General features: G+C 43.6%; 53 protein-coding genes and 4 pseudogenes (2 of these 57 cut by a window edge). 36 read left to right on the top strand and 21 right to left on the bottom strand.

Going from position 1 to position 57,671, the window contains the following annotated elements:
* The 4 genes in view from mobA to R8O70_RS15155 are tightly spaced (at most 50 nt apart) and all read right to left on the bottom strand, a layout consistent with a single transcriptional unit that may run on beyond the window.
* On the bottom strand, positions 1-332 hold the 5' portion of the coding sequence (mobA, locus tag R8O70_RS15140; protein WP_005377572.1) for a molybdenum cofactor guanylyltransferase MobA. It extends 256 nt beyond the left edge of the window; the window shows 332 of its 588 coding nt (coding positions 1-332); the start codon lies at positions 330-332; its stop codon lies beyond the left edge, outside the window.
* Entirely contained in the window at positions 310-1,029 is a 720-nt protein-coding gene (locus R8O70_RS15145; RefSeq protein WP_025766658.1) for an energy-coupling factor ABC transporter ATP-binding protein, read from the bottom strand. The genes mobA and R8O70_RS15145 overlap by 23 nt, the downstream gene beginning before the upstream one ends.
* Before the next feature lie 50 nt (positions 1,030-1,079).
* On the bottom strand, positions 1,080-1,778 hold the full coding sequence (locus R8O70_RS15150) for an ABC transporter permease (protein ID WP_005389524.1): 699 nt from the start codon (positions 1,776-1,778) through the stop codon (positions 1,080-1,082).
* A 6-nt stretch (positions 1,779-1,784) separates the two neighbouring features.
* A complete protein-coding gene (locus tag R8O70_RS15155; RefSeq protein ID WP_005389522.1) occupies positions 1,785-2,603 on the bottom strand; it encodes a substrate-binding domain-containing protein in 819 nt (272 codons plus the stop codon).
* Between the two features lie 334 nt (positions 2,604-2,937).
* Between R8O70_RS15155 and R8O70_RS15160 the strand changes: the two genes are divergently transcribed.
* The 3 genes from R8O70_RS15160 (at position 2,938) to R8O70_RS15170 (ending at position 8,227) form a co-directional block, all read left to right on the top strand.
* Positions 2,938-4,389: a sigma-54-dependent transcriptional regulator gene (locus R8O70_RS15160; RefSeq protein ID WP_064353911.1), complete on the top strand. Its 1,452-nt coding sequence runs from the start codon at positions 2,938-2,940 to the stop codon at positions 4,387-4,389.
* Positions 4,379-6,418, top strand: coding sequence for a cache domain-containing protein (locus R8O70_RS15165; protein WP_318184240.1), 2,040 nt, complete (start codon positions 4,379-4,381; stop codon positions 6,416-6,418). The genes R8O70_RS15160 and R8O70_RS15165 overlap by 11 nt, the downstream gene beginning before the upstream one ends.
* Positions 6,419-6,634: 216 nt before the next feature.
* Positions 6,635-8,227, top strand: a complete 1,593-nt coding sequence (locus R8O70_RS15170; RefSeq protein WP_318184241.1) for an ABC-F family ATPase — start codon at positions 6,635-6,637, stop codon at positions 8,225-8,227.
* Between the two features lie 240 nt (positions 8,228-8,467).
* On the opposite strand, the gene R8O70_RS15175 is transcribed toward R8O70_RS15170, so the two are convergent.
* On the bottom strand, positions 8,468-9,292 hold the full coding sequence (locus R8O70_RS15175) for a formate dehydrogenase accessory sulfurtransferase FdhD (RefSeq protein ID WP_017820681.1): 825 nt from the start codon (positions 9,290-9,292) through the stop codon (positions 8,468-8,470).
* A 327-nt stretch (positions 9,293-9,619) separates the two neighbouring features.
* Between R8O70_RS15175 and R8O70_RS15180 the strand changes: the two genes are divergently transcribed.
* The 28 genes and pseudogenes from R8O70_RS15180 (at position 9,620) to R8O70_RS15315 (ending at position 39,333) form a co-directional block, all read left to right on the top strand.
* A complete protein-coding gene (locus R8O70_RS15180; RefSeq protein ID WP_005389514.1) occupies positions 9,620-10,084 on the top strand; it encodes a DUF3305 domain-containing protein in 465 nt (154 codons plus the stop codon).
* Entirely contained in the window at positions 10,074-10,703 is a 630-nt protein-coding gene (locus R8O70_RS15185; RefSeq protein ID WP_115385977.1) for a DUF3306 domain-containing protein, read from the top strand. Before R8O70_RS15180 ends, R8O70_RS15185 begins: the two co-directional genes overlap by 11 nt.
* A gap of 308 nt (positions 10,704-11,011) precedes the next feature.
* Positions 11,012-12,673: a 4Fe-4S dicluster domain-containing protein gene (locus tag R8O70_RS15190; RefSeq protein WP_053303070.1), complete on the top strand. Its 1,662-nt coding sequence runs from the start codon at positions 11,012-11,014 to the stop codon at positions 12,671-12,673.
* 9 nt (positions 12,674-12,682) lie between these two features.
* A complete protein-coding gene (locus tag R8O70_RS15195) occupies positions 12,683-13,309 on the top strand; it encodes a molecular chaperone (protein ID WP_017820684.1) in 627 nt (208 codons plus the stop codon).
* 73 nt (positions 13,310-13,382) lie between these two features.
* Positions 13,383-13,583, top strand: a complete 201-nt coding sequence (locus tag R8O70_RS15200) for a twin-arginine translocation signal domain-containing protein (RefSeq protein WP_005377542.1) — start codon at positions 13,383-13,385, stop codon at positions 13,581-13,583.
* A 10-nt stretch (positions 13,584-13,593) separates the two neighbouring features.
* Entirely contained in the window at positions 13,594-16,449 is a 2,856-nt protein-coding gene (locus R8O70_RS15205) for a formate dehydrogenase subunit alpha (RefSeq protein ID WP_005377539.1), read from the top strand.
* Between the two features lie 11 nt (positions 16,450-16,460).
* Positions 16,461-17,069, top strand: a complete 609-nt coding sequence (gene fdh3B, locus R8O70_RS15210) for a formate dehydrogenase FDH3 subunit beta (RefSeq protein ID WP_005377536.1) — start codon at positions 16,461-16,463, stop codon at positions 17,067-17,069.
* 14 nt (positions 17,070-17,083) lie between these two features.
* Positions 17,084-18,136, top strand: coding sequence for a formate dehydrogenase subunit gamma (locus R8O70_RS15215; protein ID WP_104979173.1), 1,053 nt, complete (start codon positions 17,084-17,086; stop codon positions 18,134-18,136).
* Positions 18,120-18,536, top strand: coding sequence for a membrane protein (locus tag R8O70_RS15220; RefSeq protein WP_017634907.1), 417 nt, complete (start codon positions 18,120-18,122; stop codon positions 18,534-18,536). The genes R8O70_RS15215 and R8O70_RS15220 overlap by 17 nt, the downstream gene beginning before the upstream one ends.
* A 422-nt stretch (positions 18,537-18,958) precedes the next feature.
* Complete coding sequence (locus R8O70_RS15225; protein WP_203346074.1) at positions 18,959-23,356, top strand: RHS repeat-associated core domain-containing protein; 4,398 nt, start codon at positions 18,959-18,961, stop codon at positions 23,354-23,356.
* Positions 23,349-24,251 (top strand): immunity 49 family protein, encoded by a 903-nt coding sequence (locus tag R8O70_RS15230; RefSeq protein WP_053350543.1) that lies wholly within the window; start codon positions 23,349-23,351, stop codon positions 24,249-24,251. Before R8O70_RS15225 ends, R8O70_RS15230 begins: the two co-directional genes overlap by 8 nt.
* Positions 24,252-24,317: 66 nt before the next feature.
* Positions 24,318-25,352 (top strand): annotated as a pseudogene (locus tag R8O70_RS15235) (type IV secretion protein Rhs); the annotation flags it as partial.
* A 1-nt stretch (position 25,353) separates the two neighbouring features.
* Positions 25,354-26,241: an immunity 49 family protein gene (locus R8O70_RS15240; RefSeq protein WP_104979181.1), complete on the top strand. Its 888-nt coding sequence runs from the start codon at positions 25,354-25,356 to the stop codon at positions 26,239-26,241.
* Between the two features lie 707 nt (positions 26,242-26,948).
* Positions 26,949-27,842: an immunity 49 family protein gene (locus R8O70_RS15245; protein ID WP_318184242.1), complete on the top strand. Its 894-nt coding sequence runs from the start codon at positions 26,949-26,951 to the stop codon at positions 27,840-27,842.
* A 175-nt stretch (positions 27,843-28,017) separates the two neighbouring features.
* Positions 28,018-28,527 (top strand): annotated as a pseudogene (locus tag R8O70_RS15250) (type IV secretion protein Rhs); the annotation flags it as partial.
* 16 nt (positions 28,528-28,543) lie between these two features.
* On the top strand, positions 28,544-29,425 hold the full coding sequence (locus R8O70_RS15255) for an immunity 49 family protein (protein WP_213972499.1): 882 nt from the start codon (positions 28,544-28,546) through the stop codon (positions 29,423-29,425).
* A 168-nt stretch (positions 29,426-29,593) separates the two neighbouring features.
* The gene (locus R8O70_RS15260) at positions 29,594-30,496 is read left to right on the top strand and encodes an immunity 49 family protein (RefSeq protein WP_206954968.1); all 903 of its coding nucleotides are present in this window, start codon (positions 29,594-29,596) and stop codon (positions 30,494-30,496) included.
* Between the two features lie 63 nt (positions 30,497-30,559).
* Positions 30,560-30,773, top strand: a pseudogene (locus tag R8O70_RS15265) (hypothetical protein); the annotation flags it as partial.
* Between the two features lie 196 nt (positions 30,774-30,969).
* Positions 30,970-31,188 (top strand): hypothetical protein, encoded by a 219-nt coding sequence (locus R8O70_RS15270; protein WP_033905291.1) that lies wholly within the window; start codon positions 30,970-30,972, stop codon positions 31,186-31,188.
* 673 nt (positions 31,189-31,861) lie between these two features.
* Positions 31,862-32,761 carry an immunity 49 family protein gene (locus tag R8O70_RS15275; protein WP_064353923.1) on the top strand — a complete coding sequence of 300 codons (900 nt, stop codon included), beginning with the start codon at positions 31,862-31,864 and terminating at the stop codon, positions 32,759-32,761.
* A 305-nt stretch (positions 32,762-33,066) separates the two neighbouring features.
* Positions 33,067-33,510 (top strand): SMI1/KNR4 family protein, encoded by a 444-nt coding sequence (locus R8O70_RS15280; protein ID WP_169644514.1) that lies wholly within the window; start codon positions 33,067-33,069, stop codon positions 33,508-33,510.
* A 159-nt stretch (positions 33,511-33,669) separates the two neighbouring features.
* Positions 33,670-34,569: an immunity 49 family protein gene (locus R8O70_RS15285; RefSeq protein WP_064353925.1), complete on the top strand. Its 900-nt coding sequence runs from the start codon at positions 33,670-33,672 to the stop codon at positions 34,567-34,569.
* Between the two features lie 72 nt (positions 34,570-34,641).
* Positions 34,642-34,899, top strand: a complete 258-nt coding sequence (locus tag R8O70_RS15290) for a hypothetical protein (protein WP_128740512.1) — start codon at positions 34,642-34,644, stop codon at positions 34,897-34,899.
* Between the two features lie 429 nt (positions 34,900-35,328).
* Positions 35,329-35,883 (top strand): imm11 family protein, encoded by a 555-nt coding sequence (locus R8O70_RS15295; protein WP_033905294.1) that lies wholly within the window; start codon positions 35,329-35,331, stop codon positions 35,881-35,883.
* 88 nt (positions 35,884-35,971) lie between these two features.
* Positions 35,972-36,864 (top strand): annotated as a pseudogene (locus R8O70_RS15300) (type IV secretion protein Rhs); the annotation flags it as partial.
* Positions 36,865-37,116 carry a hypothetical protein gene (locus tag R8O70_RS15305; RefSeq protein ID WP_169644516.1) on the top strand — a complete coding sequence of 84 codons (252 nt, stop codon included), beginning with the start codon at positions 36,865-36,867 and terminating at the stop codon, positions 37,114-37,116.
* A complete protein-coding gene (locus tag R8O70_RS15310) occupies positions 37,092-37,670 on the top strand; it encodes an ankyrin repeat domain-containing protein (RefSeq protein ID WP_225452442.1) in 579 nt (192 codons plus the stop codon). Before R8O70_RS15305 ends, R8O70_RS15310 begins: the two co-directional genes overlap by 25 nt.
* 442 nt (positions 37,671-38,112) lie before the next feature.
* Positions 38,113-39,333 carry an ammonium transporter gene (locus tag R8O70_RS15315; RefSeq protein ID WP_054576886.1) on the top strand — a complete coding sequence of 407 codons (1,221 nt, stop codon included), beginning with the start codon at positions 38,113-38,115 and terminating at the stop codon, positions 39,331-39,333.
* 32 nt (positions 39,334-39,365) lie between these two features.
* Here R8O70_RS15315 and R8O70_RS15320 read toward each other — a convergent pair whose 3' ends face one another.
* Positions 39,366-39,539, bottom strand: coding sequence for a hypothetical protein (locus R8O70_RS15320; RefSeq protein ID WP_005377524.1), 174 nt, complete (start codon positions 39,537-39,539; stop codon positions 39,366-39,368).
* A gap of 118 nt (positions 39,540-39,657) precedes the next feature.
* Here R8O70_RS15320 and cobB point away from each other — a divergent pair, with 118 nt between their 5' ends.
* Positions 39,658-40,389 carry a Sir2 family NAD+-dependent deacetylase gene (gene cobB / locus R8O70_RS15325; RefSeq protein WP_005377522.1) on the top strand — a complete coding sequence of 244 codons (732 nt, stop codon included), beginning with the start codon at positions 39,658-39,660 and terminating at the stop codon, positions 40,387-40,389.
* A gap of 88 nt (positions 40,390-40,477) precedes the next feature.
* Here the strand turns inward: cobB and R8O70_RS15330 are convergent, their stop codons facing one another.
* The 5 genes from R8O70_RS15330 to potA all read right to left on the bottom strand — a co-directional run bounded on the left by R8O70_RS15330 (position 40,478) and on the right by potA (position 45,625).
* Positions 40,478-41,515, bottom strand: a complete 1,038-nt coding sequence (locus R8O70_RS15330; protein WP_005377521.1) for an extracellular solute-binding protein — start codon at positions 41,513-41,515, stop codon at positions 40,478-40,480.
* A gap of 249 nt (positions 41,516-41,764) precedes the next feature.
* Complete coding sequence (locus R8O70_RS15335; protein ID WP_213967707.1) at positions 41,765-42,796, bottom strand: extracellular solute-binding protein; 1,032 nt, start codon at positions 42,794-42,796, stop codon at positions 41,765-41,767.
* A gap of 102 nt (positions 42,797-42,898) precedes the next feature.
* Positions 42,899-43,669, bottom strand: a complete 771-nt coding sequence (gene potC / locus R8O70_RS15340) for a spermidine/putrescine ABC transporter permease PotC (protein WP_005389180.1) — start codon at positions 43,667-43,669, stop codon at positions 42,899-42,901.
* Entirely contained in the window at positions 43,669-44,529 is an 861-nt protein-coding gene (gene potB, locus R8O70_RS15345; protein WP_005377512.1) for a spermidine/putrescine ABC transporter permease PotB, read from the bottom strand. The genes potC and potB overlap by 1 nt, the downstream gene beginning before the upstream one ends.
* Positions 44,510-45,625 (bottom strand): spermidine/putrescine ABC transporter ATP-binding protein PotA, encoded by a 1,116-nt coding sequence (gene potA, locus R8O70_RS15350; RefSeq protein WP_017634901.1) that lies wholly within the window; start codon positions 45,623-45,625, stop codon positions 44,510-44,512. The genes potB and potA overlap by 20 nt, the downstream gene beginning before the upstream one ends.
* A gap of 400 nt (positions 45,626-46,025) precedes the next feature.
* On the opposite strand from potA, the gene R8O70_RS15355 reads away from it, so the two are divergent.
* The 4 genes from R8O70_RS15355 to ttcA all read left to right on the top strand — a co-directional run bounded on the left by R8O70_RS15355 (position 46,026) and on the right by ttcA (position 49,420).
* The gene (locus R8O70_RS15355) at positions 46,026-46,823 is read left to right on the top strand and encodes a hypothetical protein (RefSeq protein ID WP_005389175.1); all 798 of its coding nucleotides are present in this window, start codon (positions 46,026-46,028) and stop codon (positions 46,821-46,823) included.
* Positions 46,816-47,652: a glucosaminidase domain-containing protein gene (locus tag R8O70_RS15360; RefSeq protein WP_017634900.1), complete on the top strand. Its 837-nt coding sequence runs from the start codon at positions 46,816-46,818 to the stop codon at positions 47,650-47,652. The genes R8O70_RS15355 and R8O70_RS15360 overlap by 8 nt, the downstream gene beginning before the upstream one ends.
* A gap of 13 nt (positions 47,653-47,665) precedes the next feature.
* The gene (locus tag R8O70_RS15365; protein WP_005389171.1) at positions 47,666-48,328 is read left to right on the top strand and encodes a DUF2987 domain-containing protein; all 663 of its coding nucleotides are present in this window, start codon (positions 47,666-47,668) and stop codon (positions 48,326-48,328) included.
* 198 nt (positions 48,329-48,526) lie between these two features.
* Complete coding sequence (gene ttcA, locus R8O70_RS15370; RefSeq protein WP_005377502.1) at positions 48,527-49,420, top strand: tRNA 2-thiocytidine(32) synthetase TtcA; 894 nt, start codon at positions 48,527-48,529, stop codon at positions 49,418-49,420.
* A gap of 140 nt (positions 49,421-49,560) precedes the next feature.
* On the opposite strand, the gene uspE is transcribed toward ttcA, so the two are convergent.
* The 10 genes from uspE to ccoN all read right to left on the bottom strand — a co-directional run.
* Positions 49,561-50,508, bottom strand: coding sequence for a universal stress protein UspE (gene uspE / locus R8O70_RS15375; RefSeq protein WP_005377500.1), 948 nt, complete (start codon positions 50,506-50,508; stop codon positions 49,561-49,563).
* A 180-nt stretch (positions 50,509-50,688) separates the two neighbouring features.
* A complete protein-coding gene (locus R8O70_RS15380; protein ID WP_005377497.1) occupies positions 50,689-51,435 on the bottom strand; it encodes an FNR family transcription factor in 747 nt (248 codons plus the stop codon).
* A gap of 90 nt (positions 51,436-51,525) precedes the next feature.
* Positions 51,526-52,206, bottom strand: a complete 681-nt coding sequence (locus R8O70_RS15385) for a sulfite exporter TauE/SafE family protein (RefSeq protein ID WP_213967708.1) — start codon at positions 52,204-52,206, stop codon at positions 51,526-51,528.
* 8 nt (positions 52,207-52,214) lie between these two features.
* Complete coding sequence (gene ccoS, locus R8O70_RS15390; protein WP_005377493.1) at positions 52,215-52,379, bottom strand: cbb3-type cytochrome oxidase assembly protein CcoS; 165 nt, start codon at positions 52,377-52,379, stop codon at positions 52,215-52,217.
* Between the two features lie 15 nt (positions 52,380-52,394).
* Complete coding sequence (locus R8O70_RS15395) at positions 52,395-54,758, bottom strand: heavy metal translocating P-type ATPase (protein WP_258624326.1); 2,364 nt, start codon at positions 54,756-54,758, stop codon at positions 52,395-52,397.
* A 4-nt stretch (positions 54,759-54,762) separates the two neighbouring features.
* The gene (locus tag R8O70_RS15400) at positions 54,763-55,239 is read right to left on the bottom strand and encodes a FixH family protein (protein WP_005377489.1); all 477 of its coding nucleotides are present in this window, start codon (positions 55,237-55,239) and stop codon (positions 54,763-54,765) included.
* A gap of 105 nt (positions 55,240-55,344) precedes the next feature.
* Positions 55,345-56,319, bottom strand: coding sequence for a cytochrome-c oxidase, cbb3-type subunit III (gene ccoP / locus R8O70_RS15405; protein ID WP_005377487.1), 975 nt, complete (start codon positions 56,317-56,319; stop codon positions 55,345-55,347).
* Positions 56,319-56,492: a cbb3-type cytochrome oxidase subunit 3 gene (locus R8O70_RS15410; protein ID WP_005377485.1), complete on the bottom strand. Its 174-nt coding sequence runs from the start codon at positions 56,490-56,492 to the stop codon at positions 56,319-56,321. Before R8O70_RS15410 ends, ccoP begins: the two co-directional genes overlap by 1 nt.
* 9 nt (positions 56,493-56,501) lie before the next feature.
* A complete protein-coding gene (gene ccoO, locus R8O70_RS15415; protein WP_005377475.1) occupies positions 56,502-57,122 on the bottom strand; it encodes a cytochrome-c oxidase, cbb3-type subunit II in 621 nt (206 codons plus the stop codon).
* 12 nt (positions 57,123-57,134) lie between these two features.
* Positions 57,135-57,671, bottom strand: the end of a protein-coding gene (gene ccoN / locus R8O70_RS15420) for a cytochrome-c oxidase, cbb3-type subunit I (protein ID WP_005396488.1). It continues 891 nt past the right edge of the window; 537 of the gene's 1,428 nt are visible here — the last part of the coding sequence; its start codon lies beyond the right edge, outside the window; it ends in the stop codon at positions 57,135-57,137.

Raw genomic sequence — 57,671 nt, forward strand, 5'->3', positions numbered from 1 at the left:
CGCTCGACAAGGTCGGTGTTAATTTGTGGACTATCGCAAGGTACAAATCCGACCCAGTCAGTTTCAGCATGCATCAAACCCGCGTGAATACCGCCCATAGGCCCAGGGAAATCTTTGAATTGATCACTAAATACGAAACCAAATTTGCTGTACGCATCTTGGTTTCGGTTGGCATTAATTAAAATGCGTGGAGTTTGTGGAGATAAACGTTCAATAACGTGTTCGATGAGTGGCTTCTGATTTAACTCAATCAGACCTTTATCTTTTCCACCCATACGGCTGGCTTGGCCACCAGCCAAAATGACCCAACTAGTTTGTGTTGGTTGAAGCATATGCATTCTCTTGGGATGTTTCTTTTGGTATGACATACAACAGAGGAGACTCTATCAAAGTCTTGTCTTTAATCCACCACTGTTTTTTACATAAGTCGGTCAGTGCGTTGGCCTGATGGCTTGTCACCACGATACTGGAACCACGATCCAAAAGATCTTTCGCCATCACCACCAATCGTTCAATGGATTCTTGGTCTAAAGACGCACTTGGCTCATCCATCAACAAAATCGACGGTTTTAAGATCCAAGCCCTTGCCATGGCAACGCGCTGTTTTTCACCGCCGGACAACACGGAAATATGTTCGTCCGCTAAGGTTTCTAAACCTACCATGCGCAGCGCGTGAATAACTTGAGCTCGCTTATCTTTTTGCGTGTCTTGTTGATATTTCACTCCATAGACTACGTTTTCATATACAGTGCCGTCAAAAAGGTAAGGGGATTGGTGGAGATAAATCACATCGACACGACCATTGCGACGCGTCAGTCTTTTTAGCCACGTATCTTTTGGCGCAACAACATCACCAGTAGAGGGTTTGAGCAAGCCAGCAAGGATTTTGAGTAGGGTAGTTTTGCCCACACCATTGTCACCCTTGAGATAAATGGCATCATTTGGGCCGATGGCTAACTCAGGGATGTGGAAAAGCACACGCTCTTTAAAGCGCATGGATAACTGTTCGGCGGTGATTTTTATAGTCATAATTCGCCTCGACATGGGGTTAATGGTGAGTCGTTTGTTTGCTTCATGTTCTATGTTCTGAGGTAGCCTTTGCCTCTCATGCTTGATAAGAAGAAGTTTAGAGCCAACGCTAAAGATAGTAATACAATTCCTAATGCAACTCCTTGCGCAAAAGCACCTTTACTGCTTTCCATTGCGATAGCCGTGGGAATATTTCGCGTCACGCCCATAATGTTCCCACCAACCATCATTGAGCAGCCCACCTCGGTCACGATACGTGAAAACCCTGCAATGATAGCCGCAAGTAGAGGAAAGCGGGTTTCCCAAATCATCGTAGCTGCCAAGCGCGGAATGGAGACGCCCAGCGTGATGGCAGTTTCCACTGCACGACGGTCGCTAGATTGTAATGCACCATGCATCATCGATACCAAAACAGGGAAGCAGATCACCATTTGGCCGAAGATCATTGCCTTCTGAGTGAACAGCATTTGCCAGTCTCCCCAAGGGCCAGCACGCGACAGCAACATGTACAGCAACAGGCCAATCACCACGGTAGGGACCGCTTGCAGCGTATTTACGATCGACAACAAAAACCATTTACCGCGAAAGTCGGTATACGCCAGTACAAAGGACATCAAAATAGCCGGCAATACCACTAGGGATATTGCCGTGATAGAAACACTAAAGGAGACCGCAACGATCTCCCATAGGTCTGCATCAAAATTCACCAGTAAGCGAAGCGCTTCCAGTGTTGTATCAGCAAGATTCATATTGCGTTATTTGCTCTCAGCATTCGCAACAAACAGTTGTTTACCGTTTAGGCGGAAACCATTGATAAGTTCCTGTCCGCGAGGGTTTACCAACCAATCACTGAATGCCTTCGCACCTTGGTAGTTAATCGTTGGGTAACGCTCAGGGTTAACAAGAATAACTTGGTACGGGTTAAACAGTTTTTCATCGCCTTGGAACAGAATTTCTAGATCCAATTTGTTTTGGTAAGCCAGCCATGTGCCGCGGTCCGTCATGGTGTAGCCTTGCATTTCAGACGCCATGTTTAGAGTTGGGCCCATACCTTGACCTACGCTACGGTAACCACCAAAGTTCGGTTCGATTTTAGTTTGAGCCCAGAAGCCCATTTCTTTTTTGTGCGTACCAGAATCATCGCCGCGAGAGATGAACGTTGCGTTTTTGTTTGCGATCTCTTTGAATACATCTAACACGCCTTCGTCATTTTTGATTGTTGCTGGGTCAGCTTTCGGGCCTACAATCACAAAGTCGTTGTACATCAGTTTACGAGGCAAGACGCCGTAGCCTTTCTCAACAAATGCGCCTTCAGCTTTTGGTGCATGTGTCATCACCAAATCTACGTCACCGTTTTCGCCCATTTTTAAGGCTTTACCCGTACCTGCAGCAATAACATCGACTTTGTAGCCCGTGTCTTTTTCAAATTGTGGAAGTAGGTAATCAAGTAAACCTGAATGGTAGGTACTGGTTGTGGTTGCAAGGCGAACGTGTTCTCCGTCTTGAGCAGAAAACGCAGAGTAACTTACAAGCGTGATTGACGTTGCAGCCAGAGTTAGCGCAATTTTTTTCATTTTTATGTGTTCCTTTCCAATGATTCTTTGGAATCTCTCCAGGTTTTAGGGAGAAGCCTTTTTGGACGAGAGCGATTAGCGTAATACGCAAGTTGTCTTAGGGTGTTGGAATAAGCAAACATCAACATCCTGAGATCACTTAAATGCGCTCCGTATCCACCTTATAGCAAACAAGATGCCAACCTTTTACAAGCTTAAAGTGCTTGGTTTATGCACTAAATCATGGGGTTATTTGCATAAAAGTTTGCGTTGGTACAAAATGTCGCACTTTTTGTAGGGTATCTCTGTTTAAACTTGGTACACTCTGTCCCATCGAAATCCATCTGGGGTAAATATGTCTACTCAATCCCATCTTAGTACAAACCAACAATATAGCGCCTTTTCCGTACTGGTCGTCGATGATGAATTAGGCATGCAAGCCATCTTGAAAAAGGCATTGGGTAAGCTTTTTTCACATGTCGATACAGCTGGTAGCATCGAAGAAGCAGAACAACTGCGTAATTCTCGACATTATGATCTGATCTTACTGGATATTAATCTGCCAGGGCGTTCTGGAATTGAGTGGGAAGAAGCGTTTGAAGATGATGACAAACGTGCCGATGTGATTTTTATGACGGGTTATGCGGATTTAGAAATTGCCATTCGAGCGCTACAGCTCGGTGCTTCCGACTTTATCCTCAAACCATTCAACCTTGAGCAGATGTTAAAAGCGGTCAGTCGCTGTATGGATCGCCGTTTGAACGAACGCATGCAGTACGCCATGACACGCGATTACCAGCGTCACAATACCTCAGAGATCATCGGCGGCTCAGAAAAAACGCGTCTGCTTAAGCAACTTATTAACCAATTTGCACCATCACGCGCTTCTGTTTTGGTGGAAGGTGAGTCGGGTACAGGTAAAGAGCTAGTTGCACGAGGTATCCACCAGGCGAGTGGGCGAACGGGCCCGTTTGTGCCAATCAACTGCGGCGCGATTGCACCTGAGCTTTTAGAGAGTGAGTTGTTTGGTCATACATCGGGCGCGTTTACCGGTGCAAAAAAATCGCGTGAAGGTTTGTTCCGTGTTGCTAACGGTGGCACCTTATTTCTTGACGAAATCGGGGAGATGCCACTTGCAATGCAGGCATCATTATTACGTGTGTTAGAGCAGCGTACGATTCGCCCTGTCGGTTCAGAAAGAGAGATCAGTATTGATGTCCGTATCGTAGCGGCAACCAACCGAAACCTGCAAGAAGAGGTCAATCAAGGTAATTTCCGCAGTGACCTCTATTACCGTTTAAACGTTCTGAAAATTGAAGTGTGTCCGCTACGAGAGCGCAAAACCGACTTATTTGAGTTGGTGCCATTTTTCAGCAATATGCTGACGCGCGAGCTCGGTATGCCTGCGCCCAAATGGGCTCACGAGGATATGGAAGCCATGAGTGAGTACGATTGGCCGGGAAACATTCGTGAGCTGAAAAACTTGATTGAGCGTTGTATCTTGCTTGGCAAACCACCTGCACACTATTGGCGAGAGCTGAATGGCGGGCATTCACTGCCTAATGTATCGATTACTGTTTCTCACTCTGCTGAGTTACCAACCTTTAGAGAAGGCAAAGAATTTACTGGCGAAGGCTATCCAAACAGCTGGACGTTAAAAGAAGTCGAGAAAGCACATATTAAACAAGTCGTTAACTTGCATGAAGGCAATAAGTCTGCTGCTGCTCGTGACTTGGGCGTAGCTCGCAAGACCTTAGAACGTAAGTACAAAGAATGGGATTCTGAGGGTGAGGAATATGCCGACTAACGGCCCACAGCACAAAGGATTGTCAAAATGGACGCACCGTTTTAAAACCATGGTGCGTTATCGCTTGTTATTCTTAACCTCTGCGCCGATTTTCCTCACATTGTTAGCTCTGATCGGCATTACCATTTATTGGTCTATTCATTACACGTGGCAAAATGCGCTGCTTGATGTCTCGGAACGTCTTGGTGTTGCAAATAACAGTGTAACGTTGTTACAGCAAAAGCAAGCCAATTACGTGCGGGCGTTTGCCGATTCGTACGATTTCCGTATTCGCATTAATCAAGGAACGCCACAAGGTGACCTGCAAAAGTGGGTCACAGAGCAGAAGAAAAGATATGCTTTAGATTTTCTCTCTTTCCAACGCGTTAATTCCATGGAAAACAAATTCCGCTTTATGGATCTCACCAAGCGCGAATCGTTTTTTGATGTACTCAATAAAGAAGAACTCGAACGCCTCGATCCTGAACTCGCCAAACGAGCAGAAGTGCCTATTCTTGCTGATGGTGACAGGGAGGCGCGTGGGTTAGTCAGTCGAACCGTGATTCCGGTATACAGCCAAGTGAACGATTTGATCGGCTTTCTGGATGGTGGTTTGCTCCTTAACAATAGTACAGTGCTGGTGGATCAAATCCGCGATCTCATTTACTTAAGTGATAATGACCGCCTTCGCCCTGTGGGTACGTTGACGGTATTTCTCGATGATTTGCGTGTGAGCACCAACGTTCCTCTAGACAGCGATCATAGACTAGGGCGCGCCATAGGCACTCGCGTGAGCGCAGAAGTGTATAACCAAGTACTTTCGAAGGGTGAACAGTGGGTTGACCGAGCATATGTGTATGACGCTTGGTATATTACGGCGTATCAACCGATCAAAGACCAATACGACAACGTCATTGGTATGCTTTATACCGGTTACCTAATGTGGCCATTCGTTAAAGCCTACATGACCAACATTGCCGAAATCAGCTTGATTACGGTTATGTTATTGCTGGTTTCTGGCGTGATGGTATATCGCGGTTCTTATGATCTGTTTCGACCGATCGAACGCATTCACAAAGTGGTGAAGCAGGTCCAACAAGGTAAAGAAAAACGGATTGGCCCGTTAGGATTAGATGCCGATCATGAACTTGCGCAGTTAGCCAGACAGTTTGATGATATGTTAGACGCGCTAGAAGAGCGCAAAATTGAACTGAAAAACTCCGCAGCTCAACTTGAATGCAAAGTTCAAGAGCGTACGGCAAGCCTGAGAGAAAAAACCCAAGATCTTGAGCTGCATATTCAATTGCTTAACCAAACTCGCGACAAACTCGTTGTTCATGAAAAACTGGCAGCATTGGGAGAACTCACCGCGGGGATTGCTCACGAAATTAATAACCCAACCGCCGTGATTCTTGGCAACGTAGAATTGATCCATTTTGAATTGGGTGACGATGCAAGTCGAGTACAAGAAGAGATTGATGCGATTCACGCACAAATTGATCGTATCCGCAATATCACACGCAGTTTATTGCAATACAGTCGCCAAGGCGGTGTTCAAGATGAAATCACTTGGCAACATGTCAATCCTATCATTGATGAAAGCATCACCTTGGTTAAAACTGGCACCAAGAAACGCGACGTTGAGTTTGTGACTGACCTACAAGCGCATACGTCCGTTGAGATAAACCGTCACCACTTGCTACAAATCTTAGTTAATTTGCAAATGAACGCCATTCACGCAATGAGCGGTAAAGGCATGTTAACAGTAGTCAGTGAAGACTGGATTGACGAGGGCGAAGTGAAAGGAGCCGCGATTCATGTTATCGATGAGGGCTGCGGTATTAAACCAGAAAACTTGAGTCGAATCTTCTCGCCATTTTACACAACGAAACGAGAAGGCACAGGGTTAGGGCTATCGGTCTCCCAAAGTATTCTCAGCCAAACGGGTGGTGAGTTAAAAGCAGAGTCTGAATGGGGAAAAGGCAGTAAATTCAGTATTTATTTACCTAAAAAAGCCGAACTGATCCTAGAGGTGACGAACATCGCTTAGTCACTTTTTTGAAGTATTAATGGAAAAAGAGCCACTGACGATAGTGGCTCTTTTTTGTATTTGATGACGCATTTATGTTTACGCTTTTGCTTCTTAGAAACCTTACAATGATTTCACTTGGAGTGAATTAATAAAAACAACACTTGCAGTATGTAGCATGAACAAGTACCGTTGCCCGGTTTTTCTAAATACACCCCAATTGCTAAGGTAAAGGTTTTGATCTCCACAGCGAATATTACTCAACAATTCGGCGCTAAGCCGCTATTCGAAAACATTTCAGTTAAGTTCGGCGAAGGCAATCGCTACGGCTTAATTGGAGCTAACGGTTGTGGTAAATCAACCTTTATGAAGATCCTCAGCGGCGAGCTTGAGCAAACCAGCGGTAACGTAAGCTACGATCCAAACGAGCGCGTTGCAAAACTGAACCAGGACCAGTTCGCTTACGAAGAATTTACGGTAATCGATACCGTTATCATGGGTCATAAAGAGCTATGGGAAGTGAAGAAAGAGCGTGGCCGCATCTACTCACTTGCTGAGATGAGCGAAGAAGACGGCATGAAAGTGGCTGACTTAGAAGTTCAGTTTGCTGAAATGGACGGCTACATGGCAGAAGCCAAAGCGGGCGAGCTTCTTCTTGCTGTAGGTATCCCAATGGAGCAACACTTCGGTCTAATGAGTGAAGTAGCACCAGGTTGGAAACTTCGTGTGCTTCTAGCGCAGGTTCTATTCGCAGACCCAGATGTGATGCTTCTTGACGAACCTACCAACAACTTGGACATGGACACAATCCGTTGGTTGGAAGACACGCTAAACGCGCGTAACTGCACAATGATCATCATTTCGCACGACCGTCACTTCCTAAACTCAGTATGTACACACATGGCTGACTTGGACTACGGTGAACTACGTGTTTACCCAGGTAACTACGACGAGTACATGACGGCGGCTTCTCAAGCTCGCGAACGTCTACTAAACGACAACGCTAAGAAGAAAGCACAAATCGCTGAGCTACAAACTTTCGTTGCGCGTTTCTCTGCAAACGCATCGAAAGCAAAACAAGCGACATCTCGTGCGAAGCAAATCGACAAGATCAAATTGGACGAAGTGAAAGCGTCTAGTCGTCAAAACCCATTCATTCGTTTTGAACAGTCTAAAGAGCTGTTCCGTAACGCTCTGATTGTAGAAAACCTGAGCCAAGGTTTTGAAGAGGACTTGTTCTCAGACTTCAATGCAATTTTTGAAGTGGGAGAGCGCGTTGCGATCATCGGTGAAAATGGTGTGGGTAAAACAACACTTCTAAACACGCTTGCTGGTGTACTTGAACCGCGTGCTGGTGAGTTCAAATGGTCTGAAAATGCAAACATCGGTTACTACGCGCAAGACCACGCGCATGAGTTTGCAGAAGACATGAACCTAACGGATTGGATGGGTCAATGGCGTCAAGAAGGTGATGACGAGCAAGTCGTTCGTGGTTTCCTTGGTCGTATGCTGTTTGGTCAAGACGACATTAAAAAGTCAGTAAAAGTACTGTCTGGTGGTGAGCAAGGTCGTATGCTGCTTGGTAAGCTAATGATGCACAAGCCAAACATGCTGCTAATGGACGAACCTACCAACCACATGGATATGGAATCGATTGAATCTTTGAACACCGCGCTTGAGCAATACAAAGGCACGTTGTTCTTCGTCTCTCACGACCGTGTATTCGTAGACTCACTAGCAACGCGTATTATCGAAATCCGCGATGGTAAAATCACAGACTTTAAAGGCACTTACTCTGAGTTCCTAAAATCTCGTGGTGTTGACGCGTAATTACTCGCAAAGCGTTTAAAAAGCAAAAGCCTCGCTATTTAGCGAGGCTTTTTTGATATTTGGCCTTAATCCTTAAACTGACCGGTTATATACGCATAGAGCCCGACCACGCCAAAGGTAATAATCATAGAAAGCATGATACCGCTGGGCGTAAGCAGAAAATTCCACAATTGGTCATTATTCATAGTCCACATCCTCTGTGAATCCGCATTATTGGTTTTAGTTTACACTGAAAAGGTGTTATTGGTTGCCTTTTACATCAAATTCAACCTTGTCGGCTCCTGTAAACACTTGGAAGCGCAAACCTTTCGCACGCGCAATGGTTGTAATACCAAATTGCTTCGCTAGATCTAACCCCATTTGAGTAACGCCAGAGCGAGAAAGCAGAACAGGAATGCCCATTTGAGCCACTTTAATCACCATCTCTGATGTAAGGCGTCCAGTTGTGTAGAAAATTTTATCTTCACCTGTTTCTTCTTTGAGCCACATCTCACCTGCAAGTGTATCCACTGCGTTGTGACGGCCGACATCTTCCACAAATGACAACACTTCATTACCTTTGCAAACCGCACAGCCGTGTACTGCGCCCGCTTTTTTGTAGGTGTCGTTGTAATGAGTTAACGCTTCCAGCGCAGAATAAATTTCTGACTGCTTAAGAGGAACTTGAGGCACTTGATAATTTTCAAGCTGCTTCATCACGTTGCCATACATAGTGCCTTGGCCACAACCTGAGGTGACGGTTTTCTTTTTCAGGGCGCCTTCTAAGTGCTCAGTGTTTTCTTTAGTAATCACCGCTGCGGAATGCGTTTCCCAGTCAATAATAACGGATTCGATCGCGGCTGGATCGGACAGGAAGCTTTGGTTTTTTAAATAACCGAGTACTAGTGCTTCTGGACGCGAACCTAGCGTCATGAGCGTGACCACTTCTTTCCAGTTCAGCATGACCGTAAGAGGACGCTCGCAAGCGATTTGCTTCGTGAGCTTTTCGCCGTACTCGTCGTACACATCGACTTCAATGGTTTGCAGGGGATTTTCACTGGTTTTAATAATATTTGGTTTCAGCACAGTCGTGTCCTAGTGATTAAGAGCGTTAGGTTGCTACGCATTTAGCTTGCTAAGTGGTTAGCAAAGCAAATCTCATTCCAAAATAGCGGTTCCCACAGAAATTGCGAGGTTTTATGTCAACAATGCATTAAAACTGCGAGTTCGCAGTAATGACACATCAATACATTTGAGTTTCGTCTAGTTTGGTACTTATAGCCTGAGGGAGTATATAGACTAAGTTATATCAGTTTGGCGCGTTTATTGCTTCGAAGACAATAAAAATGGTCGAAAACGGGGGCAAAATGTCCTGTGTGTTTTCAGACCAAAAATAGAAAGACTGGGTGAGTTATGTCGGATAAGAAAGATTTCGAAAAAAATTACGAAAAGACTGAGGATACATGGCCAATCGGCGTAGAGCTTGTTGAGCATGAGATCAGTACAGGGATTTGGGTGACAACCCAATGGCAGTTGACAGGATTTGCGCTGAATCCGACGGAAGAGACTCCAGATGTTTGTCTGTTGCAATTACATAAAGACGAGCGTACAGACTACCGCTTTAACTTAAGCTCTCAGCAACCTAAACTCTTTTTAGTGATGGATAACGTCGAGTCTGGTGAAAAACCAGCGATACAGTTACTGACGGCTTCACAATCTGTTGCGGCGCAATATATGGATGGTGATAACCTTGTACTATCTAACGATATGCCGTTAGCCGTTCAGGCTTGGATGGAAGCCTTTATCGGTCGCCACGGTGAGTTGTTAGAAGTAAGACGTAAGAAACGCAAAGGAGCGGGCAGAGCAAATGGCAACTAGTTTTTTAAGCCGTTGGTCGAAACGTAAGTTAGAAGAATCTTCCCAACATGATGAAGAGATCACGCCGATAGCAGAGACGGCGCAATCCGAAGATAGTGTCACAGCGCTTTCAAACGCTGACGAAAGCTCAGATGCTTTGAACGTCAATGAGGATAGTCAGGCTCCAGACATTACCGCGAGTGTAGAGACTGAAAAAACCGAAGAAATGTCTGTGGCGCAACTGCTGGTTTCTGAAGCCTCAGAAAGCGTCAAGAAAGCTGCGCTGCGCAAAATGTTCTTGTCCGAAGAATTTAACGTGCGTGACGGCCTAGACGATTACGATGATGATTACAGTAACTTAAAGTCACTTTCTCAAGACGTCGCTGAGACGCTGCGTGATTGGGTTAAAGACAAAGTGGAAGACGAACCAGACGCTGAAACTGCGCAAGGGTCTGAGCTTAACGCTAACGATATCGCATCTGAGGTAGTTGAAGACGCAGAGTCAAACACCGACAAAAGTGGCCAAATTACTCAAGATGAAAATGAACTGTATATAAATACAGTTCCTGGCGAAAGTGATACTTTTGCTGAAGAATCACAGCCTAACGAGGTGAGACAAAATATACCACACAAAGAATAGGTACATTTTGACTAAACACTCAATGAGCCGGCTGAGACAAAATGTCTCAACCGGTTTTTTTATCCCTACTATTTGTCAGTAAAGTTGATAACCTATTGATTTTTAGTTGATATTTTATTGGCATGACACTTGCTATCTGTTGCTCAATACCAATCTGGTTGAAGTTAGTACGGACGCACTGCGTAGTATTCATCGCCTGTAGACGGCGGAATAAGAATGCTCATTGATAAGTTAATCAGCAGAATCTCCGGCGCTAACTACACTAAGAGATGGAAAAGACTATCCATGTTCATAAATGGAATTGAGCAATGCTGAAACAATTATTAGAACAAGCAACTTCCAATAACGGTAAAGCGAGGCTGTACGCTTTCGAAAATACCGTAGAGTTGACCAATCTTATTCCACCAACCGTAAGCTATGAAAGCGGCGGTAACACTTTGATTGTGGGCCCAACGGCAATCATCGAAAGTGCGGCAGTACAATTGTCGCAAATGAACAGCCTAACGCTGCTTTCTACCGATGGCGAAAAGGGCACAAATCCCGAGCTTTATTACGCCAATTCGGTTCAGGTTTCAGGGTTCTTAGGTACGTTTGAAGTTCTGATTGAAAATCATGGTTCGACCAACAATCTTGCCAAGGTCGCGATCAATAGCGATTGTTTCGATATCGTACTCGATCTTTGCCTTAACAGCTGCATGTCGGAAGAAGTCCCAGTACCGGGCTACTACCCAGTAGGTCGTGGCTATCCGAAACTGGCTGAAGCGTTGGAAGAGATTCCAACCTTAATGGGGACGTTCGATAAACCGAAATTCTTCCGTTTAGATACCGATTTATGTGCACACAGCTCTCGTGGCGTAAAAGGTTGCGAACGGTGTGTGGATGCTTGTCCGGCAGGGGCACTATCGAGTGAAGGCAGCGACAAAACGGGCCATCGCATCGAGATCAACCCATACCTATGTCAAGGCGTGGGTACTTGTGCTACAGCGTGTCCGACAGAAGCGATTCATTACGCACTGCCAAACCCTGAAGATACGCAAAAGTTTATTGAACGTACGCTCGCCAACTATGAGCAAGCGGGTGGTTTAGATCCTATCGTATTGATTTGCAGTTCTCGCCACGAGAGCTACAACGTGATGGCACTAAAAGCACTGCCAGATAATGTGATTCCAATTGTGGTGGAAGAACTGCCTTCGGTTGGTATTGATACTTGGTTCGCCGCGCTTGTGAATGGTGCTACTCAGGTGCTGTTTGCGGCTTCACGTTTTATGCCTCAAACCATTATTCGTGTGCTTAATAGCGAAGTAGGTATTGCTCAAGAGCTGCTCGGTCAGCTTGGTATCGCCAAAGAAACCATCGACATTCTGTATCTAGAGTCACTACGTGAAGGTGCTCCGACACTTTGTACCGAGTCTTTTGATTTGGCATTAGGAGACTTGCAAGGCAACAAACGTCAGCGTCTATTTACGGCGTTGGATGCGTTGTCCGCATCACGTATTCCAGTTGAGAACATTGTTGAACTTCCAGCGAACGCACCTTACGGCACAGTCTCTTGTGAAAGTAAAGGTTGTACGTTGTGTATGAGCTGTGTGGCGGTGTGTCCAACACGTGCATTGCATACGGACGGTCGATCTCCGTCGCTTAAATTCGTCGAGCAAGACTGCATTCAATGTGGGCTGTGCGAGAAAGCGTGTCCAGAGAAAGTGCTGACGCTTACTCCTCGTATGAACTGGGTGAAAGAAGAACGCCAGAAAGCGGTTGTGATTCATGAAGAAAAGGCAGCCGAGTGCATTCGTTGTCACAAGCCCTTTGCTCCGCAATCGATGATCGACATGCTACAAAACAAGTTACGCGGTCACTCTCATTTCTCTGATGAAGCGGCGATCAATCGTATCGCGATGTGTGAAGACTGCCGTGTGATCGACATGTTTGAGTCGATGGCAGAAGACCCAATGAAACAATTAAAATACTAGGAGCTCGCAGTGGACACACAACAAGAACAAACACTGAGAACAGACATTTATCTCGTTCTATCTGCACTTTTTCGTAGTGCGCCTAGTGATGAAATGCTGGCGTTCCTGAAATCGCTAGAAATTGAACCGTCTGAGAGCGCGATGCAAAAAGCTTGGCTCGCACTGCAACAAGCCGCGAACGAAGCGCAGCGAGAAGCGTTAGAAGAAGAATATCAAGATCTGTTTATTGGCATTGGACGTGGTGAAGTTGTGCCATTCGGATCTTGGCATCGCACTGGCTCGATGATGGAAAAACCGTTAGCGGAAATTCGTCGCGATTTGGATCTTTTAGGCATCGAACGAGAAGAGAACGTGAAAGAGCCTGAAGACCATATTTCTGCACTGTGCGAAGTGATGGCAATGCTGACAGGTGAAGAGGAAGAACTTCAACAAGCGGTGTTTAACAAACACATTGCTCCTTGGTTCCAATCTTTTACGCGCCAACTAGAGAGCGCCGAAAGCGTGAACTTCTACAAGCCAGCTGCACAGCTTTGCGATGCATTTTTAACGTTAGAGCAAGTCCGCTTTAGCGTGAACACCAAAAGCAGTAAGAACAAATTAAAAATTGATGTGAAAAACGTCACTGATTACGAGTAATCGAGCAGTACTTGGTCATATCGATAGAGAGGCATGAGTCTCCAAAGATCTACCGTAAGGTAAGGAAGCAATGATGAAAGATAATAAAGAAATAAACACAAGCCGTAGGGATCTCCTAAAAGGCTTCACAACCGCTGCCGTTGCCGGTGCTGTTGTTGCGGGAACCACGAAAGTGGCCGTTGCTTCAGAAACGGTTGAGCCTTCTGAAAACGACGTGAAGAAGAAAGGGTATCGTGAAACTCAACACATTCGCGATTACTACGACACACTTTAGGAGATAACGGATGAAACTTGTCAAACGCTCCGACAGTGTGAGCAAAGAAACGAACCAGCTTGGCGTATCTCGTCGTGCATTCATGAAAAACACTTCGCTTGCCGCTGGTGGCGCAGTGGTTGGTGCTAGTCTATTCGCACCGGGAATGATGAAAAAAGCGCAAGCAAAATCAGTCGATCCAGAAGCGAAAACAGAAGTAAAACGTACTATCTGTTCTCACTGTTCAGTGGGTTGTGGTATTTACGCAGAAGTTCAAAATGGTGTTTGGACGGGTCAAGAGCCTGCATTCGACCACCCATTTAACGCCGGTGGTCACTGTGCAAAAGGTGCAGCACTGCGTGAACATGGCCACGGTGAGCGCCGTCTTAAATACCCAATGAAGCTTGAAAACGGTAAGTGGAAAAAGCTTTCTTGGGATCAAGCGATCGAAGAAATCGGTAACAAGGTGATGGACATCCGTAAAGAGTCCGGCCCTGATTCGGTTTACTTCTTGGGAAGCGCAAAGCATAGCAACGAACAAGCGTATTTGTTCCGAAAAATGGCATCACTTTGGGGTACGAACAACGTTGACCACCAAGCGCGTATTTGTCACTCAACAACCGTGGCGGGTGTAGCGAATACTTGGGGTTACGGTGCGATGACCAACTCTTTCAATGACATGCACAACTGTAAGTCGATGCTATTCATTGGTTCAAACCCAGCTGAAGCACACCCAGTAGCGATGCAGCACATTCTGATCGCAAAAGAGAAGAACAACTGTAAGATCGTCGTAGCGGATCCTCGTCGTACACGTACGGCAGCAAAATCGGATCACTATGTCTCACTTCGTCCTGGTTCTGACGTAGCATTCATTTGGGGTGTGTTGTGGCACATCTTCGAAAACCAATGGGAAGATAAAGAGTTCATCCGTCAACGTGTATTCGGTATGGATGAGATCCGTGCTGAAGTGGCGAAATGGACGCCAGCAGAAGTTGAGCGCGTAACAGGCGTAAGCGAAGAAGACGTTTACCAAACAGCAAAACTGCTTTCTGAAAATCGCCCGGGCTGTATTGTTTGGTGTATGGGTGGTACTCAGCATACTACTGGTAACAACAACACACGTGCTTACTGTGTGCTTGAGCTAGCGCTTGGAAACATTGGTAAATCAGGCGGCGGTGCAAACATCTTCCGTGGTCACGATAACGTACAAGGCGCAACCGACCTTGGCGTGCTCTCTGACACGCTACCGGGCTACTACGGCCTTTCTGAAGGCGCTTGGCGTCATTGGTCAAAAGTGTGGGAAATCGATTACGAATGGATCAAAGGTCGTTTCGATGACAACGCTTATAGCGGTCAGAAACCAATGCACAGTGCAGGTATTCCTGTATCTCGTTGGGTTGATGGTGTACTGGAAAACAAAGACAACATTCGTCAACGCGAAAACATCCGTGCAATGTTCTACTGGGGACACGCAGTGAACTCTCAAACACGTGGTGTTGAGATGAAAAAAGCGATGCAGAAGTTGGACATGATGGTGATTGTGGACCCATACCCAACGGTTGCTGCGGTAATGAACGACCGTACCGACGGCGTTTACCTGCTTCCTGCAACAACACAGTTTGAAACACACGGCAGCGTTACCGCATCTAACCGCTCTCTACAATGGCGTGATCAGGTGATTGAACCTTTGTTTGAATCAAAACCAGACCACGAAATCATGTACCTGCTTTCGAAGAAACTGGGCTATTCCGATCTTCTGTTCAAAAACATCCGTGTTGAAAACAACCAGCCGGTGATTGAAGACCTAACGCGTGAATTCAACAAAGGCATGTGGACGATTGGTTACACAGGCCAAAGCCCAGAGCGTTTGAAAGCGCACCAACAAAACTGGCATACGTTCCACAAAACCACATTGGAAGCGGAAGGTGGCCCTGTCAACGGTGAAACCTATGGTCTACCTTGGCCATGCTGGGGCACACCAGAAATGAAACACCCAGGTACACACATTCTGTACGATACGTCTAAGACGGTTGCAGAAGGTGGCGGTAACTTCCGTACGCGCTTTGGTGTGGAATTTGAAGGCAAGAGCCTTCTTGCAGAAGACAGTTATTCGAAAGGCTGTGAAATCAAAGACGGTTACCCAGAGTTCACTGACAAGTTGTTGAAACAACTTGGTTGGTGGGACGACTTAACTGCTGAAGAGAAAGTGGCAGCAGAGGGTAAAAACTGGAAGACTGACCTTTCTGGCGGTATTCAGCGTGTCGCGATCAAGCACGGTTGTATTCCATTTGGTAACGCGAAAGCGCGTGCGATTGTTTGGACGTTCCCAGACCGTGTGCCACTGCATCGTGAACCACTTTACACACCACGTCGTGACCTTGTAACGGATTACCCAACTTGGGAAGACAAAGATGCAATCTTCCGTGTTCCTACGTTGTATAAATCCATTCAAGAGCAAGACAAATCGGGCGAGTACCCAATCGTTCTGACTTCTGGCCGTCTGGTTGAATACGAAGGTGGTGGTGAAGAGACGCGTTCAAACCCTTGGCTTGCCGAGCTTCAACAAGAAATGTTTGTTGAAGTGAACCCGAAAGACGCGAACGATCTTGGCTTTAGAGATGGTGATGATGTTTGGGTTGAAGGTGCAGAGAAAGGACGAATCAAGGTGAAAGCGATGGTAACACGTCGTGTGAAACCTGGTTTGGCGTTCATTCCGTTCCACTTTGGCGGTAAGTTCGAAGGTGAAGACCTACGCCCTAAATACCCAGAAGGTACACAACCTTACGTTGTTGGCGAATCGGCTAACACGGCAACCACTTACGGTTACGACCCGGTTACCTTGATGCAGGAAACCAAAGTAACCCTATGTAACATTCGTAAAGCGTAAGGAGTCTGACAATGGCACGAATGAAATTTCTATGTGACACCAAACGCTGTATCGAGTGTAACGGCTGTGTTACTGCATGTAAGAACGAAAACGACGATGCGCTTGAATGGGGCATTCAACGTCGCCGCGTGGTAACACTAAACGACGGTGAAGCTGGTGAAAACTCTATCTCTGTTGCTTGTATGCACTGTACCGATGCGCCTTGTATGGCAGTTTGTCCAGCTGATTGTTTCGAACATACCGAAGACGGCATCGTTCTTCACAATAAAGATCTGTGTATCGGTTGTGGTTACTGTTTGTTTGCTTGTCCGTTTGGCGCACCTCAATTTCCTAAACAAGAGGCGTTTGGTGAACGTGGCAAAATGGATAAATGTACTTTCTGCGCGGGCGGCCCAGAAACAGAGCCTGGCTCTGAGGAAGAACGTCAAAAATACGGTGCGAACCGTATCGCAGAAGGCAAGTTACCGATGTGTGCATCGCTTTGTTCAACCAAAGCGCTGCTTGCGGGTGACGCAGAGAAAGTCTCTGACATTTTCCGTCAACGTGTGGTAGAACGCGGCGCGAAAAACGCAGGTTGGACAGACGGAAACGATCTTTCTTACGATGCGACGAAAAGCTAAGTAAGGAGAGGCACATGTTAAACACGCTTAAACGTGCATCTCTAGCAATGCTGTCAATGATGACGGCATTGCTGCTGACTTTCGCAATGCCTACTTCAGCAGAGGAACAATCTTCTAAAGTTATTCAACAGGAGATCACGCAACTCGCCGGGGCAGACTATTGGCGCGAAGTCAGAGAGGGGCAAGAAGGCTACACCACGTCTCAATCGCCAGAACATGGCGTATTGATCAGTAAACCTGGTGAGACTTGGTACATTCTAAAAGAGAAATGGATGTCTCCTGCTGGTGCTATCGCGATTTTCGGCAGTATCGCGATGGTTATCATGGCTTACGTATTCGTTGGTCCTTTGATGCTTAGCAAGCCGCGTACTGGTAAAAAAATGAAGCGTTGGTCTCGTTTAGACCGCGCGCTTCACTGGAGTATGGCGTTTACATTCTTAACGTTGGCATTCAGTGGTTTGATGCTGGTTTACGGTAAGCACTTCTTAAAACCGTATGTTCCTACTGAGTTCTGGGGCTTTATCGTCATGTTGGCGAAGCAGTACCACAATTACATGGGACCATTGTTCTTCATTTTGCTGATGCTCGTGCTCTTTAAATGGTGGCGCAAGTCGATTCCAAACATGACTGATGTTCGTTGGTTCATGAAAATGGGCGGTATGGTTGGTAAACACAAAGGCACACATCCGTCAGCTGGTTTCTCAAACGGTGGTGAGAAGGCAATCTATTGGTTGTTAATCTTCTTTGGTGCTATCGCGGCAGTGAGTGGCTTAGTTCTGGACTTTCCTATCTTTGGCCAAACTCGCCGTGACATGGAGCTTTCTAACTTAGTTCATGCGATTTCGGCGCTGATTCTAATCTGTGGCTTTATCTTCCACATCTATATTGGTCTATTCGGTATGGAAGGTGCGCTAGAAGGCATGGTGACAGGTGAAGTTGATGAAACATGGGCGAAAGAGCATCACGATCTTTGGTATGAGGAAGTGAAGTCCAAAGAAGCGATGGGTGAAACAGATACGGCACAAACGGAAGTAAAAGGAGCGAAAGCGAATGAACAAACCTCATAACGGGATTTGGGTTGCGTACATCCTGAGCTGTCTGACCCCGTTTACGTTTCTGATCTCAGGCGTTATCGCAATTATCTATGCGGGTTACCGATTAGATAAGGGAGAAGACAGCGACGTAGTGATTTCTCATTACTACGGTTTAATTCGCACCTTCTTTCTCTACCTGACGTTTTTTGTTGTGTTGATCGTCACCGTCGCGACTTCTAATGGTGTACTCGTTGGCGTGAGTGATTATTGGTTGCATAGTACTTTGCTTGAAACCATCGCTTACTTTATTCCTTGGGTAGGGATGGTGTTTGCTGTATTAGCCATCTTGGTGTGGTTTATGCGAATGTTTCAAGGGATGCAGCAACTGCGCAATAACCAACCACACAGACCATCGACAGGTCCAAACCTTTAATCAATATTCTTTAAGCAAAACCGCCGTAACAGGCGGTTTTTTGTTGCTGTTTTGTCTCAAATATGAAGCGCTTAGTCGCAGGGGTGATACTTGATGCAACTTATTGAGTGAATTTACGTAACTGGGCAGGAAATCATAGTTAAGTAAGAAACATGTAAAAAAATCGCGTCACGATGAGACATTAGTCTCACTCACGCTATTGTTCATTTACTCAGGATTCATCGTCCCGTTAAAGTACGCTGCGCTCAGAAACTCAAAGAGTTGCATACGTGAAAATTGCCATCAATACATTCAGTCTACGCATACAGAGGAATCTCTATCGGAGGATGTTTGATTAAGGCATCTTGCTCTCACAAATAAAAAGAGCGAAACGAGCATTAAATGATGCGGCAAGGTAAGAAAAGGACAAACACGTTACGGCTATGATCCCTCAATTCGTCATTCCTATCACGAATCGCTTTGGCGAAAGCTATCACTTTTCAGGTCAGTTACTTACTAGCGGCGAACCTAAAACATTCGTGACCAAACAAGAGGCAATAGAGTTTCTTGAGAGCTTTGGTGAGCTTGACCTTCGCTCTGTCGAGGACTTGTTCTATGCGATTGGTCAATTCAAACCAAACATACCTGACGGTGAGCTTACTTCCCAACACTATAATTCAACGTTTGCCAATGCTTTGGTGAACGGTTATTTGCATGTCGCTCGAATTGTACCTACCGGCGAAAACTACGCACTCTCGTCAGCGGTTACGCCTCCACCAACTCAAAATACCGTCAATGCAAAACCATCGAAGGGAAAGGGGAAGTCGAATAAAAAGAGTGGCAGAAGTGCCGCATCCGCCAAGCCTCAGCAACAAAGCAGCGAAAAACATGAGAAAGCCGGTGATCCTGTATCACTTGTGACGGGTGAAGAAATTCTCGAACTCTATGATATCGAGCTACAACAAGGTACTACTTGGCAGCGCACTTACCGCTCTTCGCAGTCGGATGTAAATCATGGAATGGGCTTTGGTTGGCGACATGCATTTCAGTTTGAATTACGCGAGAAGACGGACGAGAAAGACAACGTTATCGCTTGGGAGTTTGTTGACGATAAGGCAGATATCACAGAATTTGAGCCAGTAGATATTGGAGCAACAAGTTACCAGATATACGCTGGTGCGAGCTGTTATTTCCTAAATTCAGCAACTCGGATCGTGACGCTCGCTAATGGGCATCAATATCGATTTGAACAAAAAGATGATCGCTGGCTTGTTAAACAAGTTAGAAATGGCACGTTTTCAACGTTTCAATTGCAGTATTCTCGAAACCATCGATTGATCGAGATCGCATATAACAAGCGTCCGGTTCTTGAATGTCAATATGATAAGCAAGGACGCCTTGTAGAACTGCTTAATGCAAAGTCCCAAAAAGTTCTGGCAACTTATACCTATGATGAGCACGATGATTTGGTCAGTGCAACTAATCATTTGGGCCTAAAGGAACAGTATCAATACCTCGGCCATTTAATTGTTAAGCGTGTACGACCAACTGGCTTTACTCATTATTTTGAATGGGATGGCGAAGGTGCAAAAGCGAAGTGCATCAGAAACGTTGGGGACGCAGGAATTTATGACTATCGCTTCCATTATCAAGGAAATCACTCTTCTTATTCTGACTCGTTAGATAATCAATGGTCTTTCTTGCATGACGAGCAGGGTAACCTACTTGAGAAAATAAGCCCCACAGGTAGAACTTGGAGATGGCAATATGATGAATTAGGACGAAAAGCACAAGCTATCTATCCTGATCAGTCAACGGTCAATTATCAATATAATCAGCATGGTCAATTAGTTTCTAAGTTTCATTCCTCTGGCAAAGAAATTCAATATGGCTATGACGGCTTAGGTAAGTTAGTTAAAACGGTTTCACCTGACGGGGATATCGAGAAGGCTTACTACAATAGTCTCGGTCAAAGAGTTTGGGATACCGATCAGTTCGGCTGTGTCACGGAGTATGATTACGATAAACACGGTCAAGTCGTCAAAAAAGAGTCTGAAGATGGTAAGAAAAGTCAGTGGTGGTGGGATGAACAACAAAGACTTATCGCGAATGAAATAGACGGTACATTACTTCGTTATAGCTACAATGAAGAAGATTTAGTGAATGGCGTTGCTTATCCCGATGGGTGTATTGCTCAACTCGCTTATGATCAATTTGGCAGGCGTACATCAGTTCGTTATTTTAACGACGAAGACAAAGTCGGTTATAGCGAAGAATATTCTTACGATGAGCACAGCCGTGTTGCTCAGATTCGAACGCCAGCAGGCATTACCTCGTATCAATGGGGAGCACTCGCGCAACAAGAAGCAGTCATCTTTCCCGATGGCAGCCATATTTCTTACGAATACGATCAACAACGTAACCTGACTAAATTAGTTCGGAGTGACGGCTTAGAGTTCGAATTCCTGTATGACGATGAAGGCCAGCTATCAGGAACTGTTGGCTTTGATAATCTACAAAGCCAATTGGATTATGACGATATGGGGCGCATCCATCGTAAGCAAGTCGCCGATAGGACCGTGCTGTACCGCTATGACGCTGCGGGTTATCTCAAGCACGTCAAAGCAGGAAATGGTCGCAGTATTGTAGAGAACCACTTCAATTATACGCTTGGTGGGCGACTTACTTTCGCATCCAATCGCCATCAAACATTGCAATACCAATACTCTTCATTCGGGCATTTAACAAAGCGAATTCAAGGTCAGTTTGAGATAGCGCAGGAGTTTAACAGAGTTGGCCAACGCGTATCTCAGGTACTGCCAGATAATACGGAGCTGAGCTTCTCTTATGATCGATATGGGCGTTTTTCAGCGATTCGATTTGGAAACCTAGATTTACCTCAAATCAAATTTCATTACGATGAAATGGGACGAGTTTCCCAAATTGAAACGGCACATTTTAATGAGCGCATCATTTATGATGGTGTTGGTCGTTTGGTCGAACAACATTGGCCTGATAGAGAGAAAAAGTACGTTTACAATGCGCAAAACCGTATTTCATCAATCATTGATAATACGGCAGGAGCAACGCACTATCAGTACGATACCTTAGGGCAACTGAAACGAGTCAATGCTTCCGGAGAAGTGACTAAATTTGAATACGATAGTTTTGGCAATCCTACTTTGCCATCTTCAGAGGTATTCGCTGATCGTATTGAAGTACACGATGGTGTTCGGTTCAAATATGACGCGCAAGGAAACCAGACAAAACGTGAGGGGCAAGGACATGTTCAGACTCGCGTATTTGATGCGTTAAATCAGCTCATTGAAGTTCACACTGACGATGGCATCAGTCAATATGAATATGATGCATTAGGGCGCAGGACGAAGAAAATTACACAACAAGGCGTTACGGAGTTCTTGTGGGAAGGGGAACGTTTAATTGGTGAACGCTCTTCATGTGCTTTCCGCTGGTACCTATATCAACCAGAAACCTACACGCCAGTGGCACTGCTAGAAAATGACGTTATTTATTGGTACCAGTGCGATCAAGTTGGTAAACCAGAGCGACTGATCGATTGCGAGGGGAATGTTGTATGGAGTGCCAGCTACGATGCTCATGGCTTTGCTCATGTACATATTGAAAAAGTAGTAAATCCAGTGCGTTTTCAAGGGCAGTACTTCGATCAAGAAACCGACTTACACTACAACCTCGCTCGGTATTACGATCCTAAGCTAGGACGCTTTATCCAACAAGATCCGATATCTATTGCTGGTGGCATTAACCATTACCAATATGCAGTCAATCCTATCCAGTGGATTGATCCAACAGGTTTCCTTTGTGAAGAAGGGCTAAAACGCTTGGGTCAAATGTTGGCAGCGTATCAGGCGCAAAGCGATGTCCCCCAAGAGGTTTGCGATCAGATTTTAGAAGCTGCAAAAGAATCATCCGTCGGAGAAGATGGCGTTCGCTCGCAAGTCAAAATCCGAAAACCCAAAGGTAAAAATCATATTCGATATGAATACGATTTAGACCATATTGATTGCGAGAAGAACGAGATTACTTTTTATCGCCACATTAATCATTCTGACGGAAGCAAACATGAAGTGCAGTACGTAGTCGGGATAGAAGAGTTTGTTAATGCTCACGTGTTTGATTCAGAGAAGGTCGGTGGCGATAAGACCTGCACCATCTTCACCGAGGACCTAGTGCTGAATAAAGCGGATTACAAGGATAACTCAGAATTCGAATTCAATAATAAGGATGAGGATGAGAAATACAAACTTTCTGAAGAATGCAAACAAAAGGTTGATGAGTGTTTAGCAGAACGTCAAAAGGCAATGGATGCGCGTAGCGGCGAAGAAGGGCATAACGCCCAAATTGCTAAAATTAACCAGCAGTCAGCAAAAATTGGTGAGTTGGTCGCGGATGACTTTGTTCGGAATATACGCCCTAATGCTAAGTTGATCCATCCCAAAGACCTTGCAACTTCGGGATCGAAACCAGGTGATTTCGATATGGTGTACCTCTCAGATGATCCTGAAGAAATCATCATCGTCGAGGCTAAGGGTGGCAGCAGCCCGCTCGGCAGTCGTAAAATTGGAAATATGGCATATCAGCAAGGGACAACTGAATATACAGCAGCAATTATTGGTGAGATGTCTAAGCAAGAACAAGGTACAACGGAAAAGATTGCTGCAAATCACATCAAATCCGCTATCAAAGATGATATTCCGATTCGTTATATTCATACACAAGCAGAAATATCTTCAGATGGTAAAGTCTCGAAAATTAAAGCGAAAGAATTTGATATAGACATGGGAGAATTTGGAAATGTTTGATGCCAAGGAATTAAAAAAGATTGAGCGATTGGCTCATATTAGTCTAACTCAAGCGGCAATAGATGCTTACAGAGAAGAAGTAAAAGAGAACTTAGATAAACGAAAAAGGCGCATTGCGATAAAAAGAGAAAACTTGGTTTATTTGAGTGATGATGTGTCTGAGCAAATTCGCCTGTATACATGGCTACCTCCATTAAATGATGATGAGAGAACCGGCACACTATGTCTATATGAAGCATCATTAATGCGTGCATTTTATCATCAGCTCGCCATGAGACCTGACGAGCCTCAAAGTATTCAATTACCTGGATACCCGGAAGTAACCTGGAAAGGTGAAGGTATTTTAAAAACGGGGTGTTTACACCCTAACCGATGGCTTGATGCTTATTTCACTTCGGTGATCGTGCGTGACAGGCCAAGTATGGACGTATTGGCGAGCTTTCCGATTTCTCTGATGAAACAAAGTTCTACGAAGGCTGGTGAGCTTTCTTACATGCTGGTGGATGTGATTCAGTCATTCCACAACCGCACATCGGATTACCCCGATAAGCTAGTCGCAGCAATGGACGCTGCAGTTGCTCAGGGTGATGACTGGGCATTAGAAATCGCCATGGGCATTTTAGAAACCTTTGCCGCCCTGACAACCGATATTGATTATGACTTTGAAGAGGTACTCATTAAGAACCTGCAGTTCCAGGAGCAATATCAAATGCGCTTGGATGCTCCTAAAAAATTGATTTCAATCGAAACCTTCATCTCTTTCCCTCTGCTTGGCATGGCTTGTATGTGGTACGACAAAGGTAACTGTTTATCTGTTGAAACCGGTTGGCTTCCTCCTTATCTCGTTGAAGGGCGTTGGCTAGAAGATGTAAAAGTAGGGAAGATCACACGATAAATTATCATTTATATAGAAATTCAGTATATAAGCCACCTTTCACGAGGTGGCTTATATGTTTACCGATATTCAATCAACCCCATCCAGTGGATTGACCCAACAGGTTTTCTTTGTGAAGAAGGGCTAAAACGCTTGCAGAAAATGCTGGCTGAGTATCAGGCGCAAAACAACGTTCCCCAAGAGGTTTGCGATCAGATTTTAGAAGCAGCAAAAGAGTCATCTGTCGGAGAAGATGGCGTTCGTTCGCAAGTCAAAATCCGAAAACCCAAAGGTAAAAACAATATTCGATATGAATACGATTTAGACCATATTCATTGTGAGAGAAACGAGATTACTTTTTATCGTCATATCAATCATTCAGATGGCAGCAGACACGAAGTGCAGTATGTTGTTGGGATTGAGGAATTTGTAAATGCGCATGTTTTTGACTCAGAGAAAGTTGGCGAGGAAGAAGGTTGCACGATCTTCACTGAAGATCTTGTGCTGAATAAAGCAGAGTATAAAGAAAACTCAGAACTCAATATGAGTGATTATGAGCTAACAGAAAAAAACAAAGCAAAAATTGATGAATGCTTGAAAGAGCGTCAAGAGGCAATGGACGCTCGAACTGGCGAAGAGGGATATAATGCTCAAATTGGCAATATTAACCAACAGTCTGCAAAAATTGGTGAGTTAGCCGCGGATGACTTTGTCCGGAGTAAACGTCCTAATGCTAAGCTGCTTCATCCCAAAGATATTGGAACCTCAATTTCGAAGCCGGGCGATTTTGATATGGTTTACGAGGTGGAAGAGCCGCCACCAGGTGAAATTATAATTGTTGAGGCCAAAGGGGGGAGCAGTCCTTTGGGTAGTAGAAAAATTGGAAATATGGCATATCAGCAAGGGACAACGGAATACACTGCAGAAATCACCAACCTAATGTCTGAAAAAAAGGAAGGGACGACTGAAAAAATAACAGCAAGAAAAATTCAACATGCAGCTTCGTTCGGTATACCTATTCGATATATACATACTCAAGCAAACATCCCTGAAGGTGGGAATGTCTCAGATGTAAAAGTAGAAGTGTCAGAATTTAAAATTGATTCCAAAGGACTAAGTTAAAATGCAAAGTAAAGTTGTAGAACGCAAAGCAAACCCTGAGTTGAGTGAAAGTGGAGTTTCTTCTGAGAAAGAATTTATCAATAAGATACTAGATCAGCGAAAAGAGGGTCTTAAAATCAGGCGGGAAAACCTGGTCAGTCTTGGTGATTTCGCCATTGACCAGGTTCGCTGGTATACCTGGTTTCAAACCTCGCATGAAGACGAACAAATTTGTACATTACGTCTTTACGAAACTTCTCTAATGGGCGCTTGTTATCATCGACTTGCTATGAATCCCAATGATGAATTAACTATCAAGATTCTCGACTATCCTGAAGTAAAGTGGGACGGGGAAGGCATTTTAAAAACGGGGTGCATAAATCTTAATAGATGGCTTGATATGTATTTCATATCGACAATTGTGCGTGACAGGCCAAGTATGGACATATTGGCGAACTTTCCAATTTCTTTGATGAGGCAGAGCTCTACCAAAGCGGGTGAGCTGTCTTATATGCTAGTAGACGTCATTCAGTCGTTCCACAACCGCACACCGGATTATCCTGATAAGCTGGTTGCAGCAATGGACGCAGCGGTAGCTCAAGGGGATAACTGGGCGTTGGAAATTGCGATGGGGATCCTAGAAACCTTCGCAGCGCTCACTACTAACATTGGTTATGATTTTGAGGAAGTGCTCGTTAAAAACCTACAGTTTCAAGAGAAATATCATCTTCGAGAATTAGGACCAGATAGAATAGGGATCCGCACGTTTATTAATTTCCCTCTGCTTGGCATGGCTTGCATGTGGTACGACAAAGGCAACCGTCTATCTGTTGAAACTGGTTGGCTTCCTCACTATCTCATCGAAGGACGTTGGTTAGAAGATGTAAAAGCAGGGAAGATCATTCGATAAACTCCTTTAGCAAATCAATATATAAGCCATCTCTCATGGGGTGGCATTACCAATATGCAGTCCACCATATCCAGTGGGTTGACCCAACAGGTTTGGGGCAGCCAATGCTGACATAGTATAAAAAAGTCTGAACTCAATACGAGTGATTATGAGCTAACAGAAAGAAACAAAGCAAAAATTGATGAATGCTTGAAAGAACGTCAAGAGGCAATGGACGCTCGGATTGGCCAAGATGGATATAACGCGCAAATAAGTAAAATCAATAGACAATCGGCAAAAATTGTGAAACGGTCGAGGATGACTTTGTTCGGAGTAAACGTCCTAATGCTAAGCTGCTTCATCCCAAAGATATTGGAACCTCAATTTCGAAGCCGGGCGACTTTGATATGGTTTACGAGGTGGAAGAGCCACCACTAGGTGAAATTATCATTGTTGAGGCCAAAGGGGGAGCAGTCCTTTGGGTAGTAGAAAAATAGGAAACGAAGCATGTCAGCAAGGAACGTCTAAATATGCAGCGGCAATAGTTGGTAAGATGTCTAGGAATGGGCGAAATACAACAGAGTGGGAAACAGCTAAATCAATAAGAAACGCTTCGAGGAGTGGACGCCCAATTAGATAGATACATACTAAAACCCCAATCTCTGAACCAGGGAAAGTTTCAAAGATTAAAGTAAAAGAATTTAATGTAGATTTAGGGAAGTTTTAAAATGTCTGACAAAATTAAAATAAAAAGAAATGCTGATCCAAAGCTGACCTCGGAGTTAATCAAAGGCTATAGTTCTGATATTGATGAAGACCTTGACACGCGCAAAGAGGTAATCAGTATTCGTAGAGAAAACTTAGTTGCTTTAAGTGATGAATCGTTTTATCTAGTGAGATGGTACTCGTGGTTCCCACACTCCATAGAAAATGAACAAATCGGAACACTTTGCCTGTATGAAGCGTCATTAATGCGCGCGTTTTATCATCAGTTAGCGATGAGGCCTGACGAACCTCAAAGTATTCAATTACCTAGATACCCAGAAGTGACCTGGAAAGGCGAAGGTATTTTAAAAACAGGCTTCATTTGTCCTTCAATGTGGCTAGATGCCTATTTTACCTCTGTCATCGTCCGTGACAAAGCTAGCATGGATGTGTTGGCGAACTTTCCGATTTCTTTGATGAGACAGAGCTCTACTAAAGCGGGTGAGCTGTCTTACATGTTAGTAGATGTCATCCAGTCGTTTCATAATCGCACACCGGATTATCCTGATAAGCTGGTTACAGCAATGGACGCAGCGGTAGCCCAAGGGGATAACTGGGCGTTGGAAATTGCGATGGGGGTCCTAGAAACCTTCGCAGCGCTCACTACTAATATTGGTTATGATTTTGAGGAAGTGCTCGTTAAAAACCTACATTTCCAAGAGAAATACCAAATGAGGCTCGATAAGCCAGAGGACTTGATTTCTATAGAAACTTTCATATCTTTCCCTCTTCTTGGCATGGCCTGTATGTGGTACGACAAAGGCAACCGTTTGTCAGTTGAAACTGGTTGGCTTCCAGCTTATCTCGTCGAAGGACGTTGGCTAGAAGATGTAAAAGCAGGGAAGATCATTCGATAAACTCCTTTAGCAAATCAATATACAAGCCATCTCTCATGGGGTGGCTTTTACGTTTGAGGTGGGGAGCTTGTTGTTTGTTGAACGCTCCATCATTGGTGGCATTACCAATATGCAGTCCACCATATCCAGTGGATTGACCCAACAGGTTTGGGGCAGCCAATACTGGCATAGTATAAAAAAGTCTGAACTCAATACGAGTGATTATGAGCTAACAGAAAGAAACAAAGCAAAAATTGATGAATGCTTGAAAGAGCGTCAAGAGGCAATGGACGCTCGAGCTAGCAAAGAGGGATATCACGCTCAAATTGGTAATATTAACCAGCAGTCTGCAAAAATTGGTGAGTTGGTCGCGGATGACTTTATTCGGAATATACGCCCTAATGCTAAGTTGAGCCATCCCAAAGACCTTGCAACTTAGGGATCGAAACCAGGTGATTTCAATATGGTGTACCTCTCAGATGATACTGAAGAAATCATCATCGTCGAGGCTAAGGGTGGCAGCAGGCCGCTCGGCAGTCGTAAAATTGGCAATGAAGCATATCAGCAAGGGACAAGCAAATATGCGGCGGAAATCGTTAAATTAATGTCTGAACAAAAAGCTGGTACAACAGAAATTGATGCTTCAGATGGCGTATCTAAAGTGAATGTAAAAGAGTTTGATATTAGCCTCGAAGAATTAGGTTAAGGGAAGTAAAGTTAGTATGAAAAAGATAAATAGAAAAGCAGCCTACGAGTTGAATACTGAGGAACTTAATTACTATACAAAACAAATAGAAAAAAACTTAGAGAAAAGAAAACATCGTATCACAATAAAGCGCGAAAACTTGATATATCTAACAGACGGGGTTTGGGAGCAAGTTAGGTTATATACTTTGTTTCCAGTGTCTGAACTAAATGACCGAATAGGAACGCTGCGTCTATTTGAAGCCTCGATAATGCAAGCTAGCTATCATCGACTAGCTCAAAAACCTGAAAGCCCTTTGACGGTTAAGGTACCTGATCATCCTGAAATAACTTGGAAAGGCGAAGGTATTTTAAAAACAGGTTTCATTTGTCCTTCAATGTGGCTAGATGCGTATTTTACCTCTGTCATCGTTCGTGATAAACCCAGCATGGATGTATTGGCGAACTTTCCGATTTCTTTGATGAGACAGAGCTCAACCAAAGCGGGTGAGCTGTCTTATATGCTAGTAGACGTCATTCAGTCGTTCCACAATCGCACATCGGATTATCCTGATAAGCTGGTTGCAGCAATGGACGCAGCGGTAGCTCAAGGGGATAACTGGGCGTCGGAAATTGCGATGGGGATCCTAGAGACCTTCGCAGCGCTCACTACTAACATTGGTTATGACTTTGAGGAAGTGCTAGTCAAAAACCTACAATTCCAAGAAAAATATCATCTTCGAGAATTAGGACCAGATAGGACAGGCATCCGCACTTTTATTAACTTCCCTCTGCTTGGCATGGCTTGTATGTGGTACGACAAAGGCAACCGTTTATCTGTCGAAACTGGTTGGCTTCCTCCATATCTCGTCGAAGGGTGTTGGTTAGAGGATGTAAAAGCCGGAAATATAATTCGCTAAGATTCAAAGGGAGCTAGGTCATCATTTCTGACGTTTTGTTGCGTTACACTTGGCATTATGTGTCCTTTTTAAAGATACCTAAGCCCTTTTACTCGAATAGCTTGAAGCCCTCAGACGTAGTAGTAGAAGTAGTAGAGTTTAAAATTGATTCAAAAGGATTAAGTCAAAATGCAAAGTAAAGAATCGATCAAGATTGTAGAGCGCAAAGCAAATCCTGAACTTGACACACAAGCCATTGTGAGTAAAAAAAATTTTATAAACCGGGTTTTAGATAACAGAAAAGAAGGTCTTAAGGTCAGGCGAGAAAACTTGGTTAGTCTTGGTGATTTTGCCATCGACCAGGCTCGCTGGTATACCTGGTTTCAAACTACGCATGAAGACGAACAAATTTGTACATTACGTCTTTACGAAACTTCTTTAATGGGAGCCTGTTATCATCAACTTGCTATGAATCCCAATGAAGAATTAAGTATCCAGATACTCGGCTATTCAGAAGTGACATGGGATGGTGAAGGTATTTTTAAAACAGGCTTTATTTGTCCTTCAATGTGGCTTGATGCTTATTTTACTTCGGTGATTGTGCGTGATAAACCTAGCATGGATGTATTGGCGAACTTTCCGGTTTCTTTGATGAGACAGAGCTCTACCAAAGCGGGTGAGCTGTCTTATATGCTAGTAGATGTCATTCAGTCGTTCCATAACCGCACGTCGGACTACCCTGATAAACTGGTGGCCGCGATGGACGCGGCAGTTTCTCAGGGTGATGATTGGGCATTAGAAATCGCCATGGGTATTTTGGAAACTTTTGCGGCCCTGACAACTGACATCGGTTATGACTTTGAAGAAGTACTCATTAAGAACCTACAGTTCCAAGAGCAATACCAAATGAGGCTCGATAAGCCAGAGGGCTTAATTTCTATAGAAACCTTCATATCTTTCCCTCTGCTTGGTATGGCATGTATGTGGTATGACAAAGGCAACCGTCTATCTATTGAAACCAGTTGGCTTCCTCCTTATCTCGTCGAAGGACATTGGTTAGAAGATGTAAAAGCAGGGAAGATCACTCGATAAATCCTTTAGTTAGCAATTCAGTAAATAATCCACCTTTCACGAGGTGGATTATATGTTTACCGATATTCAATCAACTCCATCTAGTGGATTGACTCAACAGGTTTCCTCTGTGAAAAACGCTTACAGCAAATGTTGGCAGAGTATCAGGCACAAAATAACTTTCCCCCAAGAGGTTTGCGATCAGATTTTAGAGGCAGCAAAAGAGTCATCCGTCGGAGAAGATGGCGTTCTCTCGCAAGTCAAAATCCGAAAGCCAAAAGGTAAAAAACATATCAGAAGCTCTAGTCAAAATTCCAGTCAATGAATTAATAAAACTAACGGTATCTCGCCCTTTTTGGGGGCATTAAGCGTTGGATGGGAGCCTACGAGCGATTTTTACCCAGCAGTCGGTGAAGGTGGAGTTAATCAATTTCTAGGAGAAACTAAAAGTTGGGACGATAGCTAGGTTATCCCATTACAAAGTTGAGGATAAAATGAATTTTGAAGATGATCTTGTGACTATACTCATAAATTTCAGAGATAACATTATTAATGATATGGCTCTTAAAAAGTGGGTTACTAATAATGAGTGCGATTTAAAAGCCTTGCTAGGAAAGTCAGGGCTTACTTTGAAAATAAATAATGGTGATAGAAAGGCAGTTACGTCTGTAATTGCTCAATATAGTGGCTCGGAAAAAACTTATTTTATATAAGGAGGGCCCCTTCAAAGGCTTGACCGACGTTGAGTGCTGTGAAACAGCAATTGCTATGGCAGTTTCTAATGGAATTCTAAAAAAGTGCCTCAACCTCATTGGTTTCAGCCGTCCACTAAAGAGATCGGGGCCGCCGAGTTTTACGAATCTATAGGCAGTAAATCTGTTTGGAATCTGGTAATCCCAGAGCGAGCATCTAGAGGGTACTGGAAAAAATAGGTTAGATCTCTATTTTTGGCGTTCATGTTTCGTGACACATGGCATTTTATGGCTAAGACTCAACGGTATGTCACTTAACTAGGAGTTGTCCCCTAAAAAATAATGGCGTGTTTTCTTACAACCAGGAGACTACGGTATGGCCTACCTTGTAGAAGAACCCAAAACCCAGGGAAATTATTCTCGTAGACGTTAAGAGGTATTAGCCCACTAGACAGCCGTAAGGTTGGAAATATGGCATATCAGCAAGGGACAACTGAATATGCAACTGCAATTACTGATCTAATGGCTCAAAAGGACAAAGATACAACCGAATAGAAAGCGGCCAGAAGTATAAAAAGCATTGAGAAAAAAAACTCCTGTTAGATATATTCACACCGCAGCGGCTATTTCTGATGCTGGAGAGGTTTCTTCAGTTAATGTAAAAGAATTTAACGTAGAATTAGGACTGGATTAAATGTCTGATAATAAAAAGAAAGTTAGCATGAGGAGAAAGGCGGAACCTCAATTGACACCAAATGATGTCGCTGACTACCAAATGTATATCAATGAAGATTTAGATGAGCGCAAAGAGCTAATAGCAATCCGCAGGGAGAACTTAGTCGCTCTTAGCGACGACGTTTCAGAACAAGTGAGGTGGTATAGTTGCTTTCCATCTTCAATAGAAACTGAACAAATCGGAACACTTTGCCTTTATGAGGCATCATTGATGCGTGCTTTTTACCATCAACTTGCCATTAAACCAAATGAACCTCAAAGCGTTAAATTACCTGATTATCCAGAAGTGACATGGAAAGGCGAAGGTATTTTGAAAACTGGATGTTTACACCCTAATCGATGGTTAGATGCTTATTTTACTTCGGTGATTGTGCGTGACAAAGCTAGCATGGACGTATTGGCAAACTTTCCTATTTCTTTGATGAGACAGAGTTCTACCAAAGCGGGCGAGTTATCTTATATGCTAGTAGACGTCATTCAGTCGTTCCACAACCGCACATCGGACTACCCAGATAAGCTGGTTGCAGCAATGGACGCGGCGGTAGCTCAAGGGGATAACTGGGCGTTGGAAATTGCGATGGGGATCCTAGAAACCTTCGCAGCGCTCACTACTAATATTGGTTATGATTTTGAGGAAGTGCTCGTTAAAAACCTACAGTTCCAAGAGAAATATCATCTTCGAGAATTGGGACCAGATAGGATAGGCATCAGAACTTTTATCAACTTCCCTCTGCTTGGCATGGCATGTATGTGGTACGACAAAGGCAACCGTCTATCTATTGAAACCGGTTGGCTTCCACCCTATCTTGTTGAAGGACGTTGGCTAGAAGATGTAAAAGCAGGGAAGATCACTAGATAAATTCTCTTTACTTATAAGCCATCTTTTACGAGGTGGCTTATAAGTTTATGGTGAGGGGTTCGTTGTTACGCGATTACAAAAGAGGCAGCGAAGCGTTTTACTTCAAAGCAGTTGTTCAAAATGATTAAATCAGGAAGACTTCTCGACGGATTTAATCATTCACCATAAGACCTCTTTTATTTCGGAAAGGGGATAACTCGTTCAATAACTTCAGGGTAATGAATTCCAAGCCTCATCAGAAGTACAATAAGCGATTGCACTGGTACGATGAAGGCAAAATATATATCAAAAATAGAGTTTTAAATATGAGAAGCTTAGACGTAATGCTCGATCAATTCACCGAAAAAGAAGGGTTTGAGTGCTTTGGAGAGTTGAATGACGTATCAATTCATGAAATGGAAAATCAGCTAGGATTATCCTTTCCGGAGCCATATAAAGTTTTTCTAAGAAAATATGGTTACGTTGAGTGGTTTGGTCATACGATTTATGGATACTCTGAAGATGAGGACTATCTTACAGTTGAGCGCACTCTTGAACTTCGCGAGGATGAGATACCGAGTGATTTTGAGAAAATACCACAAAACGGTTGCGTATTAGAGCGCTATGCCGGAGGTGGCTACTACTTTTTATTTTCAAATGAATCAGAAAGATCGGGGCAAGTAGCCCTTTTCATAGATGAATTGTTTGGTAAAGAAGCCCAATCATGGACAACATTTGAGGCATTTTTGGAATATATGCTCAGCCTTTGAACTGTTGTTACATAGAGCCTCAATTTCGAAGCCAGGCGACTTTGATATGATTTACGAGGCACCAACTGAAATTACATACACAAGCAGAAATACCCTCTAGCGGTAAGGTTTCCAAGTTCAAAGCAAAAGAGTTTGATATAGATATAGGAGAGTTCAGAAGTGGTTGATAGCTCAGAGGTAAAAAAGGTTGAACGAGTAGCTCATGTTGAACTAAGTGATTTTGAAAGAGAAGCTTATCGAGAAGAAATAAAAGAGAGTTTAGACAAAAGGAAAAGGCGTATATCTATAAAAAGAGAAAACTTGGTTTACTTGAGCGATGGTATTTCTTATCAGCTCCGTCTGTATACATGGTTACCTCCATTAGACGATGATGAGAGAATCGGCACGCTATGTCTATATGAATCATCATTGATGCGTGCTTTTTACCATCAACTTGCCATCAAGCCAAGCGAGCCTCAAAGCATTAAATTACCTGATTATCCAGAAGTAACATGGAAAGGCGAAGGTATTTTAAAAACAGGCTTCATTTGCCCCTCAATGTGGCTAGATGCGTATTTTACCTCTGTCATCGTTCGTGACAAAGCTAGCATGGATGTGTTAGCGAACTTTTCGATTTCTTTGATGAGACAGAGCTCTACCAAAGCGGGTGAGCTGTCTTATATGCTAGTAGACGTCATTCAGTCGTTCCACAACCGCACATCGGATTATCCTAATAAGCTGGTTGCAGCAATGGACGCAGCGGTAGCTCAAGGGGATAATTGGGCGTTGGAAATTGCGATGGGGATCCTAGAAACCTTCGCAGCGCTCACTACTAATATTGGTTATGATTTTGAGGAAGTGCTCGTTAAAAACCTACAGTTCCAAGAGAAATATCATCTTAGAGAATTAGGGCCAGATAGAATAGGGCTCCGCACGTTCATTAATTTCCCTCTGCTTGGCATGGCTTGCATGTGGTACGACAGAGGCAACCGTCTATCTGTTGAAACCGGTTGGCTTCCACCCTATCTTGTTGAAGGACGTTGGCTAGAAGATGTAAAAGCAGGGAAGATCACTCAATAACACCCTTTAGTTAGCAATTCAGTCTATAAGCCATCTTTCTCTTGAAATGGCTTTATATTTATGGTGGGGAGTTTGTTGTTTGCCGAACGACCAATCATTCGTGGCATTATCAGAAAACCCAAAGTTAAAAATCATATTCGATATGAATACGATTTAGACCATATTGATTGCGAGAAGAACGAAGTTACTTTTCATCGTTATATCAATCATTCAGATGGTAGTAAACGCAAAGTTCAATATGTTGTAGGTATAGAGGAAATTGTCCAAATCATCCCCTTAAATAAAACTCAAAGGAGGGGAGTGTTGCGAATTATTATGGCGGTTCTTTAAGAAGAGGTTGTGGGCTCAAGTTAAATAACGAAATAGTTGGCGGGTTACCTGAAAACCATGCTGGAAATCACCAAATTAGTATCAATATTGCTCAGGAATATCCGGTCATGCATAGAGCTACCGAACTTGATTACAACATTAACAGAGGTGCAAATGGGATTGCACTTCCAACTAATATTAAAACATCTGTCGAAATAGGCCTTCCCTGACACGTGGGTAGACATCTAAGTGCAAGGCACCAAGGTTCTCAGGTGCTTTAGTTCGACGAGAAATGAGAGCGTTGTAAACTAAGTATGGTCGTGGTTTGATCGATGATATGATTTTTGTAGATGAAATTGGAAAAACAGAAAGTAACATTAGGAATGCTCTGGAAAAGAATGAAGCTCGATCGCAATTGGATGATCCGCAATGGAAAAGTAGGAAGTAGTAATGACACTTAAAATTTGGACCAACAAGGTAGATAGAGACTCCGATTTTACTCAAGGCAAAGTAACGCAGTCTAGTGTATTAATAGGATTGAATCTGACGGGAGGCGTTGCCCTAGGAGACAAATGGCCAAAAGTTACTATTGATGTCATATCAGATGACAAGCCTGCGGATAGTTTTCTTAGTGGTCCTTTATTAATCGTGAGTCGACGGTTATCTGATTTAATTTCTAAGCACACACAAACGAGTGAAGTTGAATTCCTACCGATTGAGGTTAATTACCAAGGTAAAAGTTTTGGTGAATACTATTTTTTAAATGTTCTTGCGATTTGCGATTTACTGGATAGAAATCATTCAATATTTAGTGAGTTTGATGGAGAGGTTGATTCAATTGATCGAGTTGTCCTTAAGAAAGATATTGAAATGCAGAAAACTATATTTCAACTGGATGCTATCGAGTGGTTATTATGTGTCGATGAAAAACTGGCTGAATTAATCGAGAACAAAGATTTTTCAGGAGTGGTATTTAAGTCAGAAAGTGAATGGCGTCCTTTTTAGAGCTCCTCGGGTATTTTTTTAGCCATCTCTTACGAGGTGGCTTTTATATTTATGATTGGGAGCTTGTTAGTTGAACTGTCAATAGTGGCATTACCAATATGCAGTCAATCCTATCCAGTGGATTGACCCAACAGGCTTCTTGTGTGAAGAAGGGCTAAAACGCTTGGGTCAAATGTAGGCAGAGTATCAGGCCCAAAGCGATGTCCCCCAAGAGGTTTGCGATCAGATTTTAAACGCTGCAAAAGAGTCATCCGTCGGAGAAGATGGCAGCAGACACGAAGTGCAGTATGTTGTTGGGATTGAGGAATTTGTCAATGCGCATGTTTTTGACTCTGAGAAAGTTGGCGGGGAAGAAGGTTGCACGATCTTCACTGAAGATCTTGTGCTGAATAAAGCAGAGTATAAAAAAACTCAGAAATCTATATGAGTGATTATGAGCTAATAAAACGAAACAAAGCAAAAATTGAAGAGTGTTTGAAAGAACGTTAAGAGGCTAGGAAGGCTCGAACTGGCGAAGATGGATATAACGCTCAAATCGCCAAGATTAATCAGAAATCTGCAAAAATTGGTGAGTTAGCCGCGGATGACTTTGTCCGGAGTAAACGTCCTAATGCTAAGCTGCTTCATCCCTAAGGTAAATTTAGAAGCCGGGCGATTTTGATATGGTTTACTAGGTGGCAGAGCCGCCACTAGGTGAAATTATAATTGTTGAGGCCAAAGGAGGGAGCAGCCCGCTGCGCAGCCGTAAGATAGGTAACATGGCATATCAGCAAGGGACAACTGAATATGCAACTGCAATTACTGTTCTAATGGCTCAAAAGGACAAAGATACAACCGAATGGAAAGCGGCCAGAAGTATAAAAAGCATTGAGAAAAAAAACTCCTGTTAGATATATTCACACCGCAGCGGCTATTTCTGATGCTGGAGAGGTTTCTTCAGTTAATGTAAAAGAATTTAACGTAGAATTAGGACTGGATTAAATGTCTGATAATAAAAAGAAAGTTAGCATGAGGAGAAAGGCGGAACCTCAATTGACACCAAATGATGTCGCTGACTACCAAATGTATATCAATGAAGATTTAGATGAGCGCAAAGAGCTAATAGCAATCCGCAGGGAGAACTTAGTGTGGGCTCCAAATCGGATTCAAGGTCAGTATGATATTTATGCGTTGCGGCAGGTTGTTGATACTCTTAAAGTGACAGATAAATGTTGGGTAAACGCGGTGATATAGTTAATGCTTTAAAATTACTGGTTAAAACCGCAGCTGAGGAGATAAATATGGCAGGTGAGCATAGCGCAAAAGATGTAATGGCCGCGATTAGATCCGGTGACGTGAGTGAGGTTGAAAAAATTCTCTCAGGAGATGACAAATTACTTCATCTAATTACGCCTCTGGGTTCTTGGTTGCATATCGCAACGGAGCAAGGGCAAGATAAAATTGTAGAGCTTCTGGTGAATCTAGGTATTGATGTAAATGTTAAGGGGGGGCCTTCAGGTGTAACTCCTTTAAATACAGCTGCATATGAAGGTCATTTAGACTTACTTACCTATTTTCTAGAAAGAAATGCAGTGATGGATATATCTGAACCAGACCGCAACCCATTGTTTGCTGCGATCCATGCAGGTCATAAAAATATTGTGGAGCTATTACTAAAAGCTGGTATAGATACAAAGGTAAAATATACTGGTAACTCTATGAAAGACATGGACGCTATAGCGTTTACTTATGAGTGGGGACGCAAGGAAATCGCAGAAATGATTAAAGAGCACAATAGGCACGCTTAGTAGAAGTTAATATGGTACGACAAAGGCAACCGTCTATCTGTTGAAACCGGTTGGCTTCCACCTTATCTTGTTGAAGGGCGTTGGCTAGAAGATGTAAAAGCAGGGAAGATCACTCGATAAACTCCTTTAGTTAGCAATTCAGTATATAAGCCACCTCTCATGAGGTGGCTTTTACGTTTTGTTGAGCTATATGGTGCGCATTATGTTGGTGCACTAAAACCACATTGGTGCATTTATTAGCATGTTAAACACCATTTCAAGAATACCTAATTTTATTAAAGTTCATACAAAACAATAAATTAAAGCGTAAGTGTTAGAAATATAAATTATGGAATGAGAATTGCTCTGTTAGACGCTCTATAAATCAAGTTCACCAAATTGGTGATGAGCCTAACTTTGATGCACAGGATAAGTGCGCTACAGATCAACGGAGACAATCATAATGAGTGTAACTGCCAATCAGGTACACGGCGCTGTACAAACTCTCACGCAAAGTTCCGACACACTTTTCTTACTACTTGGCGCAATCATGGTTTTTTTGATGCATGCTGGTTTTGCTTTTCTTGAAGTAGGAACCGTGCGCCAAAAGAACCAAGTTAATGCTTTAGTTAAAATCTTGGCCGATTTCGGTATTTCCGCCATTGCGTATTTTTTCATTGGATACTGGGTCGCTTATGGCGGCACCTTCTTTGCCGATGCAGAGACGTTATCTCAAGGCAATGGTTACGAGTTGGTGAAGTTCTTTTTCTTGCTGACTTTCGCTGCAGCGATTCCTGCTATTGTTTCTGGTGGTATTGCAGAACGAGCTCGTTTTTATCCGATTCTAATCGCAACATTTTTCACTGTCGGCATCGTATACCCGTTATTTGAGGGAATGATCTGGAACGGAAACTTTGGTGTTCAAGCTTGGTTTGAAAATACCTTTGGTTATGGCTTCCACGATTTTGCAGGTTCAGTCGTTGTGCATGGTGTTGGCGGCTGGATAGCGCTTGTTGCCGTCGTGTTTTTGGGCATGAGAAAAGGCAGAGTTCGAGCAGGAAAGCACACCAACTTTGCACCTTCGAATATTCCATTTTTGGCCTTGGGAGCTTGGATCTTATGTGTGGGGTGGTTTGGCTTCAACGTCATGTCAGCTCAAACTGTGTCAGGCATAAGTGGCTTGGTGGCTATGAACTCATTGATGGCAATGGTCGGAGGCATTGTCGCGTCATTGTTGGCTGGTAAGAATGACCCTGGCTTTATTCATAACGGCCCACTGGCTGGCTTGGTTGCTGTATGTGCGGGCTCAGACTTAATGCATCCTATCGGTGCTTTAGTGACAGGTGCGATTGCTGGCGTGCTATTTGTTTATCTTTTTACCCACCTACAAAACAAAACCAAGATTGATGATGTGCTGGGTGTCTGGCCTTTACACGGTGTATGTGGCGCTTGGGGTGGTATTGCTGCGGGGATCTTTGGCCAAAGCTCGTTGGGTGGGCTAGGGGGCGTGAGCATTATCGTTCAGCTTCTAGGAACGCTTTGGGGCATTTCCATCGCTGTGCTTGGGGCGCTTGCAGTCTACGGCGCGATTAATACCAGTATGGGACTAAGGCTTTCAGAAGAAGACGAATTCAATGGCGCTGACCTAGCCATTCATAAAATATCTTCGACCAACGAGGATTGAGGCCAATATGGGAGCGGCATAAAGCCGCTCTTTTAGCAATTGTCTTTCTTGGCTTGGCCCGGAGGACAGAAATTACCATTACCTCGATGGTCATCATCATTGGTGCTGACTCTCACCTTTACATCATCGACTTCGCCTTCAACATTGGTAAGTTGACAGCCTGCCAAAGTCAGAAGCAATGTAAACGTTAGAGATACTTGTCTCATTGCTGTTCCTCTTAAATTGTAATTCTAATAGTGACCATTACGACTATGGTCTAATCCATATTACTACTGTTGCTATTCTTTCAGTGTTAAGCTAATGAAAAAACAGCAAGGATGAGTTATGAATTTCCCTTATAGAAATATTGTAGTACTTACTGGTGCAGGTATCTCGGCCGAATCTGGTATTCAAACATTTCGTGCGCAAGATGGCCTATGGGAGAATCACCGTATCGAAGATGTAGCAACGCCTGAAGGGTTTGCTCGCGATCCGGACCTTGTTCAAGATTTTTACAACCAACGCCGCAAGAAACTTCAAGATAATGCGATAAAGCCTAATGCAGCGCATGAAGCATTGGGTCGTTTAGAGGCTGAGTTAGAAGGTAAAGTGACGGTCATCACTCAAAATATAGACAACCTTCACGAACGAGGCGGCAGTCAGAATGTGATTCACATGCATGGTGAGTTGCTCAAGGCCCGCTGTAGTGAATCTAACCAAGTAGTAGAGCACAATGAGGACATTAAGACCGGCGAGCTTTGTCACTGTTGTCAGATCCCTTCACAAATGCGACCACATATTGTTTGGTTTGGTGAAATGCCACTGCGAATGGGTGATATCTACGCATCATTAGAAGAAGCAGATTTGTTTATTTCTATTGGGACTTCTGGCGTTGTGTATCCCGCAGCAGGTTTTGTTCATGATGCAAAAATGCACGGCGCACATACCATTGAAATTAACCTAGAACCTAGTGCGGTAGAAAGTGAATTTGAGGAAAAACGCTACGGAAAAGCAAGCGTTGAGGTTCCCAAATTAGTTGACGAGATACTGGCTCTAGAAGGAAAAGAAAGAGCGTAATAACTTCAACAGGAAGAGTTTTTTTCTTGTCATTAAGAACAAAAAAGCGGCTCATGAGCCGCTTTTTCATATCTTTAAAACTAACGAATTAGTTGTTCACTTTTAGCTTTTGGAAGTACTCATCGTACATTACGCTCGCTTCGCCAACTTCATCTTGCCAAGTACCGCTGTCCATCACTTCTTGTGGTGGGAAGATGCTTGGATCATTAGCAAATTCTTTCGGTAGCAGATCGTGTGCCGTTTTAACTGGCGTAGGATAACCAATCTCAAGTGCAATCTTAGCTGCGTTCTCAGGACGTAGTAGGAAATCGATCATCTTATGAGCTGCGTCAACGTTCTTCGCACCAGCTGGAATTGCTAGGCTGTCCATCCAGAAGATAGTGCCTTTTTCTGGCCAGATGATGTCGATGTTCGCGCCTTCTTGACGAGCCATGTATGCAGAACCGTTCCAAAGCATGCCTAGTGAAACTTCACCCGCAAGGTAAGGGTTTGCAGGAAAGTCTGAGTTAAATACTAATACGTTTGGCATTAGCTTTTTCAGTTCTTCGTAAGCGGCTTTGATTTCTTCTGGGTTAGTCGTGTTTGGTGAGTAACCAAGCTTAGTCAATGCAATGTGGAATACTTCGCGAGAATCATCCATCAGCATTAGTTGACCTTCCCACTTGCTATCCCAGAAATCATCCCATTTAGAAACCGATGACTTGTCTAGCATGTCAGCATTGATACCAATACCGGTCGCACCCCAAATGTATGGGATAGAGTAGTTGTTGTTCGGATCGAACGGTTTGTTTAGGAAGTTAGTATCAAGATCGGCAAAATGAGATAATTTCTCTTTGTCGATCTGTTGTAGCATGCCTTCTTTACGCATTTTAGAGACGAAATAGGTAGACGGTACTACCAAGTCGTAACCAGAACCTTGAGTTTTTAGTTTTGCGTACATACTCTCGTTAGATTCGTATGTAGAGTAAATAACTTTGATTCCGGTTTCTTTTGTAAAGTCTTCAAGAACTTCGTTTGGAATGTATTCCGACCAGTTGTAGAAATACAGTTCTTGATCAGCAGCCATTGCAGGGGTAGCGATGAGCGTCGCTGCACATAGAGCGCTTGCGTAGAATTTACTTTTCATTTGTTTTCCGTTTTGTTTCGCGATTGGACAAGTCAATACTAGCTGGAGTTATCAAGTTGAGCCAAATCGCAGTAAGCACAAATATGTTCATTTAGCTTGAATATCGTTGTCTCCTTGTTATGAGACGATAAATCTATGATACCAAGACAAATAAACCTAGCAACGCGCGATTATATCAGCCTAAGACAAAAATAGGCAGCGTATTGCTGCCTATTTTCCTATGGTTGATGACTTGTTACACAAGCTAGATTATTGTCCCGCTTTCAGCTTGAGGAAGTAATCTTCGTATTTAACGGTTAGATCACCAACCGCATCTTGCCATTCAACGCGGTCAAGGTCTTCTTGAGAAGGGAATAGTGGGGCAACGTCTTTAAACTTAGCATTCGATCCCTCCACCGCCGTTAGGTAGCCAGTATCACGAGAGATTTGCTCTGCGATTTCTGGGCGCAGTAGGAAGTCGATCATCTTGTGAGCGGCTTCTACGTTCTTCGCACCGGAAGAGATAGCGAAGTTATCAACCCAGCCGATACCGCCTTCTTTAGGAAAAACGAGTTTAAGGTTTAGGCCTTCACTTTGTGCCGCTGCGGCGCTACCGTTCCAAAGCATACCAACGCCCACTTCGCCAGACATGTAAGGTGCGCCTGGGTTGTCAGAGTTGAAAACGAGAACGTTTGGCATCAACTTTTGTAGCTCAGCGTATGCTTCATCGATTTGCTTAGGGTCTTTTGAGTTACCTGAGTAGCCAAGTTTACGCAGAGCGATATGGAACACTTCACGAGTGTCGTCCATCAACATTACTTGACCTTCAAGCTCAGGCTTCCATAGGTCAGCCCAGCTTTGGAAGTCGTTTGGATCGTACATGTCTGCGTTAACCGCTAGGCCTGTAATCGCAACAACGTGTGGGATAGAGTAGTCGTTACTTGGATCGTAAGGCTTGTCTAGGTAGTTTTTATCTAGGTTGCCGAAGTTTTTCAGCTTAGTCTTATCGATCTTTTGTAGCATGCCTTCGTCACGCATCTTCGCCACGAAGTACGTTGAAGGTACTACTAGGTCATAACCTTGGTTATGAGTTTTTAGCTTTGCATACAAAGTTTCGTTCGACTCGTAAGTCGAGTAGATCACTTTGATGCCAGTTTCTTTAGTAAATTGCTCTAGGATATTACTGTTGATGTAAGGACCCCAGTTCATAAATACTAGTTCTTTATCATCCGCTGTCGCTGTACCAGAGAACAGAGAAAGCGCACATGCACTACCAGCTAATAGAGTAGCCCATTTTTTCATTGACGTTAGCTCCAAACCAAACGTTGTCCAATTTTGGACGATAGATAGAAAAACAGAATGGCATGTAACCATTCTGTTTCGTGATGTTAACAGGTGCGGATTCTACTTCACTTTTTCTCTTGCTAGCAACTGAGAAATTACTACCAAGACCAAAGAAACAATCAACATCACCGTTGCTAGGGCGTTAACTTCCGGTGAAATGCCCACCTTAACCATTGAGTAAATCTTCAATGGCAAGATTTCGTATGTTGGACCCGTTACAAACGAGCTGATGATCACATCGTCCAAAGACAGGGTAAAGCTCAATAGCCAACCTGCGGCAACCGCTGGTTTAGCAAGAGGAAGGATGATCTGTTTCAAGATAACCCATTCGCTTGCACCAAGGTCTTTTGCTGCTTCCAACATTTTCACATCAAAGCCATTTAAGCGGCTGTATACAGTTACCACAACGAATGGTAGACAAAAGGTGATGTGAGCAATCAATAGTGTAAAGAAGCCAAGCTGTGCGCCTAATACTAGGAACAGAGCAAGTAATGAAATCGCCATTACAATATCGGGAGACATCATCACGACAAACAGCATGCCGTTTACCGCACCTTTACCTTTGAACGAGTAACGGAATAGGGCAACGGCCGTTAAGCTACCAATGATGGTTGCTGCTGTCGCTGAGAATACCGCTACGTTCAATGAATGCCATGCAGCTTGCATTAGGCTATCGTTGTTTACTAAGGTTTCGTACCATTTCGTGGTGAAACCACCCCATTTCATACCAAATTTGTTGGCATTAAATGAGTTAACAATTAAGACGATGATTGGCAGATACAAAAATGCATACACCAGCGCCATAAAGCTAAATCTAACTGTGCGTCCCATTAGTCTAGCTCCACTTTCTTATTCAATAGTTTGCCTGCTCTGTAGTAAGCGTAAAGCATCACAGCCATTGCGAAGGTGAGGGCGATACTGGTCGCAGCACCAAATGGCCAGTCACGAGCGTTCAATACTTGGCTCTTAATAACGTTACCAATCAGTAGGTTCTTCGCACCACCAAGAAGGTCAGAGATGTAGAACATACCTAGTGCTGGTAGCAGAACCAACAAACAACCACCGATAATGCCAGGCATTGTAAGAGGTAGAATCACTTTCGTAATGGTTTGGAACTTGTTCGCACCAAGATCTTTCGCCGCCTCGATATAGGTGTTGTCCAACTTCTCGATTGCCGAGTAAAGCGGCAGAATCATAAATGGAAGCAGGATGTACACAAGACCAATCATTACTGCTGTTTCGGTGTACATAATACGTAATGGCTTATCGATGATTTCCATCGCCATTAATGATTTGTTCAAAATACCTTGTGTACCCAGAACAATCTTCAGGCCGTAAGTACGGATAAGAGAGTTTGTCCAAAACGGTACGATAACTAAGAACAACATGAATGGGCGCCATTTCTCTGGCATTTTCGCTATGATGTAAGCAAATGGGTAACCAATTACTAAACACAACAACGTCGCCACAATCGCCATGTAGAACGAGTGCATCAGCACTTTCGCATACAAGGGGTCGAGTAGACGTAAGTAGTTGTCGAAAGTAAATGTCATTTCGATTAAGTTTGCTTCATCACGCGTTAAGAAACTCGTACCGATAATCATCACATTTGGTACCAACACGAAAAGTGTTAACCAACCGACGATTAAGGTAATGATCGCGTTTTGAAGATTAATCTTCTTGCTTATCATTGAGGACTACCTCCCAGCTCTCAACCCAAGTAATAGCGACTTTCTGGCCAAGTGAGTGGTCCACATCAGGATCATCTTCGTTAAAGAATTCGCTAACCATTACACGCATGCCCGAATCCAATTGGATAACTGAATCAAGCGTCATACCTTTATAGGTACGCTCTGTTACGTGACCTACGATGCCTTTTTCTTCAGACTCTTTGATCTCTTCGATTCGTAAGTCTTCTGGGCGAAGTAGTACTTGCAGTTTTTCACCTGCTTGCGCTTCCTGATCGTAGTAAACAACAGATTCGACACCTTCTATTTCTGCACGGATACGTTTCTCGTCGATACGCTCTAGCATGGTTGCGTTGAATACGTTGATCTCACCGATAAAGCGAGCAACAAATAGGTTCTTCGGCTCTTCGTAAATCTCACGTGGAGAACCATCCTGCTCGATAACACCGTCGCGCATAACAATAATGCGGTCAGACATCGATAGGGCCTCTTCCTGATCGTGCGTAACGAAGATAAAGGTAATACCAAGTTGACGCTGAAGCTGTTTAAGCTCGATTTGCATTTGCTTACGCAGTTTGTAATCAAGTGCAGATAGAGATTCATCTAGCAGCAGTACTTTTGGTTTGTTAACAACCGCACGCGCAATGGCGATACGTTGTTGCTGACCGCCAGAAAGCTGATGAGGCTTACGCTGAGCCATTTTTTCTAGGCGCACCATGCGTAGCGCTTCCATTACTCGTGGTTCAATGTCCGCAGTAGGCGTTTTCTGCATACGAAGACCAAAAGCGACATTCTCATATACGGTCATGTGTGGAAACAATGCGTAACTTTGAAATACCGTGTTGACGTGCCTTTGCTCTGCAGGAACCTGTGTTACATCCTGGTCATCCAAAATAATTTGACCGTTATCTGCCGTTTCAAAACCTGCAATCATGCGTAAAACTGTTGTCTTACCACAACCAGAAGGCCCGAGAATCGTCAGAAATTCACCATGATTAACATCCAGATTTAAATTACCGATGATTTCCTTACCATCGAAACTTTTACTAATACCAGATAAACGAATAACTGGCTTTCCTGCTTGCGGTTTTGCGTTCAACGTCTGTATTTCCCCCACGTTCAAGCCGGGATTATCCCAGCTGATGTGACACTAACCATTCACTTTTGAGGCGCGCATCATAATCACCAAAAGTGTGAAATTAAAGCATTTTCTTATCTTGAAACAGAAATAATTTTGCAGGAAAAAGCCATCATTCCTTACCATACTGTTTTTATGAGATTAATTGGCATCTAAACACAGTTTGATAGCACTAAACTTTGTTCAACAATTGTTTCAATTTCATGACCTTGAAAGTGGTTAATTATCAACCATACAGTTGAGATTGCAAGGATTGTAGGTGAGTTGTGATGTTAGATGTGGAAAGATTTCTTTATAATGACGATTACATTAATTGACTGGAATTCCAGTCAAAATTTTACAAGTTAGTCTTGGATAAACTATGAACGACGATTTTGAGAAAGATTTCAATCTTGGGGGGAGTGTAGAGCGAGCTTTGTCTGGCAACTACGAGCTTAAAGCTGGCGCGGTTTTTAACGAAGCTTGGCGAGCAACCATCCAGCACTTTTTATCATTTTCTCCTGCCATTATTGTATTGCTTTTTGTCCAATTAGGTATTTTCTATATTGCATTAAAACTGCAGTTGGGCGATTTGAGCGTTATTCTTGATGCATTTGAGAACCCAGAGTCGTTCACAAACGATATTGTGTCTTCTATTTATGTCGCGAATTTCAGTTATGAGGTGATTAGCGCACCAATTTATGCGGGGATCAGCTTGATGGCTATGAGCCATGTCGCTGGCCTGAAGACTAAGTTGCGCCATGTTGGAAAGGGGTTGCAGTTCACCATTCCTGTTATTCTAGCAACGCTCATGAGCTTAATGCTACAAGGTGTGGTTGGTATGATTTTTCCTTTACTGTCGCTGTATCTTTCCTTGGCATTTAGTCACTCTATTTTGTTGATTTGTGAGAAAAGGGTGCCACCAATGCAAGCGTTGCTGTTATCACTTCGCGCAATCAACAAGAAGATTTTTGTGGTCGCGGGGCTTTACTTAGGCGTGATGTTAATGTTTATTATTGCAGCAATGTTCTACGGTATTGGCTTGATTTTTGTGCTGCCATTCTTCTTCCATTTGAAAGGCATACTCTACCGCGAAATGTTTGGAATTAAGCTTAAGATCGTTACAACACAGAAAAACGATAATGATCACGATGGTAACTCACAGGTGTTTGATGCCTAATTCTTTGAAATCAATAAGTTTACGAGTGGCGGCAACCTGTATAGCCGCCACTTTTATTTCTATAGGCCCATATTTACACTACGAGAAACAGTTTAAATATGTGGAAAATCCTGACGTACTCTCTGGCAAGATTAAGCATGTCGATTTATCACACTTGCCATACATCGGTGATATCCCAGACTTCAATTCAATAAAAGATACGAAAGAGAAAAAAGCTGCTTTTTTTGATTTTTTAAGGCCTAAAATTGCTCTTGAGAATCAACGAATTCGTCATGAGCGGGCCTTTCTTACCTCTTTAAAGGTGGGACAAGTGACGCAAGAACAACAAGAGTATGCTCAGCGGTTATCATCTCTGTATTCGTTGCCCTTGAGTAACGATAAGATTGATCAAGCATGGCTAGACGAGATGCTTGTGCGAGTGAACGTCTTACCTGAAGCCTTGGTTCTAACTCAAGCGGCAAATGAATCTGCGTGGGGCACTTCTCGTTTTGCTACTCAAGCAAACAACTTGTTCGGCCAATGGTGTTATAAAAAGGGCTGTGGAATTGTTCCAGCGCAACGTGGCGCTAACAAAGTTCATGAAGTTGAAAAATTCGATTCTGTACAACAGTCTGTTCATGGCTACTTTATGAATGTTAATCGAAACCCAGCGTATGCAGACCTGCGTGAAATCAGAACATCTCTGGCTGAAAAGAACAAGGGCTTGTTAACGGTTGCAACCGCGTCAGAGTTAACGCATGGGTTGCTAGCCTATTCTGAACGTGGCATCGCCTATGTACACGATCTTCGCGCTATGATTCGTCATAACAACGCCTACTGGACGCAATAAAATAACGGATAAAATGAAAAAGTTAAGCCTAAGTCTATTGGGAAGTGCGGCGCTAATTCTTGTATCGCCGATAACCCAAGCTCAAGAGTACATGTTCACGTACTCAAAGTTATACACTCAACTAAAAAACAACAATAAAGAAGGGCATGACGATGTGAAAGTTGGTGTCTTTTTTGTGGACGCAAAAACTAAGCAAATTTGTACGATAGAAAAAGCTTGGATGGAAAAAGAAGAGCACTATGAAGAGTTTGTTATCCCTGCTTCACAAGAGTTGCCCTTACCAGTTGATAAAAACTTAAAGTCAGCAAATCCGTTGGTTTTTGTCGATACCCCAAAAGATACACGTTGCGATTACTCACTTGTCGTGATGACCAAAGAACCATTACAGGGTAACGTTTCTTACGACCAACTTAAGCCTCTTCTACCTCAAATGCAGACGATGCTGGAAGATTTAGGCGGTATGTTTGCGGGTTGGTTTACACCGGAGGTTCAAGGTGTGACGATGGAGTTTGCAAATCAACTGAATGATAAAGTGATTTTCTCAAACGGAACCGAAAAGCCAATTGTCAATGGCAAGATACAAGTCGCACTAAGTGAAATAGGGCAAGGTGGCACAATGACACTACCAGAACCGACGATGCGAGTGTTACCTTATCTACCTAACGCAAAGAAATGAACACTGAACGTTTAGAAAGGGCTGCAATCGCAGCTCTTTTTTAATTTTGACCGTAACTAAAGTATCTTTCACACTCTTTTCTTAAAGACTCAATAAGACAAGCATTTAATCCTGCGTAAAAAGCTCGTATAATCCACGCCCCAAAGAAACCCATGTTAGGAAGTCCTAGTCGATTTATCGGCGATGTGAGAGCCCGCAATGAACCAAATAGATACAAGAAAAGAAACCCTAGAATTCAACAAGCTTCAGAAACGCCTAAGAAGACATGTTGGAAATGCCATTACTGATTACAACATGATCGAAGAAGGCGATGTTGTAATGGCATGTATTAGCGGTGGTAAAGATTCATTCGCGATGCTTGATATCCTGCTGAATCTTCAAAAAGCCGCACCGATCAAATTTGAAGTGGTTGCGGTAAACCTAGACCAAAAACAACCGGGCTTCCCTGAGCACATTCTGCCAGAGTATTTCGAAACACTGAATATCCCTTACTATATCGTCGATAAGGACACGTATTCCGTCGTAAAAGAGAAGGTACCAGAAGGCAAAACCACTTGTGGTCTGTGTTCACGCCTGCGACGTGGTACGCTGTATTCATTTGCAGAGAAGATTGGTGCAACTAAGCTTGCGCTAGGTCATCACATGGATGACATCGTCGAAACAATGTTCTTGAATATGTTCCACGGCTCTCGCCTTAAAGCGATGCCACCAAAGCTACGCTCTGATGATGGCCGTAACGTGGTCATTCGTCCATTGACTTACTGTCGTGAAAAAGATTTGATCAAATACGCTGAGCACAAGGATTTCCCAATAATTCCGTGTAACCTTTGTGGCTCTCAAGAGAACCTTCAGCGTCAATCTATAAAAGCAATGTTGATTGAATGGGATAAGAAGACGCCAGGGCGTGTGGAAGCGATTTTTAAATCAATTCAAAACGTAAGCCCAAGCCAACTAGCAGACCGCGAATTGTTCGACTTTGTTAACTTACCACTAGATCGTGAAGGTAACCGCGAAGAGTATGAATTTAATGAGGCTGTCGTTTCTTCGACGAATATTGATGAATCAATGTTCATCGATGTTACGAACATCTAACTCGTAAATAAGGAGGTCAATTAGACCTCCTTTTTTGTACCCAACGCTTTAACTGTTCCCAAACAAAAATCCCCCTGTATTCGGGGGATTTATTAGCGCTTATTTGAAAGCGCTCAATACATAGCAATACTAAGGAGAGATTAGGTTGCTGTATTTGGATCGAGAGGACTAATGTAGCCTTTTGGTTTTAGAGCCAACACATCGCAATTTATTTTATCAATTACGTGCTCCGCTGTATTACCAATAAAGACAGCAGAAAGCCCAGTTCGCCCTGTAGTACCTAAAATAACCATTGCAGCGTTCAAGCGCTCTGCAGCTGCCGGAATGACATCTTCAGGTAAACCTTGCTCAACTATCGTTTGTTCTTCATCAAGACCATGTTTTTGGCGTAGTGCTTTCATAGCCGTTAAATGATGACCTCGCACTGCATCGGTATAAGTCGTTGGGTCAAATTCAGGAAGTTCAATCGTAATGTTCGCCGGTGTAACGGGGTAGGCGTTAACAAGATATGGCTTGGCCTCAAGCCGAGTGGTGATTTCTTTTAATCGCTCGACCATCGTATCGTTGAGATCAATATGAGTCGGGTTTTCTGAGCCCACATGTACTGAGGCAAGGATACTTGCCTGTTCCGGCCAAGCAGCATTCTTGATAAGAAGCACTGGAATAGGGCATTTTCGCAACAAGTGCCAATCTGTCGGTGTGAAAATGACAGACTCTAAAACATCATGCTTACGTGTGCCTTTGATGACTAGGTCATGATTGCCTGCATAGACTTCAGCAATAATCGCCTCATAAGGGCGGTTGTGCCAGACAACACAAACATCAAAGTCGAAGCCATCGTTTAGGTATGGTTGAGCAATTTTACGCATCCACTGCTCACGCTGATGAATGACACCTCGACGCATAGCATCTCTTTCATCCACTGATAGCATTGACGTCATGTCATACGAGAAATCGTAAATGGATAAAAAGAAAGTGATTCGGCTTCTAGATACACTTTTCTGAGCTAATTGAACAGCTCTTGCAAGTGCGGGCTGCTCATCATTATTGATGTCAGCTACAACAAGGATCTTACTGTATATACTCATAACTAAGCCCACTTCTATTGCAAAACCAGATACTGAATGTAAATTAAATCAGTATTTTGGAGTACTCACCGTACATTTTTACTGTAGCTTAGTTTGGAGAACTTTTTGAGGACTTTCGAAAGGAATTTATGAGAAATATGATGTAGCTCATTTTCGAGCTACATCAATAATTAGCGTGTATTATTCTTTAGTTACACCAGCAAGTTCCATCAATGCATCGTGGTCTAAGATAGTGATATATTTACCTTTTACGCTTAGGATCTCAGATTTCTGGAAACGACCTAACAAACGACTGATCGTTTCGACTGTAAGACCAAGGTAGTTGCCAATATCACCACGAGTCATAGTTAAACGAAACTCTCTAGGGCTGAAGCCACGCTGAGAAAAACGCGTTGATAGGTTGTAAAGGAAAGCAGCTAGTCGCTCTTCTGCATTCTTTTTAGAAAGAAGCAAAATCATTTCCTGATCACCTTTAATTTCGTTACTCATCAAACGCATGATTTGCTGGCGAAGCTTAGGCATCTTACCCGATAGATCGTCTAAAATTTCGTATGGGATTTCACATACCATCGACGTTTCGAGTGCTTGAGCAAAGCTAGGGTGGGAGTCACCAGTGATAGCATCGAAACCGACTAAGTCTCCAGCTAAGTGAAACGCTGTGATTTGCTCATCACCTTGCTCTGTGATCGTATAGCTCTTGATGGTACCAGAGCGGATAGCGTATAGCGATTTTAGCTCATCACCGGCCTTAAAAAGCTCTTGTCCTTTTTGAATAGGCTTCTTACGTTCGATGATTTGGTCAAGCTGGTCAAGTTCTGCCTCATTTAGAGTGAACGGTATACACAGTTGGCTAATGCTACAATCTTGGCAATGAATGGCGCAACCGCCTGATTGGATACGCTTTGTTGCAGGTTTTTCAGAAATCATAACAACCTTTCACTATTTGATATACATCAATATTTTAGCATCGCTTAATCCTAAAGGGTAGCAAAAATGTCACCTCAATAGAGTTTAACGTTATATGAAACCGAGTAATGCTAAGGCTCCTACAGCGGTATACGTACCATAGCCAATAAGGATTAATGCTGAAATATTTCTAAATATTAATGATTTTTGTAATTTCTGAAAATGATTGGCACCGTATCCAATAACAAGCATTGCAGGTAGCGTTCCGAGCCCAAACGCAAGCATAATTAGGCCGCCGTTCATCGCACTACCAGAAACCGCCGACCAAGTAAGCGCTGAATAAACTAAACCACATGGTAACCAACCCCAAATAAAGCCAAATGGCAACGCGTGAAGAGGATGCTTTAATGGCAACAAACTCTTCCCTGCCGGCGAGATAAAGCGCCAGAGATACTGCCCTAGCTTTTCTATTAAAAGTAAGCCTTGCCACCATTTAGCAATATACAGCGCGACCAGAATCATGAATAACGCAGCAATCAGCCTTAACCAAGCAAGAGAATGCGTTAACCCACTAAGCTCAGATAAACCTGATATAGCACCACCCACTAATGCTCCTATTAAGGTATAACTGATCAATCGTCCGAAGTTGTAGAAGAGGGGGATAAGAGGGGTGGTTTTATTTTTAGCAGAAGAGCCCATGGTAAGCAGAGACGCGATACCACCACACATACCCATACAATGACCGGCTCCTACTAAGCCGATCATCAACGCACCGATAAAATCAGGAGTCATAAAGGTCGCTACTTTTTATCACTATTAGATTGGTCTTCTTCGTCGAGAAGAATGTTGTGCCCTTGCCGTTCAAGATCTTCAAACTGATCGCTTCTTACCGCCCAAAGAAAAACGGCGACAGCAACACAAACGAGAACGATAGCGATGGGAATCAATATATAAAGACTTTCCATGTTTGCTTTCTCTACTTATTTCTCTTTGAGCAGGCGCAAAGAGTTAGATACAACGATAATTGAGCTTGCAGACATGCCAACTACTGCAATGTAGGGAGCCACTAAACCTGCGACCGCCAAAGGCAAAATTAACAGGTTGTAACCCAAAGACCAAGCCAAGTTTTCTCGAATAATCTTTCTTGTACGCAGTGCAAGCAAACGTGCTTCTAGTAGCTTTTCGAGATTATCCCCAAGTAACGTCATATCTGCAGAAGCTTTAGCGACATCTGTACCACCGCCCATTGCGACAGAAAGGTGAGCTCCGGCGAGAGTCGGCGCGTCATTAATTCCATCACCAACCATCATAGTGATACTGTTTTCGTCCAAGCTCTTAAGGTATGCAAGCTTATCTTCTGGCTTTGCTGACGCGACGATGTGATCGATACCAATTTCATTCGCCACTGGTTGGGCGTTTGAGAGAGAATCACCAGTTAGCAGGGTTGTCTTAATTCCAGCGTCAGCAAAACGTTGAATAAAGGCTTTGCTTTCTTTTCGGATAGGGTCGCGGTAGTAAAAGCTAGCGACATGCTTGCCATCAACCGACAGATAGACCGCCTGGCTTTCACCACTTTCTTTGCCTTGAACAAAAACCGCACTGCCTATCTTAACGATTTTGCCATTCCAGATCCCCTCAATCCCTGAACCAATCACGTTTTGCACGTCAGACACGATAAAGTCATCATTGGTGTAAGTTGCAAAAGAACGAGCGATAGGGTGGTTTGCATGAGCCTCTAAAGCTGCAGCTAGTGATAGACAATCTTTCTGTGGGAGATCACTAAATACCTTTGTTTCACAGATCTCAATATCACCTTTCGTTAGAGTGCCTGTTTTATCTACAACTAAGTGATTGATCTTACATAGTGTCTCAAACACATGGCCTTTGCGAAGCAAAATGCCAAAATTACCCATTCTAGAGGTAGCACAAGTGAGAGCGGTCGGAGTGGCCAGAGATAGCGCACATGGGCATGTAGCAACTAACACAGACAGCATGATCCAAAACGCATCATCTGGTTTTGTTTGATGCCAGTAAAACCAAGTACCAGCAGAGATAATAAGAATCACACCAACAAAGTAACGGGCGACAATGTCTGCAATTTCCGCAATTTTAGGTTTGGAGTGTTGAGCTTCATCTTGTAAACGCACGATGTTAGAAATCATTGAATCGGCCTTTGAGCTTACTACCTCAAGTTCAAATGATTCGTCTCCGTTTAGCGTTCCTGCATAAACAATATCGCCTTCTCGTTTCACAACGTGCACTGACTCGCCCGTTAGCATGGATTCATCAATATGAATACGGCCTGAAATAACTTTACCGTCAGCGGGGATATGTTCACCAGGTAGAACGCGAATACGATCGCCAACTTTTAGCGTCTTCACGGGTATCTGATCACCGTCCAGCGTTGTAGCTATTGCAGGAATCAACTTAAGAAGGTTACCACTCGCTGCAGCAGCTTTGCGACGAGCGCGCATCTCTAAGAATCGACCTACTAACAAAAAGAAGGTAAACATCGAGATAGATTCAAAGAAGACTTCGCCTTGTTCAGTTACTGTTGCAACTAAACTTGCAACATAGGCAAAGATCAACGCGATAGAAACCGGGACATCCATACCAAGGGTTCGGCCTTTGATACTGCGCCATGCGTTTAAGTAAAATGGAAGAGCGGAATAAAGCAAAACAGGAGTAGCAAAAATCAAACTTACCCAACGAAAGTAACTTTTAAACTCTGGCTCTAAATCACCAAAGACTTCGAGATACAGTGCAACGGCGAGCATCATGACCTGCATGGTTGCTAAACCTGCAATACCTAGCCGATATAGATATTGCTTCATCATTCGATGGTAAGAGGCTTCTTGCTTATCTGCTTCAAAAGGTGCAGCTTTGTAACCAAGTTTATGAATAACGGAAAGGAGCTCGCTTAACCGTACCTGAGTTTTATCCCAGGCTAGTAACGCTCGATTGGTGGTTGTATTAACACGGATAGATACCAACCCGGCCGTATTAGAAACTTGCTTTTCGATTAACCACGCACAAGCGGCACATGAAACGCCTTCCAAAGAAAGGGTTACTTCAGAAACATTTTCGCGATTTCGTACGAATTCAGATTGTACATCCGCATTGTCATAATGAATTAAAGCTTGGAGTTGCTCTGGTACTAGATCTGCCTTTTCTGCAGGCGCAGTGCGGTATTGGTAATATGATACAAGACCACTATCGACAATAGTCTGCGCCACAGTTTCGCAGCCCGGACAACACATGTCGCGAATTTCACCCAATATTTCTACTTTGAAATCCGTGTTGGCTGGTACATCTTCACCGCAGTGATAACAGGATTTACACATATGCTTACTTCATTAACGGTGTTGAAGAGGCAGGAAACTCAACTTTACCTTGGATCATCCATTGCTTGTCGTGTGGTTGTAGTTCAACAAACCATGGTCCTTGAATAGATTCCTCAGCTTTTAGTCGGTAATTACCAGATGCATCCGCTGTTACAAGCTTTGTGAAGTCACGATCAGGAAGAGTGCGATGAGTGAAAGTGGCCGTTAGAGCAGGGTAATGAGGTAGCTTCCCTTTAGCGAAAACAATCACAACATTGTTATTTTCAGAGGAAATCTCAGCGTTAAGACCTAGGTCACGAGCGACATTCATTTTACTAATGTCGATATTAATGCCTTTGCCTTTTTTATAGTAATCCTCGGCGACTAAAGAAACAGAGTTGTTCGAGAAAACGACCACAGTAATCACAGTCCAAACTACGACAGTAAGAGGAAGGATGATTAGGAACCACGGCCAAAATTGTTTATACCAAGGCTTTACCATAAAAAAGTTCTCAACAGCTAAATGAAAAAATGTAAGGCGTTAAATTTAAAGGAAAGACAGCCCCTATGAAAGGGGCTGTTATTGCTATGTTACGTAATATCTCAGTTACTTACTCTCTGAGTTACTTAAACTCCAGACATATGAGGCAACGAGCTGAACTTTATCTTCACCCAAAATGTCTTTCCACGCAGGCATTACGCCTGAGCGTCCGTTCATTACGGTTTCTGTTACAGCTGCACGAGAGTCACCAAATAACCAGTCTTGGTCTGTAAGGTCAGGCGCACCGACTGCAGGGTTACCCTTACCATCGGTACCATGACAAGCTGCACACACTACGAAGCGTGCTTTACCTGCCGCGGCTTCACGAGCATTTACTTTACGACCAGATAGACTAAGTGTGTAACTTACAACTTCTTGAACACCTTGCTCACCAAGGGCATCTTTCCATGCTGGCATTTGACCAATACGGCCGTGCATGATGGTTGTAACGATCGCTGCTGGCTCGCCACCATATAGCCATGCATCATCAGTCAGGTTAGGGAAGCCTTTCTGACCACGTGCATCAGAGCCATGGCATTGAGAACAGTTTTGCAAAAACAAACGCTGACCAACTTTTAATGCTTCAGGATCTTGCGCAATTTCAGGAATTGGGCGTAGACCACTGTCATTGTGCGCAAGTTTACGGAATGCTTCGCCGAAGTAAGCGTCGGCATCATCCAGTTCTTTTGCATATTGGTTTAGTTGCTTGTTCTCTTGTGCTGCAGCGATGGCTTCTTTTGACTCTTCTAGTGAGCGAACGGTTTGAGCCGAACTCTGCCAGTTTAAAAAGCCCTTGAAGCTACCTAGACCTGGGAATAGGGCAAGGTAAACTGCTGCGAACACAAATGTGCTTACAAACAGGTAAGTCCACCACTTTGGTAGAGGGTTGTTTAGCTCGCGAATACCATCGTACTCGTGGCCCATGTCTTCCCCTTCCTCGACGCCCATTTTATCTTTAGCGCACCAAGTCAGGAGAATCGCACAGCCTACTAGCGTACCGACAGTAATCACGATAATCCAGAGACTCCAGAATGTAGTCATTACTTCTTCACTCCTTGGTTATTAGGGGTCTTTTGTTCTTCGTCAGCAAACACCAAGTTGGCATCTTCTTCAAAGCGTGCTTTACGCTTTTTACTAAATGCCCACCATACGATGCCAATAAAACTAGCGAAGAGTACAACGGTATAAATACTATGAATTGTACCGAAATCCATATGATCCCCTTACTTCATTGCATGACCAAGAGACTGAAGGTAAGCGATGATTGCATCCATCTCTGTTTTACCTTCTACTTCTTTAGCCGAATTCGCGATCTCTTCATCAGTGTATGGAACGCCGAACTGATCACGAAATAGCTCAAGTTTCTTCTGAGTTAGCTTACCGTCTAAAACGTTTTCAGCTAGCCACGGGAAACCTGGCATGTTTGACTCAGGTACAAGCTCACGAGGATCTAACAGGTGAACACGGTGCCATTCGTCAGAATAACGACCACCAACACGAGCTAAATCCGGGCCTGTACGCTTAGAGCCCCAAAGGAATGGGTGTTCCCAAACACTCTCACCAGCAACAGAGTAGTGACCGTAACGTTCAGTCTCTGAGCGGAAAGGACGAACCATCTGGCTGTGACAGACGTTACAACCTTCACGGATGTAGATATCACGGCCTTCCATCTCCAAAGGAGTGTAAGCGCGCAGATTTTCTACAGGTTCAGTCGTTTGCTTTTGGAAAATCAGAGGAGTGATCTCTACAAGAGCACCCCAACTGATAGCAAACACGATAAAAATAGCCAACAAACCGACATTACGTTCTAAGATTTCATGGCGATTATTAGAATTATTACTCATTCTTAAATCTCCTTATGCCGGATGTGGGATAGCTTTTAGGCTTTCTTTAGGTGCACTTACCGTTTTGTACGTGTTGTATGCCATTAGGAACATACCAGATAGGAAGATAAATCCGCCTAGGAAACGTACAAAGTAGAACGGATAAGACGCTTCTACAGATTCAACAAAACTGTAAGTTAGCGTACCGTCAGAGTTAACCGCGCGCCACATAAGACCTTGCATTACACCAGAGATCCACATCGCAACGATGTAAAGAACGGTACCGATTGTTGCTAGCCAGAAATGCACATTAACTAGACCAACAGAGTACATACGCTCTTGGCCAAATAGGCGAGGTACCAAGTGATATACAGAGCCGATAGAAACCATCGCAACCCAACCTAACGCACCAGAGTGAACGTGACCAATGGTCCAGTCTGTGTAGTGAGAAAGTGCGTTAACCGTCTTAATCGACATCATCGGGCCTTCAAAGGTAGACATACCGTAGAACGACAGTGAAACGATTAGGAAACGTAGGATAGGGTCATAACGAAGCTTATGCCATGCACC

The sequence above is a fragment of the Vibrio sp. 779(2023) genome, from assembly GCF_033344285.1.
In the GTDB taxonomy this organism is placed as follows: Bacteria; Pseudomonadota; Gammaproteobacteria; order Enterobacterales; family Vibrionaceae; genus Vibrio; species Vibrio alginolyticus.

Coding starts and splice junctions, on each gene's coding strand:
- R8O70_RS15145 (WP_025766658.1), bottom strand. CDS start 1,029: ATGACTATAAAAATCACCGCCGAACAGTTATCCATGCGCTTTAAAGAG.
- R8O70_RS15150 (WP_005389524.1), bottom strand. CDS start 1,778: ATGAATCTTGCTGATACAACACTGGAAGCGCTTCGCTTACTGGTGAAT.
- R8O70_RS15155 (WP_005389522.1), bottom strand. CDS start 2,603: ATGAAAAAAATTGCGCTAACTCTGGCTGCAACGTCAATCACGCTTGTA.
- R8O70_RS15160 (WP_064353911.1), top strand. CDS start 2,938: ATGTCTACTCAATCCCATCTTAGTACAAACCAACAATATAGCGCCTTT.
- R8O70_RS15165 (WP_318184240.1), top strand. CDS start 4,379: ATGCCGACTAACGGCCCACAGCACAAAGGATTGTCAAAATGGACGCAC.
- R8O70_RS15180 (WP_005389514.1), top strand. CDS start 9,620: ATGTCGGATAAGAAAGATTTCGAAAAAAATTACGAAAAGACTGAGGAT.
- R8O70_RS15185 (WP_115385977.1), top strand. CDS start 10,074: ATGGCAACTAGTTTTTTAAGCCGTTGGTCGAAACGTAAGTTAGAAGAA.
- R8O70_RS15190 (WP_053303070.1), top strand. CDS start 11,012: ATGCTGAAACAATTATTAGAACAAGCAACTTCCAATAACGGTAAAGCG.
- R8O70_RS15200 (WP_005377542.1), top strand. CDS start 13,383: ATGAAAGATAATAAAGAAATAAACACAAGCCGTAGGGATCTCCTAAAA.
- R8O70_RS15205 (WP_005377539.1), top strand. CDS start 13,594: ATGAAACTTGTCAAACGCTCCGACAGTGTGAGCAAAGAAACGAACCAG.
- fdh3B (WP_005377536.1), top strand. CDS start 16,461: ATGGCACGAATGAAATTTCTATGTGACACCAAACGCTGTATCGAGTGT.
- R8O70_RS15215 (WP_104979173.1), top strand. CDS start 17,084: ATGTTAAACACGCTTAAACGTGCATCTCTAGCAATGCTGTCAATGATG.
- R8O70_RS15220 (WP_017634907.1), top strand. CDS start 18,120: ATGAACAAACCTCATAACGGGATTTGGGTTGCGTACATCCTGAGCTGT.
- R8O70_RS15225 (WP_203346074.1), top strand. CDS start 18,959: ATGATCCCTCAATTCGTCATTCCTATCACGAATCGCTTTGGCGAAAGC.
- R8O70_RS15230 (WP_053350543.1), top strand. CDS start 23,349: ATGTTTGATGCCAAGGAATTAAAAAAGATTGAGCGATTGGCTCATATT.
- R8O70_RS15240 (WP_104979181.1), top strand. CDS start 25,354: ATGCAAAGTAAAGTTGTAGAACGCAAAGCAAACCCTGAGTTGAGTGAA.
- R8O70_RS15245 (WP_318184242.1), top strand. CDS start 26,949: ATGTCTGACAAAATTAAAATAAAAAGAAATGCTGATCCAAAGCTGACC.
- R8O70_RS15255 (WP_213972499.1), top strand. CDS start 28,544: ATGAAAAAGATAAATAGAAAAGCAGCCTACGAGTTGAATACTGAGGAA.
- R8O70_RS15260 (WP_206954968.1), top strand. CDS start 29,594: ATGCAAAGTAAAGAATCGATCAAGATTGTAGAGCGCAAAGCAAATCCT.
- R8O70_RS15270 (WP_033905291.1), top strand. CDS start 30,970: ATGAATTTTGAAGATGATCTTGTGACTATACTCATAAATTTCAGAGAT.
- R8O70_RS15275 (WP_064353923.1), top strand. CDS start 31,862: ATGTCTGATAATAAAAAGAAAGTTAGCATGAGGAGAAAGGCGGAACCT.
- R8O70_RS15280 (WP_169644514.1), top strand. CDS start 33,067: ATGAGAAGCTTAGACGTAATGCTCGATCAATTCACCGAAAAAGAAGGG.
- R8O70_RS15295 (WP_033905294.1), top strand. CDS start 35,329: ATGACACTTAAAATTTGGACCAACAAGGTAGATAGAGACTCCGATTTT.
- R8O70_RS15305 (WP_169644516.1), top strand. CDS start 36,865: ATGTCTGATAATAAAAAGAAAGTTAGCATGAGGAGAAAGGCGGAACCT.
- R8O70_RS15310 (WP_225452442.1), top strand. CDS start 37,092: ATGTTGGGTAAACGCGGTGATATAGTTAATGCTTTAAAATTACTGGTT.
- R8O70_RS15315 (WP_054576886.1), top strand. CDS start 38,113: ATGAGTGTAACTGCCAATCAGGTACACGGCGCTGTACAAACTCTCACG.
- R8O70_RS15320 (WP_005377524.1), bottom strand. CDS start 39,539: ATGAGACAAGTATCTCTAACGTTTACATTGCTTCTGACTTTGGCAGGC.
- cobB (WP_005377522.1), top strand. CDS start 39,658: ATGAATTTCCCTTATAGAAATATTGTAGTACTTACTGGTGCAGGTATC.
- R8O70_RS15330 (WP_005377521.1), bottom strand. CDS start 41,515: ATGAAAAGTAAATTCTACGCAAGCGCTCTATGTGCAGCGACGCTCATC.
- R8O70_RS15335 (WP_213967707.1), bottom strand. CDS start 42,796: ATGAAAAAATGGGCTACTCTATTAGCTGGTAGTGCATGTGCGCTTTCT.
- potC (WP_005389180.1), bottom strand. CDS start 43,669: ATGGGACGCACAGTTAGATTTAGCTTTATGGCGCTGGTGTATGCATTT.
- potB (WP_005377512.1), bottom strand. CDS start 44,529: ATGATAAGCAAGAAGATTAATCTTCAAAACGCGATCATTACCTTAATC.
- R8O70_RS15355 (WP_005389175.1), top strand. CDS start 46,026: ATGAACGACGATTTTGAGAAAGATTTCAATCTTGGGGGGAGTGTAGAG.
- R8O70_RS15360 (WP_017634900.1), top strand. CDS start 46,816: ATGCCTAATTCTTTGAAATCAATAAGTTTACGAGTGGCGGCAACCTGT.
- R8O70_RS15365 (WP_005389171.1), top strand. CDS start 47,666: ATGAAAAAGTTAAGCCTAAGTCTATTGGGAAGTGCGGCGCTAATTCTT.
- ttcA (WP_005377502.1), top strand. CDS start 48,527: ATGAACCAAATAGATACAAGAAAAGAAACCCTAGAATTCAACAAGCTT.
- uspE (WP_005377500.1), bottom strand. CDS start 50,508: ATGAGTATATACAGTAAGATCCTTGTTGTAGCTGACATCAATAATGAT.
- R8O70_RS15380 (WP_005377497.1), bottom strand. CDS start 51,435: ATGATTTCTGAAAAACCTGCAACAAAGCGTATCCAATCAGGCGGTTGC.
- R8O70_RS15385 (WP_213967708.1), bottom strand. CDS start 52,206: ATGACTCCTGATTTTATCGGTGCGTTGATGATCGGCTTAGTAGGAGCC.
- ccoS (WP_005377493.1), bottom strand. CDS start 52,379: ATGGAAAGTCTTTATATATTGATTCCCATCGCTATCGTTCTCGTTTGT.
- R8O70_RS15395 (WP_258624326.1), bottom strand. CDS start 54,758: ATGTGTAAATCCTGTTATCACTGCGGTGAAGATGTACCAGCCAACACG.
- R8O70_RS15400 (WP_005377489.1), bottom strand. CDS start 55,239: ATGGTAAAGCCTTGGTATAAACAATTTTGGCCGTGGTTCCTAATCATC.
- ccoP (WP_005377487.1), bottom strand. CDS start 56,319: ATGACTACATTCTGGAGTCTCTGGATTATCGTGATTACTGTCGGTACG.
- R8O70_RS15410 (WP_005377485.1), bottom strand. CDS start 56,492: ATGGATTTCGGTACAATTCATAGTATTTATACCGTTGTACTCTTCGCT.
- ccoO (WP_005377475.1), bottom strand. CDS start 57,122: ATGAGTAATAATTCTAATAATCGCCATGAAATCTTAGAACGTAATGTC.